The sequence below is a fragment of the Mesorhizobium sp. M8A.F.Ca.ET.218.01.1.1 genome (assembly GCF_004791165.1).
Classification (GTDB): domain Bacteria; phylum Pseudomonadota; class Alphaproteobacteria; order Rhizobiales; family Rhizobiaceae; genus Mesorhizobium.
This window is the reverse complement of record NZ_SRUZ01000001.1, coordinates 1,066,353-1,122,542: the sequence shown is the minus strand read 5'-3', so window position 1 is coordinate 1,122,542 and position 56,190 is coordinate 1,066,353. Positions and strand designations below refer to the sequence as shown.

Here is a 56,190-nt window from a genome sequence, read left to right as displayed (position 1 = left end):
AGGGGGCTGGCCGCAACCTTGGCGCCTTCGTCACTACGCTGGTGATTGGCGAAACCGGTGACGGGAGCGCCCCTCTCCCCGTCCCTATGCGGGGAGAGGATGCCGGCAGGCAGGTGAGGGGCAGCGCCGGCGCCCTGATAAAGAGGGTGGGACACGCCCCAACTCACGCGGTTACAGCCCTGATCGCCGGGTAAAGCGCCCGGTAGCGGTGATAGGCATCGGCATAGGCGTTGCCGAGCGCCGCATCCGGTTCGATCGTGGCGTCTGTCTTCGGCGCCGTGCACACGGCCAGCGGATCCGCCCCTGTCGCGGCGATAAGGCCAAGCCGCGCAGCCCCAAACGCGGCGCCGAAATCGCCGTCGGCTGGGATGTCGACCGGAAGCTGCAGCGCGGTGGCGATGGCCTTCAGCCAGTAGCGCGAGCGCGAGCCGCCGCCGATCGCCGTCACCCGCGTCAAGGTGGTGCCGGCTGTCTTCAACGCTTCGAGGCTGTCGCGGAAGGCGAAGGCGACGCCTTCGAGCACGGCCTGGGTCAGCACGGCGCGGCCCGATTCATGCGCGAGGCCGGTGAAGGAACCGCGAATGGCGGAATCATTGTGTGGCGTGCGCTCGCCCGAAAGATAGGGCAGGAAGGACACGCCGGTCGGCGCTTTCAGCGTCTCGCCGAGTTCCGACGTCAACTCGCCTGCGCCCCTGCCCGTGATCTCCGACAGCCAGTTGAGCGAATCGCTCGCCGACAGGATGACGCCCATCTGGTGCCAGGTGCTGGGCAACGCATGGCAGAAGGTATGCACCGCGCTTGCCGGATTGGGCAGATAGGCGGCGTTGGCGGCAAACAGCACGCCCGACGTGCCGAGCGAGACAAAGGCGTGGCCGGCGCGGACCGTGCCCATGCCGCAGGCGGAAGCCGCGTTGTCGCCGGCGCCGCCAGCCACCGGAATGCCGGCCGCGATACCCCATTGCGAGGCGAGTTCGGCGCGCAGCCCGCCAGCCTTCGCGGTGCCCTCGACCAGCGCCGGCATATGGCTCTCGTCGAGCGATGTCGCCGCGAGCAGGTCCGCCGACCAGCGGCGCTTGCCGACATCGAGCCAGGATGTACCGGCTGCATCAGACATTTCGGAAATGTGTTCCCCGGTCAGCCAAAGCCGCAGGAAGTCCTTGGGCAAAAGCACCTTTGCCACCTTGGCGAAGACAGCGGGCTCGTTGTTCTTCACCCAGGCCAGCTTCGGCGCGGTGAAGCCGGGAAAGACGATGTTGCCGGTGAGCGCGCGGAAGCGTGGATCGGCGTCGAGCGCGGCCGCCTCGATATGGCTGCGCGTGTCATTCCAGAGGATGCAGGGACGCAGCACCTGATCGGCCGCGTCGAGCAAGGTCGCGCCATGCATCTGGCCCGACAGGCCGATGCCCTTAACCGCCGCGAACTGCCCGGGATGCGACGCCTTCAGTTCGGCGATCGCGTCTTGGCAGGCGCGTATCCAGTGCAGCGGATCCTGCTCGGACCAGCCGGGATGCGGGCGCGAAACGTCAAGCGTGCCATGGCCGGAGCCGATGACGCCCTGTCCGGCATCGATCAGCAGCGCCTTGACGCCCGATGTCCCCAGGTCGAGGCCGAGATACATGGTTTCCTCCCACGTTCTTATTTTTTTCGGATTCCGAAAAATATGCTTCAGCCAGTTTTTAAGGCAAGATCCGCTCCGGGTCAATTCTCTGACAAATCCGCGGCGCGTCTCGAAAACAGCGCCGACAGCGGACTGTCCGGGCGTACCATCGAGCGCTCCATCGTCAGCACCTTGGCGAGCGCGCCGTCGCCGGCGCGCAGGGCGGCCTCGATCAGCGTGAGATCGATGACGTCGCGCTGCGCGTGGCTGCCGCCAAAGCGATGGGCGATCGCCCGGATGGGCCGGATCAATCGGATGGTCTCGGCGTAATTGCCCTCCCCGAACGCCTTGATCGCAAGCGTCAGGGGGTGCCCCACATCCCGCGTGAAAGCGGCATTGTCCGCATCGCCCCGCATCGCCTCGCGCTGGGCCTCGAGCAAGGTCCGGGCCGGGGCGTCGAGCCCGGCGCCGACAAAGGCCATCATCGCATGGGCGTCGTTGAACGCGTAATTGCCGGAGGCGGCCCTGGGCACCCAATTGGCAGCCAGCGCCGCCCAGCGGTCGCCGACATCGACGTCACCGAGATGAAGCCGCCACAGGATTGCCGATGCATCGACCATGTTGAGCGCCAGCGTCGATCTGGCGCCGTAGATCGGTCCGTCATAGAGCGCCAGCACCTCGCCGGTCTCGCCGAGATCGTAGTGGAACAGCGCCAGGTGCCACCAATTGTGAACCTGGAGGAAGCTCTCCTTGGTCCAGGCTTCGGTATCGGCGTGCATCCAGGCAATGCCATCCCTTTGCCGGCTTTGCATCTCCATCACATGCGCCACCGCATGTTGCGCCCAGCCGTCGCGCGGTTCGATCTCGACCGCTCTGCGACCCAGCCTTTCGGCCTGTGCGTATTCAGCCATCTCTTCGAGCCCGAACGCCTGCATGCCGAGGATGGCGTGGTAACCCCGCATGTCCGCCTGCCATGACGGCAGGGCGCGGGCGATGCGGTCGCGCAGCATGCGGGCGTTGCCGGTGAAGAAATCGACCTGGTGTCCGACCTGGAGCGCCACGGCATCGAGCGGGAAATCGATCGCTATGTCCTGAAGGATGCCGGAAGCCTGATGCCAGCGGCCGTTGGCGAGGTGGCCGAGGGCTGAGACATGCGCTCGTTCGCGCGTTGTCGCGGCAAGCGGCAGCGCCGCCTCGTGGCAGGTCCTGGCCACGGCCGTAGCTTCCGGCTCGGTGGCAAGGCCGAAGAGATAGCCCTTGAAGACATGCGCCATGACGAAACCGGGGTCCTGCGCGATGGCGCGATCGACGGAGTTGACCGGATCGCCGATGAAACACTGCAATTCGCGCACGGCCTGGCCGTAGAGCGCGAATCCGGCTTCCGTCGCGCCCGAAACTGCCAAGCCGAATGTGTCTTTGATTGGCATGCGAGAGTCCTTGGTCAGACCCGGATGAGCATGATGCCCCTCGGTCCAACATCATCTTAAAGCATGGGCGAAGGCGATGCCATTTCACGGGCACATCTGCGCCATGTCAGTTATTTTTGCAGTTCATCAACCATGAGAGGCAGATTAGGCTTTGTAAAACTGGACGAATTGTGGCTTCAATGCGGCGCGGGTAAGGGGCTTGAAATCGCGATCTGAGAGGGGACGCGATGCGGAACTTTGAAATACAGCCTCCGAACAGCGGTTCGGAGCACATCGGCGAGGCTATTTCTTTGACGCGGCGAAGGCCTAGGCGAATCAATCCTGGGTTTATTAGCTTACTTGCAACTACAGCGCTTATGTTGCTGCCTGGCTCCGCGGCCTTCGCGGCATGCGTGCTGGTTCCGTCTCCGGGAAATGACACCTTCACTTGCGATAGTGGCGATTCGAGCGGCAGCCTCAACGATACCAGCGGCAACAACACGCTGACCTTCCCGGCTGGCGGCACCGGCCATGTGAGCGGCAATGTCACATTCGGCGCCGGCACGGACCGCATCGACATGCAGTCCGGCACCATCACCGGCGCGGTCGATCAGGGCGACGGCACGGATTTCTTCGCCATCGGCGGCGGCACGGTCGCCGGCAATGTCCAGCAGGGCGCCGGCATCGACGACTTCAGCATGAGCGGCGGCCAGGTCGGTTCGCTGAACCAGGGCGACGGGCTGGACACCTTCACCATGACGGGCGGCCGCATCGTCGATTTCTTCGACGATGGGGACCGTGCCGTGATGACCGGCGGCCGCATCGGCCGCGTCAACATGAAGCTCGACAAGAACTATTTCAACATGTCGGGCGGCATCATCGACCGCAACCTCGTCACCGGCTTCGATCAGGACACCATCATTCTCTCCGGTGGCACGATCGGCGGCAACATCAGCGTCAGCGGCGGCAACGACAGCGTGACGATCACAGGCGGCACGGTGGGCGGCGATGTGCTGATGAGCTTCGGCGCGGACAATTTCGTCTGGAACGGCGGCGGCATCATCTATGGCTCGGTCGACCTCGGCGCCGACAACGATACCGCCAAACTCAGCAATCTCACCAACGCCAATCTCGGCGGAGCCGATGCGCTGAATGGCGGCCTCGGCACCGATGCGCTTACCTTCGACAACGTCAAGCTGGAAGGCATCGCCAGGGTCCAGAACTGGGAAACCATAGACGCCACCAACGATACCCAGTTGATCCTCGACGGCAATCTCGTACTGGGCGACAGCGGCACGGGCACCGGAAGGCTCAGCGTCGACCAGGCAAGCACGCTCTATGGCGGCGGTGGCTTCAACAGTTCCATCCAGGCCTTCACCTCGGGCCAACTGGCCGATGTGGTCAATGCCGGCCGCATCGACCTGACCAACGGCGGCACCGGTGCTTCCGATCGCCTGACCATATCCGGCAATTATGTCGGCATGGGCGGGCTGCTTCTCCTCCAGACCGAGCTTGGCGACGACAGCTCCGCTTCCGACCGGCTGGTGCTGTCCGGCGGCACGGCCTCCGGCTCGACCGGCATCGCCGTGGTCAATGTCGGCGGCGCCGGGGCGCAGACCACGTCCGACGGCATCATGCTCGTCCAGGCGGTCAACGGCGCCACGTCGAGCGCAAGCGCCTTTGCCCTCGATGCGCCGGTCGCCGCCGGCGCCTTCGAATATTATCTCTTCAAGGGCGGCGTCAGCGCCGGCAGCGCGGAGAACTGGTATCTGCGTTCGACGCTGAACACACCGGCAACACCGGCCGCCGGGCCGTCGGCGCTCGAACCGACGCCGCAACCAGAACCGGAGCCGCCGCAGGCCGAGCCGCCGCCACCGCCGTCCGAGCTGCCGCCGGTGCCGGTGCCGACCGACGGCGACATCAACAATCCGCCGGTCGATTCGACACCGCCAGTGCAGGCGAGCGACCCCGAACCCGAGGCGCCGCCGCCACCGCCGCCAGCGCCGCCGGCGGATCCACCACCGCCACCACCGGTGGTGCCGACCGCCGTTCCGCACCTGCCGACGCCGGCAGCCGGCGAGACGATCCTGCTCTACCGCATCGAGGTGCCGACCTATTCGGCTTTGCCGCCGGTGGCCGAGCACCTTGCGATGACGACGCTCGGCACCTTCCACGAGCGGCGCGGCGAACAGAGTCTGTTGTCGAATGCCGAGCTGTCGCCTGTCTGGGGCCGCATCTACGGCCAGGACGCCGAAATGGGCTGGTCGGGAACGGTGTCGCCGTCTTTCGACGGCACCTTGTTCGGCCTGCAGGCGGGCTTCGACGTCTTCGGCCGCGAAACCGCTTCGGGCGGCATCGATCGCGCCGGCCTCTTCGTCGCCTATGCCAGCATGAAGGGTGACGTGCGCGGCCAGGCTCTGGGGCAGAATGATCTGTCCGTGGGCGGGCTCGATGTCAGCGGCACCAGCGTCGGCGGCTACTGGACCCGCATCGGCCAGGGCGGCTGGTACCTCGACGGGGTGCTCATCGCCACCTTCTTCGGCGGCGACGCGACGTCGTCGCGCGACGTTGGCATCGACATTGGCGGAACAGGTGTCACCGCCTCGCTGGAGGGCGGCTATCCCATAGCGCTGGCGCAGGGCTGGACGCTGGAACCACAGGCGCAACTGATCTGGCAGCATCTGTCGCTCGACGATACCAAGGACCGTTTCTCGTCGGTCTCATTCGATAGCGACGGCAGCGTCACCGGCCGGCTGGGCGCTCGGCTGCAGGGCGAAGCCTCTGTCAACGGCATAGCGCTGCAGCCCTATCTCAAGGCCAATATCTGGCATGATTTCGGCGGCACCGACCGTGTCAGCTTCGACACCACCGACATCTCGACCGAGGGCAGGTCGACCTCGTTCGAGTTCGGCGGCGGTATCGTCGCCAAGGTGACGGACAAGGTCAGCATCTTCGCCACCGGCGATTACACCACCAACCTCGACGGCGACAAACGCCGCATCCTCGAGGGCAATCTGGGCTTCAGCGTCAAATGGTGAAGCAAGCTGTGCTGATGTTCAGCTAGTGCCAGCCTGACCTGAATCTCAACACGCCTTGGCCGCGCCTGCTTTCTCAATTGCCGGACCGCATCGCCACCGTGGCGATGCCGGCGCCGACCAGCAGCGTGCCGCCGGTGCGGTTGAAGATGCGGATCGCCCTGGGATCGCGCACCACGTTGCGGGCGCGTGCCGCGATCAGCGCGTAACCGAAGGCGTTGGCGAAGGCGAGCGCCAGGAAGGTCGTCTCGAAAACCAGCATCTGCGTCCAGAAACTGGCATGCCGGTCGAGAAACTGCGGCAGGAACGCAACGAAGAAGGTGATGCTCTTCGGGTTGAGCGCGGTGACCAGCCAGGCATGCGCCATCATCTTGGCCGAAGACACCGCGTCGGTGCGCGGTTCGGCCTTCAGCGTGCCGCCGGCGCGGAACAGTTTCACGCCGAGATAGATCAGATAGCCGGCGCCGATCAGCTTCAGGACGGTGAAGACACCAGCGGAAGCCGCCAGCAGCGCGCCGATGCCCAGCATCGACAAGGTCATGGCGGTGAAGTCGCCGAGCGCCACGCCGACGGCCATCGGCAAGGCGGTGCGCCAGCCCTGGCCCAGCGCATAGGACACGACCAGAAGGATGGTCGGGCCCGGGATGACAAGGAGGATGGTCGACGCGGCAGCGAAGGCGGCCCAGTTTTCGAAGGACATGCTCGTCTCCTTTGAGCTCAAAGAAGAGGATAAATCCTTGGGTCCCGAAGAATGTAAAGGGCCGAATCTTTGTTTTTTGCGCATTCCGGCCGGGCAACCGGTACGACCTTATGGACTACGACATCAATTGCGCCAGCGGCAGCCCGGTGTCAGTTCGCGCCGCCCAGCGTGCTCACGATATCGGCCAGGCTGACATTGGCACCGAGAACCGTGGCGGCCGCGACAATGGCAGCGGCAAAAAGCTTGATGTCGGTTTTTAACGTCTTGCACATGGAGGCCGCTCGCTGATCATCGGGAGAGGTAGGAAACACCAGCGCCGGGATTGTGACCTGACAGGGGCGATTTTGTGCCTGACACTGGATGACGGTCGCCGGGAGGGCGGAACGGCGTTTCCGGCAATGCGCAAACGCAAGCAGCGCAAGGCATTCACGCTTTATCAACCATGAATGATGAAAATGCCCGCTATCCGGCCGGACCGTGCTTCCCGCCGACAGCGTAGGGTTTGGGTATATGCGTGAGTTGCCGCAAGGTCCGACGCCGCCGCGAAACGGCGACGAAATCGAAACCGATCTTCTCCTCTCCCGCCGCGCCGTCCTGTCCGGGGCGGGCGCCTTGGCGCTGCTCGGCGTCGCCGGCTGCTCGACTTCGGGTGGCGGCGGCCTGCCGGCGCTCCAGCTCGACGATACGGTCACCGGGTCGGTGCCGATCCGGCCCTCGATCAGCGTCGACAAGAACATCACCAGCGCCGACGTCATGTATGCCGCGCTGACCGACAACGGCTTCAACGTGCCCGAGGTGCCCTATCTCAAGGTGAAGCCGGAATTCCGCCGCCAGATCGTCGTCGACACGACAGGCGAGGCGCCCGGCACGATCGTCGTGCATCTCAAGGAGCGCATGCTCTATCTCGTCCAGCCGGGTGGCGACGCCATCCGCTACGGCGTCGGCATCGGCAAGGACGGGTTCCGCTGGTCCGGCCGGGCCAACATCCAGTACGGCCGCGAATGGCCGACCTGGACGCCGCCGCCCGAAATGATCCAGCGCAAGCCGGAACTGGTGAAGTGGCAGGGCGGCCAGCCCGGCGGCCTCACCAATCCGCTTGGCGCCCGCGCGCTCTACATCTACCAGGATGGCAAGGACACCGGCTACCGCATCCACGGCTCGCCCGAATGGTGGAGCATCGGCCAGGCGATGTCGTCGGGCTGCGTGCGCCTGATCAACCAGGACATCATCGACCTCTACAGCCGGGTATCGAAGAAAAACCCCGTCGTCGTCATGTGATCGTGGCCACGTTTTGCGGCCGCCAGACTCTTCCGTTGCGCGAGGCGAGAAGACAGGCCAAGGTGCCTTGAAAACCTCGGGAGACGTCAGGAATGGCCGGAACTTTTGTTATCGCGCAGGGCGGCGGCCCTACCGCCGTGATCAACCAGACGGTGGTGGGCGCCACTCTGGAGATCCGCAAGCGCCATCCCGGCGCCAAGGTGCTGGGCTCGATCCACGGCGTGCGCGGCATTCGTGACGGCAACTATGTCGACCTTTCGGCCATTCCCGAGGACCGGCTGCGGCTGATTGCCGGAACGCCGAGCGCGGCACTGGGCTCGACGCGCGACAAGCCGGATGCTGCCTATTGCGAGGTCATCCTGAAGGGCCTGCAGAAGGCGGGCGCCGACGCCTTCATCTATATTGGCGGCAACGACACCTCGGGCACGCAGCAGATCCTGACCGATGCCGCCGGCGGCAAGATCGCTTTCGTCCATGCGCCGAAAACCATCGACAACGATCTCGAGGAAAACGACCATACGCCGGGCTTCATCTCGGCGGCCGAATTCGTCGCCGGCGCCTTCCTGTCGGTCGACCTCGATTTTCGCGCGCTGCCCGGCATCTATGTCGGCATCGTCATGGGCCGGCATGCCGGCTTCCTGACCGCGGCCGCCGCGGCCTGGCAGCTCGACCCCGACAGCGGCCCGCATCTCGTCTACGCGCCGGAGCGGCCGTTCTCCGCCGCAGGCTTCATCGAGGACGTGCGCGCCACGCTCGACCGCCACAAGCGCTGTATCGTCGCCGTGTCGGAAGGCGTCAGCACCGCCGACGGCAAGGCGCTGGTCGAAAGCCTGGTGCCGGCGGACAAGCTCGAACGCGACCAGCACGGCAACGTCAAATTGTCGGGCAGCGACCTGCCTGCGGCGCTCGAACGGGCATTGGCCGAAGGGCTGCCGGGCAAGCGCGCCCGCGTCGACGCACTCGGCTACATGCCGCGCGGCTATGTCGGCGCCATCAGCGCGGTCGACGCGCAGGAGGCCTTCGATGCCGGCGCCTTCGCCGTCGGCGTCGCCGAACAGGGCGGCGGCTCGGTCGCGCTGCAGTATGATGGCAGCAAAATAGTGCTGAAGAAGGTGCCGCTGAAGAACGTCGCCGGCAAGACCCGGCACATGCCCGACGATTTCATGAAGTCCGACGCCAACCAACTGTCCGAGACCGGCATGGCCTATCTCAAGCGGCTGGTGCCGGAAAAATACAAGGTCGGAAAACCGTTCGTCTGATCTTGGGCTTGGAATTAATGCCTGGTCCCGCCTGATGGAAAACTGGTTCAGCAAGCGCATCGTCGACGACAGGACGATGATGCTGACCGAGCCGTTCGTGCACGACTATGTGCGCGCCAACATCTTGCATTTCACCGGTCGCGACGCCGACCTTCTGGTCGACACCGGCATGGGCATCTGTCCGCTGGCGCCGCAGATAGAGACGCCCGCAGGCAAGCCGCTTCTGGTCGTCGCCACCCATATCCACCTCGACCATGTCGGCTCGCTGCACGAATTTCCGCTGCGGGCCGGGCCAAGGATGAGCGCGGCGCAATTCGAGAGCATGGATGAGGCCGCGACCTACGCCTACATGTTTCACGATCTCGAGGGCGCGGTTTCGAAGCTGCCCGAGCCGGGTTGGAAGTCGGCGGATTACAAGATCCCATCGGCGCCGCTGACGCGGACCCTTGATGAGGGCGACGTGGTCGACCTCGGCGACCGGCAATTTCGCGTGCTGCACCTTCCCGGCCACTCGCCGGATTCGATCGCGCTGTTCGACGAGGCCGATGGCCTGTTCTTTAGTGGCGACGCCATCTATGACGACACGCTGATCGACGATCTGCCGGATTCCGACAGGGGCGCTTATGCCAGCACGATGCGGCGCCTGCTCGACCTGCCGATCCGCATCGGCCATGGCGGCCACGGCCCGAGTTTCGACGGCAAGCGCATGCGTGAAATCGCGTCGGCCTATCTGCGATCCGTAAGCGCGCTCTGAATTAAATCTTCGTAAGGTCGGGCAAAAACCCTAATTCGGGCCATTCGGCACCCTAGATACCTCATGTCGATCCGGCCGGCCGCCATGTACGGCGAGACAGGCCATCCCGGCCGTCGACACGCTGACGGGCGCCTTCTCCCAAGAGCCGCCCGAAGCGCCGGATCAACCCTCGCCCGGACAGAACGACCATGTCACCTCTTGGTATTCTTCGTAGGCATCGCGTCGCCGCCCTGCTGGGCGCCGCGCTGATCATCTCCCCCGCCGTCGTCTCCCTCGCTCAAAATGCCGGCAATGGTGGCTTGAGCAACGTCGTTGCGACGACGCAGACCCCTGTCGCAGGGATAACGGCTCCGAACGGCTCGTTCGCGCCGACCGTGGCCGCGACCAAGCCCGCTGTCGTCACCGTCACGACAGTCATGAAAGGGCAGCCGGAAGCCATGAGCGAAGGTTCGCCTGACGGTTCGCCCTTTGGCGGCAATTCGCCCTTCGACGACTATTTCCGCCAGTTCTTCGGCGATCAGCGCATGCCTGGTCCAAAGACGCCTCCACAGCAGCAACAGTCGCCGCGTGCCGAGGCGCTCGGTTCGGGCTTCATCGTCAGCGCCGACGGCACCATCGTCACCAACAACCACGTCGTCGACGGCGCCTCCTCGATCAAGGTCACGCTCGACGACGGCACGGAGCTTCCGGCCAAGCTGGTCGGTCACGACGCCAAGAACGATCTCGCGGTGTTGAAGATCAAGGCCGGCAAGTCGCTGCCGACCGTGAAATGGGGCGACTCCGACAAGCTCATGACAGGCGACCAGGTGTTGGCGATCGGCAATCCGTTCGGCATCGGCACCACGGTCACGGCCGGCATTGTCTCGGCGCGTGGCCGTGACCTGCACAGCGGGCCGTTCGACGATTTCATTCAAATCGACGCGCCGATCAATCACGGCAATTCCGGCGGCCCGCTGGTGGATGTCAGCGGCAATGTCGTCGGCATCAACACGGCGATCTATTCGCCGAATGGCGGCAGCGTCGGTGTCGGCTTCGCCATTCCATCGGACCAGGCTCAGAAGGTGGTTGCCAAGCTGATGAAGGGTGGCGACATCGAATACGGCTATCTCGGCGTCGAGATCCAGCCCGTCACCCCGGACGTGGCCAGCGCCATCGGGCTCGACCATCCCGCCGGCGCCTTGGTCTCGCAGGTCAATGACGGCTCGCCCGCGGCCAAGGCCGGTGTCGAGACCGGCGATGTCATCACCAGCTTCGCCGGACAGGACGTCAAGGATCCCAAGGATCTGTCGCGGGCCGTCGCCGACGTCGCGCCGGGTGCCAGGAAGACACTGGATGTCTGGCGCAAGGGCAAGGCCATGCGGATTTCCGTCGATGTCGGCCGCAACAGCGACGATGTGAAAACGGCATCGACCGGCGATTCCAGCGCGCCGGGGACAGAACAGGGCTCCCGCGCGCCGGCCATCGGCCTCGGCCTGATGGACATCACGCCCGACATCCGCCAGCAGATGAACCTGGCCGACAACGAGCGCGGCGCGGTGGTCGCCACCGTCAACCCGGACAAGGCCGCGGCCACCGCCGGCATCCAGCCCGGCGACATCATCGTCGCCGTCAACCAGGCGCCGGTGAAGAACGCCAGGCAGGTCACGCAAGCCATCGCGCAGGCCGGCAAATCAGGCCGCAAGTCGGTGCTGCTACTGGTCGAACGCGAGGGCAGCCAGATCTATGTCGCCGTCCCGTTCGCCAATGGCTGAACCGTGATCCCGCATTTCGCTCGTAGCAGGTTCGACGAACCTGCTACGAGCTGCTAGCGCGCGGCTGTATCGGCGCGGATGAGCACTGTCACCGAACCATTCTGGAGCAGCAAGCGGTAGCCCCGCAGCGCGTCTGCGACCGCGGGGTTGTCGCGAAGTGGCCTCGGCGGAGGGGGGTTGTCCGCGATCTTCAGCAATACCGGGGCACTGGGTACCGTCGTCCCATCGTCAAGGACGATGTCCGGCCGTTTGGTGGTCACTTCCTTCGCAATATCGAGAATGTATGTGTCCCGCAGTGCCTGCAGTTCCTTCCGTGTGACCGGATCCCTCCCCGCCTCGATCAGCAGCCCGGAATCCCTGACCATCCACGCGGAGGGGTGACGACCGACAAGGCGGCCACCGACCGCCCGCACGAGTGGGTTGCCGACCTGCAGCCGAGAGCCGATCGACATGACGGTGGGGCGATCGACGGCGATGGCGATGGCGGCTGTCGCCGCGTCCAGATCGCCGCGAGGCTGCAACAGGGCTGAGACCTGTCCCTGAAGGGCGATCAGTATCAACAGAAGCAGGCCGAGCGCGGTTCCGGTCCTGGCCAAGATGGTCAGGTCCCGCCACGGCGGCCGCCGGACAAATTGGAGCAGGAATGCCAGAGCGCCAAATGTCAGGAACGGCAGCGCCTGATAGGTCCAACCCTTGCCCATCATGAGGAAAGCGGGGACATAAGCCGTCCCGGCCAGAAGCAGTATTTTCGCATCGCGATGAATACGGTCGGGGCGAGCCATTGCGAGCGTGGTCGCCGCCATTGCCAGGAACCCTTCGACCGGCCAGAGCGTCAACATATCAACGACCGGCGCGCGCATCGGCAGATAGACCTGACGCAGCAACGGCAAGACATCGGTGAAGAAGGGGCGCATGAAGACGGCGACCGCAGTCAGATAGATGACGGTCAAGAAGCCGCCGACGACATTCTCCGTCGTCCAAAGCGGACGCAATGAGCGTCGTTGCAGCGCAACCACCAAGGCCGGCACCGCCAGCGCCAGCACACTGTAAGGAGGCTTGATCATGACGAAGACAGCGGCGCCGGCACCCGCAACGATCCGCTCGGCAGCGCTGCCGGCGTGGAAGTCCACTCTGTGATCGCGCACCGAGAACAGAGCCAGCCATGGCAGCAAGGCAATGACGGAAATCTGCTCGCGTTGGCCGAAATCCAGCGGCAGCAGGAACAGCACGCAAAACACCGCGACCGGAGCGAGCCAGGCGTATCGCTTGAGCGATTCATCGGCCTGGATGAGAATGCGGGCCGAAAACCAGATTGAAGCAACCGCCAGCGCCGCCAGTCCAACGCTCAGCCAGAGTTCCGCCGCGAGCCCGGTCAGCCGCTCCATGACAAGGAAGGGCAGATAGAGCCAGGTTGAAAACGGCGGGTTGGCCTCGGCAATATCAACGTAAAGGCGTTCGCCATTGAGGACGCGGTCGCCGACCGTCAGCAGCCAGGAGACGTCGACATTGACCGGTAGAAGAAGCGAGGTGATGGTCGCATAGGCGACGATCAGCAACGTTGCAGCGGCCGGAGCACCGAGACGAGACGCGGCCTGGCTGGAATTCAAGCTTGCCGGCTTGCCCGGGGCAATGAGCGGCGCATCCATGCCAACGGCCTTCACCACAACAGCTGATATGGCGGAGTTCTAGCAACCAATCGGTTAAGGGCGTTCTAATCGGACGCCAGTCGCATCGAAACGGTTCGAGCGGAACCGTTTTCTGAAAGCCTAGAGCTTGCGCAGCGCCACTTCCTCGACCAGGTGGTCGGCGCCCTTGCGCAGGATCAAGTCGGCGCGGGCGCGCGTCGGCAGGATGTTCTCGCGCAGGTTCTTCAGGTTGATGTTGGTCCACAGGCCCTCGGCGATTGCCTTGGCCGCATCCTCCGACAGCCGCGAATAGCGATGGAAGAAGGAGTCCGGGTTGCGGAAGGCGGTCTCGCGCAGCCGCATGAAGCGGGAAATATACCACTGGTGGATCAGCTTCTCATCGGCATCGATATAGATGGCGAAGTCGAAGAAGTCCGACAGGAAAGGCACGATCTTGCCGTCCTGCGGCAGCTTGCCCGGCTGCAGCACGTTGATGCCTTCGAAGATCAGGATGTCGGGCCGGTCGATGGTGACGAACTCGCCGGGGATGACGTCATAGGTGAGGTGCGAATAGACCGGCGCGCGGACGTCGGGCAACGCCGACTTGATGCCCGAGAGGAAACGCAGCAGCGCGCCGACATCGTAGCTGTCGGGAAACCCCTTGCGCTCCATCAGGTTTTCGCGGCGCAGCACCTCGTTGGGCAGCAGGAAGCCGTCGGTGGTGATGAGGTCGACCTTGGGGCTCGACGGCCATCGCGCCAGCAATTCCTTCAGCACGCGCGCCGTGGTCGATTTGCCGACCGCGACCGAACCGGCGATGCCGATGATGAACGGCGTCTTGGCGACATCGACGGCATTGAAGAAGGCCTGGCGCTGCCTGAAAAGAAGCTGGCTCGCCTCGACATGCGCCGACAAAAGCCGCGACAGCGACAGATAGATGCGCTTGACCTCTTCGAGGTCGACCGGGTCGTTGAGCGACCGCAGGCGGCGAAACTCGTCCTCGCTCAGCGTCAGCGGGGTGTCGGCGCGGAATTGCGACCATTGCTCGGCCGAGAAAAAGCGAAACGGGGAATATTTCTCGGTTGGCGCGAGCTGATCCATCGAGATACCTGCCCTCCCTCGCGGTCAGCCCTTGGGCCGTGACGCCTTCTCGGCGATGCCCGAACGCCCGGTGCGGCCTTCGAGCTCCCTGAGCACGTCGTTCAGCGGAACGCCCGCTATGCCGAGAACGACGAGCCAATGATATATGAGATCGGCGCTTTCCGAAACGAGGCCCTGTTTGTCGCCCTTGACGGCGGCAATCACGGTCTCGACCGCCTCCTCGCCGAGCTTCTGCGCCGCCTTGTCCATGCCGCGCGAAAACAGCTTGGCCGTCCATGAGTCCGGATCGCCGGAATGGGCGCGGTCACTGACGATTTTTTCCAGGTCGGAGAGCGAAAACTCGGCCATGTCAGTCTATCTTCTTGTTTAAGCCTGCTCTTTTCCGAAAGCCGGTTCAAGGAACATGCTCTAGGACCTGTTTCCCAGCGAGTCCAGCCGCATCGGCAGGCCGGCCGCGGCCATATGCGCCTTGGCTTGCGCGATGGTGTAGGTGCCGAAGTGGAAGATGGAGGCCGCCAGAACAGCCCCTGCATGGCCGTCACGAATGCCTTCGACCATATGATCCAGCGTGCCGACGCCACCCGATGCAATGACTGGCGCACGCACCGCGTCCGATACCGCCCGGGTCAGCGCGATGTCGTAGCCGGCCTTGGTGCCGTCGCGGTCCATCGAGGTCAACAGGATCTCGCCGGCGCCGCGATCGACCATTTTTCGCGCAAACTCGATGGCGTCGATGCCGGTCTTTTCGCGCCCGCCATGGGTGAAGATTTCCCAGCGGTCGGCTTCATTGGGCGCCGACACTTTCTTGGCGTCGATGGCGACGACGATGCACTGGTTGCCGAACTTGTCGGCGGCTTCGGCGACGAAATCCGGATTCTTCACCGCGGCCGTGTTGATCGACACCTTGTCGGCGCCGGCCAGCAGCAATTTCCTGATGTCGGAGACCTGGCGCACGCCGCCGCCGACGGTCAGCGGCATGAAGCATTGTTCGGCGGTGCGGGCGATGACGTCGAAGATGGTCTCGCGATTGTCCGACGAAGCGGTGATGTCGAGAAAGCAGAGCTCGTCGGCGCCGGCGGCATCATAGGCCTTGGCTGCCTCCACCGGATCGCCGGCGTCGATGAGATCGACGAAATTGACGCCCTTGACGACACGGCCGTCCTTGACGTCGAGGCAAGGGATGACACGGGCTTTCAGCATCAGCGGCCCTCTATCGTGGCAAGCAGATCGTTGAGCAACTGGCCGACCAGCGGCGGCACCTCGGCCTGGGCATCGAAGGCCGGATCGTAAGCGGAAACGGTGATGCCGACGACCGGCACCGCAAGCGCCATGGCGCAGGCCGCGTGGCGCAGCTGCTCCGCGTTCGGTCCGCCTGATGTGACATAGCGGTTGGCCTGCAGCGCCTTGGGATCATGCACGTCGAGATCGAGATGCATGTGCACGCTGTTGGCGCCGGCGGCCTTCAGTTGTTCCGTCGCTTGCGCCACGCCGGGGCATTCCGTCCGGATGACCGGCAATGTTTCGAGAAGTTTTTCCTCCGCCGGATCGAGATCGCGGGCGTTGACGAGCACGCAGCGCGCGGGATCGATCGGCCTGAAGCCGGGAATGGCCGATGCCATCGGGCGCCAGCACAGGCCGAGCACCGTCGACAGCGCCATGCCGTCGAGAAAACCGTATACGGACGTCTCGGGCGTGTTGAGGTCGCCATGCTGGTCGGCCCAGATGATGGCGTCGGCGCCTTCGCCGGCGACCGCGCCGGCACTGGTCAGGCAGTTTCCGGCCAGCACGATGGGAAACCGCCCCCTGTCGCGGGCGATGCGGACCTCGCCCGAGACGGCGTTGCAGACGGCGAAACCCGTGGCGATCTCGCGCTCCTGGTCGTCACCGACCCTGCCGATATCTTCGACCGTGACGTCATGGCCGGCAAGGGTCAAGGCGTCGACCAGCCCGCCCGAGATCAGCGCGTCGGGCCCCTGGCCCATGCCGCCATGATAGTGGCCGCTGTCATAGGAGGCCAGGATGAGCGAAACCTTCACGACCGCGTCTCCGTCGCCGGCCTGACCTGCAGGATCGCCAGCGCCTCTGCGGGATCGATGCGGCCGTCATAGAGCGCGCGGCCCGAGATGGCGCCTTCGAGTTTTTGCGCGTCGGGCATGGTCATGCGCACGATATCGGCGATCGAAGCCAGTCCGCCGGAGGCGATGACCGGGATCGACACGGCGTCGGCGAGATCGATGGTGGCGTCCCAGTTGATGCCGGTCAGCACGCCGTCGCGGTCGATGTCGGTGTAGATGATGGCGGCCACGCCGGCGCCCTCGAATTTCCTGGCCAGTTCGATGACGCCGAGGCTCGACGCCTCGGCCCAGCCTTCGACGGCAACCTTGCCGGCCTTGGCATCGATGCCGACGGCCACCTTGCCCGGAAATGCCTTGCAGGCCTGCCTGACCAGATCGGGATCGCGCACCGCCACCGTGCCGAGGATGACGCGGGCCAGCCCACGATCGAGCCAATCCTCGATCTGCGCAATCGTGCGGATGCCGCCGCCGAGCTGCACCGGGTTCTTCGTCGCTTTCAGGATGGCGCCGACCGCGGCGCTGTTGACGCTCTGGCCCTGAAAAGCGCCGTTGAGATCGACGACATGCAGCCACTCAAAACCCTGCTTCTCGAAGGCCTTGGCCTGCGCGGCCGGATCGTCATTGTAGATGGTCGCGGTAGCCATGTCGCCGTGCTTCAGGCGCACGCATTGGCCGTCCTTGAGGTCGATGGCTGGAAACAGGATCACTCAGGCACCCTCGACGATGGCGAAATGTCCGGTCGAAGAAGCCAGCCTGTTTTGCAACGCTGTCTGGTAGGCTGGCGATCGATAGCAGCTGAGCGCGGTTTCGTAAGAGTCGAACTCAACCACCACCTGCCTGCCAAATTCCGACCCTTCGGGATTGGTCACTTGTCCGCCGCGCACGAGATAGCGGCCTCCGAAAGACGAAACCGCGTCGCCGATGGCGTCGCGGTAACGCTGATATCCTTCCGGGTCTGTCACCGTCAGCATCACTAGCCAATAGCCCTTCTTGTTCATGGTGTTCAGGGCCTCCAGCGCAGGAAATTCGTGATCAGCGCCAGGCCCAGCGCCTGGCTCTTTTCAGGATGGAACTGCGTGCCGGCGAGATTGTCGCGGGCGACCGTGGCGGTCACCGGGCCGCCATAGTCGGCAACCGCAAGGAGCTCGTCGGAGTTTTTCGCATCGAGATGGTAGGAGTGGACGAAATAGGCATGCAGCCCGTCTGGCCCGGTCGGAATGCCGGAAAACAGCGGGTGCCGACGCCTCAATTCGATCGTGTTCCAGCCGATCTGCGGAATCTTCAGCGCCGGATCGGCAGGCTGGATCTCCTTGACGTCGCCCGATATCCAGCCGAAGCCGTTGGTGATGGTCTTCTCGAGGCCGCGCTGCGACATCAGCTGCATGCCGACGCAAATGCCCAGGAAAGGCCGGCCCTTGGCGATGGCGACCTCCTCGACCGCCTCCCACATGCCCTCGACGGCGCGCAGGCCGGCCGCGCAATCGGCGTAAGCGCCGACGCCGGGCAGGACGATGCGGTCCGCGGTGCGCACACGGTCGGCATCGGCCGTCAGGTCGATCTCGGCCGCGATGCCGGCCTCACGCGCGGCGCGCTCGAAAGCCTTGGTGGCCGAGCGCAGATTGCCCGAACCGTAATCGATGATCGCAACGCGCATCTCAGCGCCGTCCCGGAATGTGGGTCAGCCCCAGCGCCATGCCGGGCTGCGCCGGGCGCGCCAGAGCGGCATCCGGAACGATGCGCGGCGCGGGTGCCGCTTCATCCGAAAGACCTTCGATCTCAAGGGCATAGCGCATGTCGGCGTCCCCGAGCCGACCGGCCTCGACGACGCCCCATTCATGCCAGCCGCGGCGGCGCATCGCCGCGATGCGCAATCCCTGGCCCTCCAGGCCGACATAGAGCGAGACGAGCAGCGACAGCAGCGAGCCGGCCACGCCGAGGCCAAGTTTCTGACCAAGCATCGAAAGCACGCCCATGATGACAAAGGCCAGCGCCGCTTCGACCCACAGCCGGTGCCAGGCAAGCCACAGCGGCGGCACCAGCAGGCCGAGCCAGGTGAAGCCGTCGCGGACCAACGTCGTCATGTCGACTTTCTCGCTGCGGCCAGGTGGCTCCATCACGACATAGGCGGTCATGAGGCTATCCCTTCAAAGAACCCTTGGTGGAGGGAACCGCGTCGGGCTGGCGCGGATCGCGCTGGAGCGCGGCGCGCAGCGCGCGCGCCACCGCCTTGAAGCAGGTCTCGGCGATATGATGGTTGTTGGCGCCATAGTGGTTGGTGACATGCAGCGTGATGCCGGCATTCTGCGCCAGCGCCTGGAAGAACTCACGCACCAGTTCGGTGTCGAAGGTGCCGATCTTGGGCGACGAGAACGAAACGTTCCAGACCAGGAAGGGGCGGCCAGAGACGTCGATCGCCGCACGCGTCAGCGTCTCGTCCATGGCAAGGTCGATCGAGGCATAGCGCATGATGCCGCGCCGCTCGCCCAACGCCTTGGTCAAGGCCTGGCCGAGCGCGATGCCGGTGTCCTCGACCGTGTGGTGGTCGTCTATGTGCAGGTCGCCCTTGGCCCTGACGGTCATGTCGATCAGCGAATGGCGGGAAAGCTGGTCCAGCATATGGTCGAAGAAGCCGACGCCGGTGGCGATGTCCGATTTGCCGGAGCCGTCGACATGGATCGACACCGAGATGTCGGTTTCCCTGGTCTTGCGGCTTGCATCGGCGGAACGGGGCGCCATCACTCTATCCTTGTGCCAGTGGTTCAGACCGCGACCGGTTCACGGGCCTCAAGCGCTCGCTGGCTTGAAAACGAGAGCCTTCTAGCAGCATGATCCGGCGATTGCCAGTTGCGATCCCGGCCGCTATCGAGCGGTTTGCAATCATTGGCCCCATGCATACATATGGCCGATCAAAGTCACTCGTACCGCGCCAAATCGCCTTTTAAAGGGATGGCGCTGCTCGGAGCAGGAAATGTCCAATGAATTGACCATGCATGCCACGACGATCGTGACCGTGCGCAAGGGCAACAAGGTGGTGATCGCCGGCGACGGCCAGGTCAGCCTTGGCCAGACCATCATGAAGGGCAATGCCCGCAAAGTGCGCCGCATCGGCAAGGGCGGCAATGTGATTGCCGGCTTTGCCGGTGCCACCGCCGATGCCTTCACGCTGCTGGAGCGGCTCGAAGCCAAGCTCGAACAGTATCCTGACCAACTCACCCGCGCCTGCGTCGAGCTCGCCAAGGACTGGCGCACCGACCGTTATCTGCGCCGGCTGGAGGCGATGATGCTGGTTGCCGACAAGTCGGTCTCGCTGGCCCTGACGGGCAATGGTGACGTGCTGGAGCCCGAACATGGCGTCATGGCCATCGGTTCGGGCGGCAATTACGCTCTGGCCGCGGCGCGCGCGCTGATGGACACCGACAAGGATGCCGAGGAGATCGCCCGCAAGGCGATGCAGATCGCCTCCGACATCTGCGTCTACACCAACAACAATTTCGTCGTCGAAACGCTCGATGCCGCCTGAGAGGGTGGTGCTCTACGATTTTCGGCCGGTGACCAAAAAGGACCTGCCGATGATCGCCGGCTGGCTGGCCGAGCCGCATGTCGCCGAGTGGTGGGACGATCCGGAGACGGAAATCGCAGAGATTGCCGATCACATAGACAGCATTTCCGTCGAGCCGCTGATCGTGGAGCTCGACGGCAAGCCGATCGCTTATCTCCAAAGCTACGACCCGCATATGGAGGACGATCATCCCTATTCCGATCAGCCGTTCGGCACGCTCGGCATTGATCTTTCGATCGGCCGGCCGGAACTGGTCGGCATCGGCCATGGCTCGGCGATCGTGCGCCAGTTCGTCGAAGACCTGTTCGAGGAAGGCGTGCCGCGCGTCATCATCGACCCCGATCCCGCCAACATCAGGGCCATTCGCGCCTATGAAAAGGCGGGATTTCGGGCCATTGATCGCAGGCAATCGATCTATGGCGACGTCGTGCTGATGGCGATCGACGCCGAAGACGCGCAAGTGGGGTAATCCAGGGCATGGCCACATCCAGCGACGACAAGAGCCTTTCTGCTTACGAGGATAGCTGGCGGATGGGGCTGATTATCGTCGCCGGCCTGCTCGTCGCCCAGGCCGTCACGCTCTACCTGATGGGCCATCCGCCGATCTGTACCTGCGGTTATGTCAAGCTGTGGCATGGCGTGGTGAACAGTTCGGAGAATTCCCAGCACATTTCGGACTGGTACACCTTTTCCCACATCATCCACGGCTTCCTGTTCTATGCGCTGGCCCGGTTCCTGTTCCCGCGCTCGCCGATCGGCTTGCGGCTGGCATTCGCCGTCCTCATCGAGGGCGGCTGGGAAATCCTCGAAAACAGCCCGTTCATCATCGAGCGCTACCGCGCCGGCACCATCTCGCTCGATTATTACGGGGACAGCATCATCAATTCGGTGTCCGACACACTGGCCATGGTGCTGGGATTTGTGATGGCGCGAAGGCTACCTATATGGGTGATCGTCAGCCTCGCCATCCTCTTCGAACTGGGTACCGGCTATCTCATCCGGGACAATCTGACGCTCAACGTGATCATGCTGCTGCATCCGTTCGAGGCCATCAAGCAGTGGCAAAGTGGAATTTAGTGATATGAGCACATTTTCTCCCCGCGAAATCGTTTCGGAACTCGACCGCTTCATCATCGGCCAGAAGGACGCCAAGCGCGCCGTGGCCATCGCCTTGCGCAACCGCTGGCGCCGCCAGCAGCTCGAAGGCCAGATGCGCGAAGAGGTGATGCCGAAGAATATCCTGATGATCGGCCCGACAGGCGTCGGCAAGACCGAGATCTCGCGCCGCCTGGCGCGGCTGGCCGGCGCGCCGTTCGTCAAGGTCGAGGCGACCAAATTCACCGAAGTCGGCTATGTCGGCCGCGACGTCGAGCAGATCATCCGCGACCTGGTCGAGATCGCCATCGGCCTGGTGCGCGAGAAGATGCGAGAGGACGTCAAGGCGCGCGCCCATGTCAACGCCGAGGAGCGTGTACTGGAAACTCTAGTCGGCAAGACGGCGAGCCCGGCGACGCGCGACAGCTTCCGCAAGAAACTGCGCGACGGCGAACTCGACGACAAGGAAATCGAGATCGAGGTGGCCGACACCGGCAATGGCGGCATGCCCGGCTTCGAGATTCCCGGCATGCCGGGCGCCAATATCGGCGTGCTCAACATCAACGACATGCTGTCGAAGGCGATGGGCGGCAAGAAGACCAAGCTGCGCAAGACCACGGTGAAGGAATCCTACGACCTGCTGGTCGCAGACGAGTCCGACAAGCTGCTCGACCAGGACGAGGTGGTGCGCCGGGCGCTGGACGCGGCGGAGAATGACGGCATCGTCTTCCTCGACGAGATCGACAAGATCGCGGCCAGGTCTGACATTTCGGGCGGCCCTTCGCGTGAAGGCGTGCAGCGTGATCTGCTGCCGCTGGTCGAAGGCACCACGGTGGCGACCAAATACGGGCCGTTGAAGACGGATCACATCCTGTTCATCGCGTCGGGCGCATTCCACGTCTCGAAGCCGTCCGACCTGCTGCCGGAATTGCAGGGACGCCTGCCGATCCGCGTCGAGCTGCGTGCGCTGGAGAAGGAGGACTTCGTCCGTATCCTGACCGAGACCGAGGCCAGCCTGATCAAGCAGTATATCGCGCTGATGAAGACCGAGGGCGTCGAGCTCACCTTCACCGACGACGCCATCGATTCGCTCGCCGGCGTCGCCGTCGACCTCAACGCCAGTATCGAGAATATCGGCGCGAGGCGGCTGCAGACGGTGATGGAGCGGGTGCTGGACGAGATCTCCTACGATGCGCCCGACCGCAACGGCACGGCCGTCACAATCGACGCTGCCTATGTCCAGAAGCATGTCGGCGACCTCTCCAGAAACACGGATCTGTCGCGGTTCATCCTTTGAACGGCAGCGCCGGACCGTTCCGGCGCGGGATCCGGTGACACCTTCCGGCAGGAGCCATGTGTGGCCAGATGGTACCATCTGGCCACCTTTCGTCTCGCCGGATGATGACGCGCTCTCGACTCAACCAAGAGCAATACCCTAGTTTGCGCGGCAATTCTCTAGGCGGCGGCGCATGAAAAAACTCATCCTGGTCATTCTCGGCTTGACGCTGGCGGCGACGCTGTTCGCCGCCGACGCGGCGACATTGGTGCCGGCGGGAAACCGCAATGCCGAGCAGCCGGACATTCCCGGCGCCTCAAGCCGACGCACGCAGGCGACCAACACCACCTTCCAGGCGAAGTACCGCAAGGTCTACGCGCTGCTGCAGAACGACGCCGATCTGCGCGCCAAGATCAAGAAGGCGGCAAGCGCCTATGGCATCGACCCCTTGCATATCGTTGGCGCCATCGTCGGCGAGCACACCTACAATGTCGACGCCTATGACCGACTGCAGACCTACTACGTCAAGGCGATCTCCTATCTCTCGAGCAAGCTCTCCTTCGCCTATGACGGCGAGGACATCACCGATTTCGTGCAGCGACCGGAATTCAAGAAATGCGCCGCGATTTCGGACAGCTACGATCTGTGGGAATGCCGCGAACAGGTCTGGAACCGTTCGTTTCGCGGCAAGACAGTCGGCGGCGAGGATTTCCCCGACAACCGTTTCGGCGCCACCTTCTTCCAGCCCTACTATGCCGGCCAGACCTTCGGCCTCGGCCAGCTCAACCCGTTGACCGCCCTGCAGATGAGCGACCTCGTGCACAAGGTGTCCGGCTTGCCGAAGCTCGACGTCTCCGATCCCAACTCGGTCTACAAGACCATCATGGATCCGGACCTGACGCTGCCATATGTCGCGGCGACGATCAGGAAGTCGATCGACGCCTATAAGAGCATCGCCGGCTTCGACATTTCGGGCAATCCAGGACTGACCGCCACGCTCTACAATGTCGGCAATCCGGAGCAGCGCGCCTATGCGCTGAAGGCTGAAAACGGCAAGCGCCGCGCCGCCGGCGAGCCGGAGAAGCTGCCGGAAGAGAATTATTACGGCTGGCTGGTCAACGACAAGCTGCCGGAGCTCAGGGCGCTGTTCTAGCGGCTCCGGCGTGGTGGCATTAGCTCGTTGACGCCTGGGCCGCCCCTCATTGTCCTGCCGGACATTTCTCCCCGTATAGTGACGGGGAGAAAGATGCTGATATCAATGATTTCGCCAATTTTTAGCGGTGCATGATGAATTGCGGCGAGGGTGCCACAGCTCCCTTCTCCCCGTTCTACGGGGACAAGATGCCGGCAGGCAGATGAGGGGCGGCGCCGCCATCGGCGAGCCGATGTGACCGTTCAGGCGCCAGCAACGCCTTCAGCTTGACGTCAGGCGATCCCAGCGCCTCCACCGACGGCTTCGCTCGCTTGCCGATCAGCATTTCGGCGAGCCTTATGTCGCGGGCCACCGCATTGCCCGGGCCGATGCCGCTGGCCGCCACCAGCCTGCCTTCCTCGGCCAGATGAAACAGGATGAAGGCGCCGTCACTGAGATCGCGACGCACCGTGCTGCGGCCTTCGTCGGAAAGTCCGGCGATCTGTAGGGACAGGCCATATTGATCCGACCAGAACCACGGCACCGCCGCATGCGCCTCGCCGGCGCCAAGCATGTTCCTGGCCCCCAGCGCGCCCTGTTCCTGCGCATTGCGCCAGGCTTCCAGCCGCACGCGGCGGCCGCCATAGACGGCGAGCGGAAACGAGCAGCAATCGCCGGCGGCGAAGATGTCGGGATCGCTGCTGCGCAGCTCGGCGTCGACTGCGATGCCATTTTCGATGGCCAGGCCGGCTTCCGCCGCGAGCCCGGTCACGGGCACGGCGCCGATGCCGATGACGGCGAGGTCGGCTGATATCTCGCGCCCGCCGGCAAGCATCACTCGCACCTCCTTGCCGTCGTCGGCGATGGAGGCGATGCCTTGCCCGCAGACCACGTCGACACCCTCGGCGACATGCGCTTTGTGAATGATTTCGGCGATCTCGGCCGGAACGCCACGCATCAGGATGCGCGGCTGCGCCTCGATGACGGTGACCGAAGCGCCGAGCTTGCGCGCCGCCGCGGCAAGCTCGAGGCCGATGAAGCCGCCGCCGATGACGGCGATGCGGTTGCCGGCACGAAGATGGGCGCGAATGGCCAGCGCGTCGGCGAAGGTTCTGAGATAGACGCAGCGCCCGCCAAGGCCAGGCATCGGCAGCTTGCGCGGCGTCGAGCCGGTGGCGAGCAGCAGCTTGTCGTAGGGCAGCGCCGAGCCGTCGGACAGGCGCACCGTGTGCGCCGCGCGATCGATAGCCACGGCCTGGACGGAATGGATATGCCGGATCGATTTTTCGGCCAGCACCTCGTCGCTGGCGATCGCCTTGATTGCCGGCGCGTCGCTGGCCATCGCCTCCTTGGACAAAGGCGGCCTCTCATAGGGCAGATGCGGCTCGTCGCCGACCAGCGTCACCGGCCCGTCATAGCCGAGATCGCGCAAGGCGAGTGCGGCCCGACCGCCGCATTCCCCGGCTCCGATGATCACCATCCCGCGTGCCATGCCGGTCACCCGATCTGAACGAGGACTTTGCCGGCGTCGACCTTGACCGGATAGGTCTTGATGTTGACGCAGACCGGCGCGCCCCTGGCCGCGCCGGTCTTGTAGTTGAAGCGGCCATTGTGCTTGGGACATTCGATGATGTCATCCATCACCAGCCCGTCGGCGAGATGCACCTTCTCATGCGTGCAAAGTCCGTCGGTGGCGAAATACTCGTCGTCCGGGCTGCGATAGATGGCGAAGGTGCGCCCGCCATGATCGAAGCGCATCACGTCCTCTTCATCGATGTCACCGGCGGCGCACGCCTCGACCCAATCGCTCATTCAGTCCTCCCCTGGAGCCGTTCGATGTCATTCCGCCGCCGTGGCGACGGCGTCGTTGTGGAATTCCTCGCGGTATGGCCTGGCGGTCGGCGGCAGCTCGCGCTTGAGGAAATAATCCTCGTTGCGCAGCTGGCGGCGGAAGACCGGGATCATCTCGCGGTACCCGGCCAGGATCGATCGCGTCGGTGCCGGCAGATCGTGCTTGATCAGCGCATGCAGCCTGGGCAGCGCATGGTAGGGCACCATCGGGAACATGTGATGCTCGACGTGGTAGTTCATGTTCCAGTAGATGAAGCGGCTGATCGGGTTCATGTAGACGGTGCGGCTGTTCAGCCGGTGATCGGTGACGTTCTCGGCCAGCCCGCCATGCTGCAGCAGGCCGACCATGACATGATGCCAGGCACCGTAGAGCCTGGGCAGGCCGACCAGCATCAAGGGCAGGAACGATCCGGTGTAGAGCGCCAGCGCGATGGTCGCGGCATAGATCGCCGTCCAGATGCGGGCAATGCGGATCGCCTTCTGCTGTTCCTGCTCGGGAATGAAGGTCTTCTCGGCCGCGCTGATGTTGCCGGCGGCGTTGCGCAGCATGTCTGACATCGCGTGCCAGGCGTCGAGCACGCCGACAAAACCGAGGACGAGGCGCACCAGGTCCGGCGGCCGCATGACCGAAATCTCAGGGTCGCGGCCGACGATGATGGTGTCGGTGTGATGGCGCGTGTGGCTCCAGCGCCAGGTCACCGGATTGCGCATGATCATGAAGCAGGCGACCTGATAGACCGCATCATTCATCCACTGCGTGCGGAACGCCGTGCCGTGGCCGCATTCGTGCCAGCGTGAATCGGTGGATGAGCCGTAGAGCACACCATAGGCGAAGAAGAACGGTACGCACCACCAGCTGCCCCAGAACCAGGCGCCGCCGGCGCCGCTGATGGCGAGGGCGGCCAGCCAGATCGCCGTGTCGCGGATCGCCGGACCATCGGAGCGCTGCATCAGCTCCTTTATCTGCTTGCGGGGAATGTCGGTGTGATACCACTCGGCCGCCGACAGGCCGTTTTCGACGGCAAGTCGGGCGTCGCGGCCGATCAGGCTATAATCACGCCGGGACGGCGCTGCGGTCATGATTGCCTCCCAAGGCAGGGGCATTCGCCATGCGAATGCCGATCACCACTGGTTTCATGCCTAGAAATAACGCCGCGCCATGATAGACTCAACGTCACAAAGATAGTTTCTATCATTTCCTATCAAAGTGGTATATCAATACCAGGCAATCGAACGGGGCGATCATGGCGAAACGGCCGACCATAACAGATCTGGCGCGCGTCTCCGGCGTCAGCGTCGCCACGGTGGACCGCGTGCTCAACAATCGCTTGCCGGTTCGCGAGGAAACGGCACGCCGCGTCTACGAGACCGCGACCGAGATCGGCTATCACGCGGCCGGCCTGATCAAGCAGCGTATGCGCCATGAATTGCCGGAATACCGGCTCGGCTTCCTGCTTTTGAGAGGCAACGACGTCTTCTACACGGAGTTCGCGCGGCAACTCGAACTCGCGGTGTCGCAATCGCAGCGCTTTCGCGGCGTCGCGATCATCGACTTCGCCGTTTCGCTGACGCCGGACGAAATCGTCGAGCACACGCGCAAGCTGGCGGCCAAGTGCAAGGCCGTCGCCCTGGTCGGGCCGGATCACCCGGCGCTGACGGTCATTGTCGAGGAGATGAAGGCCAGGGGATTGCCGGTTTTTTCGCTGCTGTCCGACTTCGCCGCCGGCATTCGCGAGGGCTATGTCGGCCTCGACAACCGCAAGGTCGGGCGCACGGCAGCCTGGATGATCTCGAAAGCGGCGAAGCGGCCGGGCAAGGTCGCGCTTTTCGTCGGCAGCCACCGCTTCCACGGCCATGAACTGCGCGAGATCGGCTTCCGCTCCTTCTTCCGCGAACAGGCGCCGGACTTCACCCTGCTCGAAACGCTGGTCAATCTCGAGGCCAACCAGATCACGCAGGACACGCTGCTCGACCTGCTCGGCCGTCATCCGGACCTCGTCGGCTGCTATGTCGCGGGCGGCGGCATGGAAGGCGCGGTCGCGGCGCTTAGGCAGGCCAAGCCAGCAGAGATGCCAGCGGTGGTCTGCAACGAGATATCGGCGGTCTCGCGATCCGCCCTGGCGGACGGGGTGCTGACCATGGTGATCTCCACGCCTCTGGCGGCTTTGTGCCGCGAACTGCTCGATCTCATGGCGCACGCCATCGAGACGGGCGCGGCTAACGCTCCCGGCCAGACCTTCCTGCCGTTCGACATCTACCTGCCCGAGAACATCTAGCGCGCCAGGGCTTTCAGCGCGTCGCCCGACGGGGGCATCCAAATTTGACGCATTAATGATTGCTAATATATACATGCCCGATGGGCGGAGATGGGTTTGGGTACATCGCTTTTGGGAGCGACGAGCTCTATGCGCGTGGCGCGCTCTTCAGCGCCCTTCGCCTGCTTTACTATTGCCCGGATGCCAGGGTCATGGTCCTGACCGACAGGCCCTCCATTTTCGACGGCTATCCTATCGAAACGATCGAGCTAACGGCCGAGAGAAAGGCCGAGATGTCCTTCGGCAATCGATACAGGTTTGGCATCAAGGCAGCCGGCATCGTCGATTTGCTGCGGCGTTGCGAGCGCCTGTTCTTCATGGACACGGACATGTATCCGACCGGCGACATATCGCGATGTTTCAGGCGAATTACAGCGTTGTCCTCCATAATGTGGCGGTGCGAAGGGCGCCCAAAGGCCCCTTATCGAGCGCTCGAAGGCAAAGGGCTCTCAATTGGAGGCCACATCCTGACCGGAGATGAAACCATGTGGGCGAGCGGCGTCCTTGGCGTTCATCATAACAACATTCCTGCGCTGGAGCGAGCATACGCCGCCAGCGAGAGAGTCAGTGAAATCGTGCGTTTGCATACCCCGGAACAATTCTGCATCGGCGTCGCGCTATCACAGGATGGGCGAACGATCAGCCGCCAGCAGCTGCCTATCCGCAATTACACCACCACCGGAACAAAGCTTCACGCCCGAAGGCGAATTGGAGTTTTCTTCGATGTCAGCGGCAAGCTCAGCGTCGAACAGCAGGTGAGGCAGGCGGCGGGATACAGGGTCTGGAGAGCGCCGCTCGATCTCTTGCTGCAGAGAGACATCTGGCATTTCTGAACTGCCATCGCCTGTCGACGGCATCCAGGGAACGGACCTGGCGCGCTGATGCCATAGGCCTCGCCGCCGGCGGCGGGCGTGCGCCTGTCTGCTCCGCCGCCAAGCCAGCGGCATTCTTCCGGCAGCATCCGCACACCGTCGACGCGTCCGCCAAAATCGCACGTCCGGTTTTGGAATCGCCCTTGACGCCTCCCGACGAAATGGAATAAATATTTCATCGGTGATGTATTTTGGTCCTTACGTTCCGGGAACATCTGTTTCAAACACAGGCTTTGGCGTTCCAGCAAACGGCAGGCGCCACCGGGGAGAAGACAATCGGGAGAGATTCCCCGGGGAGATCGGGGATTCCGGAGAAATCGGTGCAACCGGACACCAAAGTGGAGGAGAGATTAAAATGAAGAAACTGCTTTTGGGCGTCGCCTTCGCGGCGCTGATGAGTTCATCGGCCATGGCCGCCAAGATCGGCGTCTCGATGGCCAAGTTCGACGACAATTTCCTTACCGTGCTGCGCAACGGCATGATCGAGCAGGCCAAGGGCATGAGCGGCGTCGAGCTGCAGGTCGAGGACGCGCAGAACGACGTCGCCAAGCAACTCGACCAGATCAAGAACTTCGCCGCTTCGGGCGTCGACGCCATCATCGTCAACCCGGTCGACACCTCGGCCACGCAGGCAATGTCGGATGCGGCCGCCGCGGCCAAGATCCCGCTGGTCTATGTCAACCGCCAGCCGGTCAATGTCGACACGTTGCCCGACAACCAGGCCTTCGTCGCTTCCAATGAGGCCGATTCCGGCACGCTCGAAACCAAGGAAGTCTGCCGCCTGTTCAAGGAAGCCGGCAAGAAGGAAGCCAATGTCTATGTCATCATGGGCGAGCTTTCCAACCAGGCCGCCGTGCAGCGCACCAAGGACATCGACGATGTCATCGCCACCCCGGACTGCAGCTTCATTAAGATCATCGACAAGCAGACCTCGAACTGGGATCGCGACCAGGCGCAGAACCTGATGACCAACTGGCTGTCGACCGGCAAGAAGTTCGACGGCGTCATCGCCAACAATGACGAAAGCGCCATCGGTGCCATCCAGGCGATGAAGGCCGCCAACATCGACATGAAGTCGGTTGTCGTCGGCGGCGTCGACGCCACCCAGGACGCGCTTGCCGCCATGCAGGCGGGCGACCTCGATGCCACCGTGTTCCAGGATGCCGCCGGCCAGGGCGCGGGCGCGCTGGACGCGGCGCTGAAGCTCGCCAAGGGCGAGAAGGTCGAACACAAGGTCTATGTCCCGTTCCAGCTGGTCACGCCTGCGAACATCGACAAGTTCTTGAAGAAGAACTGAGCCGCGGACATACGGAGCGGCGCTCTCGCGTAAAGGCAGCGCCGCTCCTCTTCCCCCTCGGCGCCTGAAAGGTGCTCGAGGAACGACCGCGGCTGACGGAGGATAGAAGATTGGCACAGACATCTCACGGCGTCGGCGGCGTCGGCTATGACGCCAGGAAGCGTATATGGCCGGCCGAATTCAACGTCTTCCTGGCGCTCGTCATCCTCGTCGTCATCTTCGAGCTGATCGGCCGGATCTTTCTCGGCGACAGCTTCCTGTTCAACACCCGCAGCGACGTCTCCGGCATCTTCAACGAGGCGCGGCTGCAGATCATCATCCTGCAGGTGTCGATCGTCGGCATCATCGCCATTGGCGTCACGCAAGTGATCATCACCGGCGGCATCGACCTGTCCTCGGGCTCGATCGTCGGCGCGACCGCCATGATCGCCATGAGCTTCGCCCAGGTCGCGACCGTCAACGGCAATCCCAATCCCAAGGCGATGTTCCTGGCGCAGGGCTGGACCGACCTGCCGGTGATCGTGCCGGTGCTGGTGGCGATCGGCTGCGGCCTGCTCGCCGGCCTCGTCAACGGCGCCCTGATCGCCTACACGCGCATCCCGCCCTTCATCGCCACGCTCGGCATGATGGTCACCGCGCGCGGCATCGCCAAATGGTGGTCGAAGGGGCAGCCGATATCATTCCCGACCGACAGTTTCGCGGCAATAGGCAAGGGCCTGATGCCGGTCATCATCTTCCTGTCGCTGGCCGTGCTGTTCCAGCTCATCATGACCTACACCCGATACGGCAAGCACTGTTACGCGATCGGCTCCAACGAGGATGCCGCGCGCATGTCCGGCATCAAGATCGCCAACCACAAGATCCTCGTCTATGTCATCGCCGGCATTCTCGCCGCGCTCGCCGCCGTGGTGCTCTCCTCCAAGAACCTCACCGCCCAGGCCGGCATGGGCGTGATGTACGAACTCGACGCCATCGCCATGGCGGTCATCGGCGGCGTCTCGCTGTCGGGTGGCCGTGGCTCCATCATCGGCACGGTGATCGGCGCGCTCATCTTCGGCGTCATCATCTCCGGCTTCACCTTCCTGCGCCTCGACGCCTACTACCAGGAGATGGTCAAGGGCGTGATCATCGTCGGCGCGGTCGTTCTCGACCAGTGGCGCCAGCGCATGCGGGCATTGAGGGCTTGACCATGTCAGACATCGTCCTGAAGACCGAAAACCTCACCAAGCGCTATGGCGGCGTGCATGCACTTGAAGGCGCCAATTTCGAGCTGCGCAAGGGTGAGCATGTCGCCATCATGGGCGACAACGGCGCCGGCAAGTCGACCTTCGTGCGCCAGATCACCGCCGTCGAGCAGCGGACGAGCGGCCAGGTCTGGTTCGACGGCAAGGAAGTGAATTTCGCCGGCCCGATCGAGGCGCGCGAGGCGGGCATCGAGACGGTGTTCCAGAACCTGGCGCTGGCCGACGATCTCGACGTGCCGTCCAACCTGTTCCTCGGCCGCGAAAAGGTGCTGTTCAATCTGGGGCCATTCTCGATCCTCGACCGCAAATACATGCGCAAGGCGACCGAGGCGGCACTGGTCCGCACCGCGGTGAAAATTCCCAATTTGTCCAACACCATCCGCCACATGTCGGGCGGCCAGCGCCAATGCGTGGCGATCGCCAGGACGGCCACCTTTGCCTCCAAGCTGATCATCATGGACGAGCCGACGGCGGCCCTTGGCGTGCAGGAGACGGCGCAGGTCGAAAACATCATCCGCACGCTGAAGGACAATGGCGAGCCGCTGATCCTGATCAGCCACAACATGCGCCAGGTGTTCGACCTCTGCGACCGTATCGTCGTGTTCCGGCGCGGCCGCATCGTTGCCAATCTGCGCAAGGAGAATACCGACGGGCAGGACATCGTCTCCTACATCACCGGCGCCAAGACCGGGGAGGCGGAACTCGCGGCCTAAGGGCCGGGCGCGGCGGCGATGGTCATCGCCTTCCCGTCGATTTGTCTTGACCGGAAAATCATCCAGCGCCCATGACCGGCGCCCCGCTTCGAACCATCCCCTAGAGGAAAATTTCCATGACTGTTCGCTTCGCCCTCCTTGGTGCCGGCCGCATCGGCAAGGTCCACGCCCGCGCCGTGGGTTCCAACCCCCAGGCAAAACTGGTCGCCGTTGCCGACGCCTTCGAAAAGGCGGCAAGCGAACTGGCGAGCGCCTATGGCGCCGAGGTGCGTACCATCGACGCCATCGAAAAATCGAAAGACATCGACGCGGTCGTCATCTGCACGCCGACCGACACGCATGCCGATCTGATCGAGCGCTTCGCCAAGGCCGGTAAGGCGATCTTCTGCGAGAAGCCGATCGATCTCGACGTCAAGCGCGTCGAGAAGTGCCTGGCCGTGGTCGACAAGGCCAAGGCGACGCTGATGGTCGGCTTCAACAGGCGCTTCGACCCGCATTTCGCCGCCGTGCGCAAGGCGATTGACGACGGCGCCATCGGCACGGTCGAAATGGTCACCATCACCTCGCGTGATCCCGGCGCCCCGCCGCTCGACTACATCGCGCGCTCCGGCGGCATTTTCCGCGACATGACCATCCATGATTTCGACATGGCGCGCTTCCTGCTCGGCGAGGAGCCGGTGGCGGTCAGCGCCCATGCCTCGGTGCTGGTCGACAAGAAGATCGGCGAAGCCGGCGATTTCGACTCGGTCAGCGTCATCCTCGAAACCGCATCGGGCAAGCAGGCGGTCATCTCGAATTCGCGCCGCGCCACCTATGGCTACGACCAGCGCATCGAGGTGCATGGCTCGAAAGGCATGGTGGCGGCCGAGAACCAGCGGCCGGTGTCGATCGAACTGGCCAACGAGAAGGGCTATACGCGCCCGCCGCTGCACGACTTTTTCATGACCCGCTATCTCGACGCTTATGCCAATGAGATTGCTGCCTTCATCACGGCGGCGACAAAGGGCAAGAAGGCAGCGCCAAGCGGCGCCGATGGCCTTGTGGCACTGAAGCTGGCGGACGCGGCGCTGAAATCGGCGACGACAGGCAAGACAGTGCGCCTAGGCTAGACAGTAAGGTCGTCGATCTACAGGGCTTTATGACTAGCCGTAACATTCATCATGTCGTCATCCACGGGCGAAGCAAGGAGCGAAGCGACGCGGCGCAGACCCGAGGATCCATGCCGTTACATAGAAGCGGCTCCAACGGTTCAGAATTTTGGTCCGCTGCGTTCTTCGGCAGAGGTCACGGAATGGATCCTAGGGTCTCCGCGACGGAGCTTCGCTCCCGCTTCGCCCTAGGATGACGACGTTGGGGATACTTCGACCAAGTTTCCCAACGTCGCGATAAGGCACCGAAGAAACCTCAATGAATCTCATGAAACTGTTGGCAGTCAAGAACCCAGGAGCAGAGCAATGAGCACCGATCGTAATTCACAGACACGCGCCATCGTCACCGGCGGTGCGCAAGGCATCGGCTTCGCCGTCGCCGAGGCACTCGCCGACGAGGGCTGCCGGGCGCTGGCGCTCATCGGCCGCTCGCAGGAGAAGGGCGACAAGGCTGTTGCCCATTTCAAGAAATCTGGCGTCGACGCCATCTTCATCAGCGCCGACGTTTCGAAGGTTGCCGACTGCAAGCGTGCGGTCGCCACCGCGCTCTCGCATTTCGGTACGATCAACGCGCTGGTCAACGCCGCCGCCACCTCGGCGCGCGGCTCCCTGGTCGAGACATCGGAAGAGCTTTTCGACCAGATCTTCGACACCAATGTGCGCGGCCCCTTCTTCCTGATGCAGGGCGTGGTGGCGCATCTGCTGGAGAAAAAGGCACCCGGCTCGATCGTCAACGTGCTGTCGATGTCGGCGCATACCGGCCAGTCCTTCCTGACGCCCTATTCGACCAGCAAGGGCGCGCTGATGACGCTGACCAAGAACGTCGCCAACGCCTATCGCTTCAACCGCATCCGCTGCAACGCCGTGCTGCCCGGCTGGATGGACACCGAGGGCGAGGACATCGTGCAGAAGAAATGGCACGGCGCGCCCGACGACTGGCTGGCGAAGGCCGAAGCGGCCCAGCCGATGGGCCAGTTGGTGAAGCCGGGCCAGCTCGCGCGGCTGATCAGCTACATGGTCAGCCCGCAATCGGGCGTCATGACCGGATCGCTGGTCGACTACGACCAGAGCATCGCCGGCTCGTCGCCGGAATAGTGCCGACGTTGCGGCTGGCCCTTTCTCCCCGTCACTATACGGGGAGAAATGCCCGGCAGGGCAATGAGAGGCAGCACCGACTTTGACAATTACCGGTCCATACCCTGCCACCTCGCTTGTCTCTCCGACGTAGGCGCCGCCCCTCACCTGCCTGCCGGCATCCTCTCCCCGTATAGGGACGGGGAGAGGGGTGCTGTCATCGACGGTTTCGCCACCTGACCCTCATCGCCCCATCGACAAACGCCGCCGCTTCGACTATATGAGCGGCATGATCCACCTGTCCGCCACCTATTGGTACTTTAGCAGCTCGCTGGCGGCGGGAGGATTGCGCTCGATCTGAAGATTGCAGCAAACAGTCCGACAAGCCGCCAGACCTGGCGGCTTTTTTGTTTCAGCCGGCAGGTTCCCAAACAGGAGCAGAAAGCCGTGTTGACCACTACAGACGACCTTCGGGTCAAGGAACTTAGACTGCTGAGCACGCCGGAAGAGGTGATGCGCGAGATACCGCGCTCACTCACGGCGACACGCACCGTTGCCGCCTCGCGCAACGCCATCCACTCCATCCTGACAGGGGCCGACGATCGACTTGTTGTCATCGTCGGCCCTTGTTCCATTCATGATCCGGTCGCGGCCGTTGACTATGCCAGCCGTCTGGCGGCGCTGCGCGAGGCCCTGGCCGACCGGCTCGAGATCGTCATGCGGGTCTATTTCGAAAAGCCGCGCACCACTGTCGGCTGGAAAGGCCTGATCAACGATCCCGACCTCGACGGCAGCTTCAACATCGACAAGGGGCTGCGGATGGCGCGCAATGTGCTTTCCGCCGTCAACAATCTCGGCCTGCCGGCGGCGACCGAATTCCTCGACATGACGACGCCGCAATACATTGCCGACCTCGTCGCCTGGGGCGCCATTGGCGCGCGCACGACCGAAAGCCAGATCCACCGCGAGCTGGCCTCGGGCCTCTCCTGCCCGGTCGGCTTCAAGAACGGCACCGACGGCAATCTCAGGATCGCCGGCGAGGCGGTGAAGTCGGCCGCCCAGCCGCATCATTTCATGGCGGTGACCAAGGGCGGCCGCAGCGCGATTGCGGCGACGACCGGAAACGAGGATTGCCATGTCATCCTGCGCGGCGGTGTCCAGCCGAACTATGACACGGCAAGCGTCGAGGCTGCTTCGGTGGAACTCGCCCGCATCGGTATCGCGCCGCGCCTGATGATCGACGTGAGCCACGCCAACTCCAGCAAGAAGCCCGAGAACCAGCCGAAGGTGGCGGCGGACGTGGCAGGCCAGGTGGCGGCGGGCGACGAGCGCATCATCGGCGTCATGATCGAAAGCAATCTCGTCGCCGGCCGGCAGGATGTCGTGCCCGGCAAGCCGCTGGTCTACGGCCAGAGCATCACCGATGGCTGCATCGACTGGGCGACCACCGAGACCGTGCTGCACGGGCTTGCCGGTGCCGTAGAATGGCGCCGCTCGGCGCGGCGCGCCATGCTGGACAGCCGGCAAGGGGCCGCCTGACACGATGGCGATGCGGGAGGGGCGGCGCCGGGACTTACGCCGCCCTCAGCCCTTCCCATGCGGTGAAGACCGAGACCGCGAACAGCAGCAGCCCGGCGGCGCGCCCGGCAAGGACGGTCGCCCGCGGATTGGCGATCAGAAGGCTGCGGCTGCGGCCGGCAGAAATGGCCAGCCCGCCATAGATCGCCGCCTGCGTCAGCACGGTCAGCAGGCCCATGATCGTCGCCTGCATCCAGATCGGACCGTAGTGCGGTTTCAGGAACTGAGGGTAGACGGCCAGGACGAAGAGATAGGCCTTCGGGTTGATCAGGCAGGTCACGAAACCCTGGCGAAACGCTTTCCATGCGGAACGGCTGCCGGCCGGCCCCTCACGGCCGACGGTGATGGAGCTGCGCATCAGCGTGATGCCGATATAGGCCATGTAGGCGGCGCCGGCGATCAGCAGCGGCTTGAACAGGATCGGCACGAAATGCATGAGCAGGCCGACGCCGACAGCGCCGTTCAGCGTGTGTACCATGCCGCCGACCATGATGCCGCCGGTCGCGGCCAGCCCTCTGTCGCGTCCGCCGGTCAGCGCGTTGGCAAGCACGAACAGCATGTCCATGCCTGGAACGGCGATGATGCCGAACAGGAGAAGAAAGAAAAGCCAGAGATTTTCCGCGTAGCTCATGTCAGTTGCCTGTCGCCTCTTGGGGGCGTGCCGCCAAGGAATTGTTGATTTTCAAGCCGATGGGCGATCCTATAGATCGAGCCAACTGACGATGGTGTGTCAGTTGTGATCACAGCCGGGGAGAAAAATGCGCAAGGCCTCGCGCCTGTTCGAGATCATCCAGATCCTGCGGCTGGCCAGGCAGCCGGTGACGGCGGCAATGATTGCCGGGCAACTGGAAGTGACGATACGCTCGATCTACCGCGACATCGCCGCGCTGCAGGCCATGCGCGTCCCGATCGAGGGCGGCCGTGGCATCGGCTATATCCTGCGTCCCGGCTTCGACCTGCCGCCGCTGATGTTCTCGATCGAGGAGATGGAGGCGATCGTGCTGTCGCTGGCGTTGCTCGAGCGCACGGGAGACGACGAGCTCAAGCAGGCGGCCAAGCGCGTCAGCGCCAAGATCGCCGGCGCGGTGCCGCCGCCCTTGCGCCAGACGCTCGACGCCAATGCACTGCATGCCTGGGGCTTTGCCGCGCCCGCCGCCGGCACGATCGACCTGGCGCTGGTGCGCCGCGCCATCCGCGACGAGGAGAAGCTCGACCTTTCCTACCGCGACGAAGCAGGCCGTGCCTCCGAGCGGCTGATCCGCCCGATCGCGCTGATCTACTACGCCGAAACCGCCAACATCGTCGCCTGGTGCGAGCTGCGCCAGGCGATCCGCAATTTCCGCAGCGACCGCATCGAGGACTGCCAGCCGACCGGGTTACGCTTCAAGGGCGAAGGCGACCGCTTGCGGCAAATCTGGGTCAATGGCTGGGAGACTCCGGCAGCCAGTGGCTGAAGCGAGGGGATGAGTACTTAATCTCTCGCCGAGCAGTCGACCCCCACTCCGTCGAGCTTCGCTCGACACCTCTCCCCCGATCGACGGGGTAGAGGAAAGGCGCGTGTTCGCCGGCCTTAGCTCCCTTCCTCTCCCTCCGGAGGGGGGAGAGGTGGCTCGGCGAAGCCGAGACGGAGTGGGGGAAGGCGGTCCTAAACCGCGCAGTCTCTGAAAACTTGGCGTTATCTCACATCCACCCAGCGCTTCTCCTCGAAGGAGCGCGCCATCGCGTGCACGGTGCGCTCGATCTCCAGCCCTTCGGCGAACTCGATAAGCCGGGCCGGCTTGCCGGCCAGCCGCGTCAGCAATTCGTGGCACTCGATGATCTTGAGATCGTTGAAGCCGAGGCTGTGGCCGGGCGCCGGCACGAAAAGATCATAGGGCTTGTGCTGCGGCGCCACCAATATGGTGCGATAGCCCTGTTCGGTCGGTCGGTCCGACGTCAAATAGAGCTGGAATTCGTTCATCCGCTCCTGGTCGAACAGGACCGAACCCTTGGAGCCGAAGATCTGGATGGCGATACGGCCCTTGCGGCCCCAGGCCGAGCGGTTGACCTGCAGCGTTCCAGCAATGCCGTTTTCCAGATGCATCAGCACGCTGGCGATATCGTAGGTCTCGACCGCGCGGCGCCCGCCCGCCGCCAGCTTGCGGTCGGCATAGGGCTTGGCCATGTCGCAGATGACGCTGGCGACGCGGCCGAACAACGCCGTGACCAGCGACAGCGGATGCACGGCGAAATCGTCGAGCGCGCCATAGCCGGAAGTCGCTTCGTGCTTCCAGAAGAACGGCGCCTCGGGATCGGCCATGAAATCCTCGTCCATCTCGATGCGCAGATGGTTGACCTCGCCGATGATCTTCTCGTCGAGCAGCGCGCCGATGTGACGGATGGCCGGGCTCTGGATGTAATTGTAACCAAGCGCGGCAATCTTGCCTGATGTCTTGGCGGCGGCCGCCATTGCCTCGGCCTCGGCGAAGCTCGGCGCCATCGGCTTTTCGCACCACAGATGCTTGCCGGCTTCGAGGATGGCGATGGCCATTTCCGGATGAAACTGGTTGGGCGTCGTCAGCGAGACGACGTCGACCTCCGGATCGTTGACGACGGCACGCCAGTCGCCGGACGCCTTGGCAAAGCCGAACTCGCCGGCCTTGCGCCTGGCAAGGTCCTCGCTGACCTCGCCGAGATGGACGAGCCGCGGCTTGGTCGCATCGGGGAAGACGGCTCCCACTGCGCTCCACGCGATGGCGTGGCACTTGCCCATGAAACCCGTACCGATAAGACCTACGCCGACCATCCAACTTTCTCCACTGCCTGAGCGTTGGATGGATGAATTAGTCCATTTTCTCCGGAAATGGAATGTCTGCCTCATTTTTTATGGCGTTCTTGCGCAGGCCCGCTATGATGGGGCACAGAGAGCCTCCAGACAGGCTTGGGCGGAGACGATGGACGAACAGGTACCTCGCGACTTCGAGACGCTGCGCGCCACCATTCTGGACCGGCGCGAGAGCCTGCCCAAGCGCATCGCCCAGATCGCCGCCTATGCGCTCGACAATCCGGACGACATCGCGTTTGGCACCGCCGCCAGCATCGCCGCTTCGGCCGGTGTGCAGCCCTCGACCCTGATCCGCTTTGCCCAGCAACTCGGTTTCGACGGCTTTACCAGCCTGCAGCAGGTGTTCCGCGAGCGGTTGCGCGAGCGCAACTCCTCCTATGACGAGCGGCTGCAGGCGCTACGCGCCAAGGCCGAGGGCGGCGCCGGCCACCGGGCGATCTTCGACGGTTTCATTGCCGCCGCCAGCACCTCGCTCAACGACATTTCCCGCACACTGGACGACGCGCATCTGGAAGACGCTATCTCGCTGCTGGCAAAGGCGCAGACCATCTATGTCTTGGCCAAGCGGCGCTCCTATCCGGTGGCGAGCTATATCGCCTACGCGCTGGGCAAGCTGAAGATCCGCAACCAGCTGATCGAATCGGCTGCCGGCCTGAATGCCGAGATGGTCGGCTTCGCCACGCCGGCGGACGCCGTCATCGCCATCAGCTTCTCGCCCTACGCACCGGCCACGATCGAGGAAGCGCGCAGCATTTCCGAGCAGGGCGTACCGATCGTTGCCATCACCGACAGCTCATTCTCGCCGCTGGCCCAGTTCGCCAGGGTCTGGTTCGAGGTGGCCGAGGCGGATTTCGCCGGTTTCCGTTCGCTGTCGGCGACAATGGCGCTGGCCATGGCGCTGACCGTCGGCGTCGGCGAGAAGCGGCGTGACGCGAGCCGCAAGCGCAAGGCTTGACCAGACATCCAAAAAGGCAATTTTAGGCTAGGGAATGCTCATTCCATATTGACTATGGATTGGAATTATTATTTCATATTGCTGGCGCCACGCTGCCGCTCGCGCGTGTTACCCAATAATGTTGTCCATGACGACAAGACCGACGGGAGGTTCCAATGAGCGAAGCCGTGGACGCAAGACAGGCGCCGCTCGATGTCATCACCATCGGTCGCGCTTCCGTCGACCTCTATGGCCAGCAGATCGGCTCGCGGCTCGAGGATATCACTTCCTTCGCCAAGTCGGTCGGCGGCTGCCCGGCCAACATTTCGGTCGGCACGGCGCGGCTCGGCCTGCGCTCGGCGCTGCTGACGCGCGTCGGCGACGAGCAGATGGGCCGCTTCATCCGCGAGCAGCTGAAACGCGAAGGCGTCAACACCGACGGGCTGAAGACCGACAAGGAACGGTTGACCGCGCTTGTGCTGCTTTCGGTCGAGAGCGAAGGCGTTTCGCCGATGATCTTCTACCGCTCCGACTGCGCCGACATGGCGCTTTCGGAAGAGGATATCGACGAGGCGTTTATTGCCTCGGCCCGCGCCATCGTCGTCACCGGCACGCATTTTTCCCGCCCCAACAGCGACGCCGCCCAGCGCAAGGCGATCCGCATCATGAAGGCCAAGGGCGGCAAGGTGGTCTTCGACATCGACTATCGGCCGAACCTGTGGGGTCTCGCCGGTCACGCCGAAGGTTTCGAGCGCTACGTCAAGTCGGACCGGGTCTCGGCCCAGTTGAAGACGGTGCTGCCCGATTGCGACCTCATCGTCGGCACTGAGGAAGAGATCATGATCGCGTCCGGCGCCGACGACTGCCTGAGCGCGCTGAAGACGATCCGCGCCCTGTCCTCGGCGACCATCGTCTTGAAGCGCGGCGCCATGGGCTGCATCGTCTATGACGGGCCGATCAGCGACGATCTCGAGGACGGCATCGTCGGCGAAGGGTTCCCGATCGAGATCTACAATGTGCTGGGCGCCGGTGACGCCTTCATGTCCGGTTTGCTTCGCGGCTGGCTCGGCGGTGAAAGCTTCAAAACCGCGGCGACCTGGGCCAACGCCTGCGGCGCCTTCGCCGTGTCGCGGCTGCTCTGCGCGCCGGAATATCCGACCTTCGAAGAGCTGCAGTTCTTCCTCAAGAACGGCAGCAAGCATCGCGCGCTGCGCAAGGACGAGGCGATCAACCACATCCATTGGGCAACCACCCGCCGGCGCGACATTCCTTCACTGATGGCGCTCGCCTGCGACCACCGTGTGCAGCTCGAGGATGTGGCGGCCAAGACCGGCGCCAATCCAGCGCGCATCCGCGATTTCAAGGTGCTGGCGGTCAAGGCGGCGGCCAAGGTCGCTGCCGGCCGCGACGGCTACGGCATGCTGATCGACGAGAAGCATGGCCGCGAGGCGATGTTCGAATTCGCCAGGCATCCCTTCGCCTGGCTGGGCCGGCCGGTGGAATTGCCGGGCTCGCGGCCGCTGCGCTTCGAATTCTCGCAGGATATCGGCTCGCAGCTCACCGAATGGCCCGTCGATCACTGCATCAAGTGCCTGTGCTTCTACCACCCGGACGATCCGGCGGAACTCAAGGAAGAACAGCAGCAGAAGCTGCGCGCGCTGTTCGAGGCCGCGCGCAAGGTCGGCCGGGAACTTCTCATCGAGATCATCGCCGGCAAGCATGGCAAGCTCGACGACACGACGATCCCGCGCGCGCTGGAGGAACTCTATGCGCTCGGCATCAAGCCGGACTGGTGGAAGCTCGAGCCGCAGGCGTCGAGCGGCGCCTGGGCCAAGATCGAGGCGGTGATCCTGAAGCACGATCCCTGGTGCCGTGGCATCGTGCTGCTTGGTCTGGAAGCGCCGCAGGACGAACTGGAGGCGGCTTTTGCCGCAACCGCCAAGGCGCCCATCGTCAAGGGCTTTGCCGTCGGCCGCACCATCTTCGTCCACGCGGCCGAACAATGGCTGGCCGGCAAAATGTCCGATGACGAGGCCGTCGCGGACATGGCCTCGCGCTTCGAACAGTTGACCGAGGCGTGGCTTGCCGCGCGCGGCCGCAAGGCGGCATAACAGGCCGCGACACAGGGACTGCGGAGGAAAACACGATGAGCAAGACAATCCGCCTGACGATGGCGCAGGCGCTGACCCGCTTCCTGTCCCGCCAGATGACCGAGATCGACGGCAGGACAGTGCCGATCTTCGGCGGCGTCTGGGCGATCTTCGGCCATGGCAATGTCGCCGGCATCGGCGAGGCGCTTTACCAAGTGCGCGATGAGCTGCCGACCTTCCGCGCCCACAACGAGCAGGCGATGGCGCATGCGGCGATCGCCTACGGCAAGGCCAATTTCCGTCGCCGCTTCATGGCCGCGACTTCTTCGATCGGCCCCGGCGCGCTGAACATGGTGACGGCGGCGGCACTCGCCCACGTGAACCGGTTGCCCGTCCTGTTTTTGCCGGGCGACGTCTTCGCCAACCGCATCCCCGACCCGGTGCTGCAGCAGGCCGAGGATTTTTCGGACGGCACCGCGACGGTCAACGACTGTTTCCGGCCGGTGTCGCGCTATTTCGACCGCATCACGCGGCCGGAGCAGATCATACCGGCGCTGAGCCGCGCCATGCAGGTGCTGACCGATCCGGCCGATTGCGGCCCGGTGACGCTGTCGCTCTGCCAGGACGTACAGGCCGAGGCCTATGACTATCCCGAGAGCTTCTTTGCCGAGCGGGTCTGGCGTCAGCGCCGGCCGCGCCCGGACCGTGGCGAACTCGCCGCCGCCGTCACGGCACTCAAGGGAGCCAGGAAGCCGCTGATCATCGCCGGCGGCGGCGTTCTCTATTCGCAGGCTTCCGACGAACTGGCGACGTTCGTCGAAGGCGCCGGCATTCCGGTCTGCGAGACGCAAGGCGGCAAGTCCTCGCTGCCGGACGATCACAAGCTCAACATGGCGGCGGTCGGCGTCACCGGGACCTCGGCCGCCAACCGGCTGGCCGAAGAGGCCGACGTCGTACTCGCCATCGGCACGCGCCTGCAGGATTTCACCACCGGCTCATGGGCGCTGTTCAAGAATTCCGGCAAGACCATCATCGGGCTCAACGTACAGCCCTTCGACGCCGGCAAGCACCGGGCGCTGCCGCTGGTCGCCGATGCCGCGGAAGGGCTCGCCGAATTGGGCGCCGCGCTGAAAGGCTGGAAGGCGCCTGCCGCCTGGACCGACAATGCGGCCAGCGGCAAGAAGGCCTGGCAGGCCGAAGCGGCCAAGGTGACGGCATCGACCAACGCCGCTTTCCCCTCCGATGCGCAGGTGATCGGCGCCGTTCAGCGCGCCATGGGATCAGGCGTGACGCTGCTGCATGCCGCGGGCGGCCTTCCCGGCGAATTGCACAAGCTCTGGCAGGCGGGCGCGCCCGGCTCCTACCATGCCGAATACGGCTTCTCGACCATGGGCTACGAGATCGCCGGCGGCCTCGGCACCAAGATGGCCAAGCCCAACGAGGAGGTCGTCGTCATGATCGGCGACGGCTCCTATCTGATGCTGAATTCCGAGATCGCCACCTCGGTGATGCTCGGCCTGAAACTGACCATCGTGCTGCTCGACAACAGGGGGTTCGGCTGCATCAACCGGCTGCAGATGGCGACCGGCGGTGCCAACTTCAACAACCTGTTGAAGGACTCGCGCCACGAGATCCTGCCCGATGTCGACTTTGCCGCGCATGCCGCCAGCATGGGCGCGCTATCAGAAAAAGTTTCGTCGATCGCCGGGCTGGAGACGGCGCTGGCTCAGGCGAAAAAGAACGACCGCACCACCGTGCTGGTCATCGACACCGACCCGCTGGTTTCCACCGATGCCGGCGGGCACTGGTGGGACGTGGCGGTGCCCGAGGTCTCGGCGCGGCCGCAGGTGAACGCGGCGCGCAAGGCCTATGACGAGAAGCGGCGGATGCAGAGCGTCGGCGATTGACGCCGGCGCTGAAGCTCCTTCCTTCTCCCCGTCTCTATACGGGGAGAAGGTGCCGGCAGGCGGATGAGGGGCAGCGCCAACCAACAGGTAATAAGCAGTTCTAAACCGGAGTGACGACTTGAAAGCCAAACTGGGCATGTCCCCCATCGCATGGTGGAACGACGATCTTGCCGAACTGAGCGATGACGTGTCGCTGGAAGAGTGTCTGCGCCAGTCGCGCTCTGCCGGTTTCACCGGCATGGAAATGGGCCGGCGCTTTCCCAAGGACCCAAAGGTGATGCTGCCGATCCTGAAGGCCGCCGACGTCACGCTATGCGGCGGCTGGTTTTCCGGCACGCTGGTCGACGAGGAGATGGCTGCCAACAAGGACCGCATCCAGCCGATGATCGACCTGTTCAAGGCGGTCGACGCGCCCTGCATCGTCTATGGCGAGGTCGGACGCTCGATCCAGGGCGACCGCGCGAAGCCGCTTTCCACCAAGCCGAAACTCACCAGTGACGAAATGAAGGCCTACGCGCGGCGCCTGACGGAATTCGGCGAATGGTGCGCCGAGCAAGGCATGCCGCTTTCCTACCATCACCACATGGCGGCGGTGGTCGAGACCGAGCCGGAACTCGATGCCTTCATGCGCCATTCCGGCGAAGGCATACCGCTGCTGCTCGATGCCGGCCATCTGGCCTTTGCCGGCGGCGATGTGCTGCGCGCCATCGACAACCACCACAAGCGCATCAGCCATGTCCATGTGAAGGACGTGCGCATGGACGTGATCGACGGGCTCGACCGCACGAAACAATCCTTCCTCGACGCCGTGGCGCTCGGCGCCTTCACCGTGCCGGGCGACGGTTCGCTCGATTTCGGGGCCATCGTGCAGCGCTTCGCCGATCATGGCTATGAAGGCTGGTTCGTGGTCGAGGCCGAGCAGGACCCCAGGAAGAACCCGCCGCTGAAAATGGCGCAGGTTGGCCATAAGGAACTGATGCGGGTGATGACCGCCGCCGGCTACACCGTCGAGACGCAGGGCTTCCCGAATGCCTGAAGGCTGGATTGGTCGCCACCGGTGGCTTATCTGAGAACTGGTTCAGCAACTCTCGGATGGCGCGATGAAAGATTATGAACACCCGTTCTTCCGGCCGCTGTGGCGGCGCGTTGCCGTCGTCGCGGTCTGCGTGATCTGGTCGGTGATCGAGTTCGCCTCCGGCACCCCGTTCTGGGGCGTGATTGCGCTCGGCTTCGCCGGCTATGCCGTCTGGCAGTTTTTTTATCTGTACAAGCCGGTGGAGGAGACGAAGGCAACGGCTGCGGAACCCAAGGTCGGCATCGAACCCAAGGAATGATGGAAGAAGTTCCAGTGGATTGGATACGTGCGTAACGGATCGCATACGTTGGTGATTGGCCGAAACGCTCCTCGCTTCGTCATCCTAGGGCGGAGCAAGGAGCGCAGCGACGCGGCGCAGACCCTAGGATCCATGCCGTTGGATTGAAGCGTTGCGACGGTGCAGAATTCCGCTCCGCTCCGCTGCGGGGTCACGGAATGGATCCTAGGGTCTCCGCGACGGAGCTTCGCTCCTGCTACGCCCTAGGATGACGAAGTTGGGAGGCTTCGGCCGATCTCGAAGATTTGCGATAGGAGAGACAAAAATGTCGAAACTGCTCGTCAAAGCCGACAAGGGCAATGGCCGCGTCGCGCATGTCACGCCGCAAGGCGCTGGCTGGACCTATGTCGGTTTCGATCTGCATCGGCTGAAGCCCGGCCAGAGCGCCTCGGGACAGTCGGACGACCGCGAAGTCTGCCTGGTCTTCGTGACCGGCAAGGGTACGGCAAAAGCCGGCGGCAAGGATCTCGGCCTGCTCGGCGAGCGCATGTCGCCTTTCGAGGGCAAGCCGTGGTCGGTCTACGTGCCGCAGGGATTGGACTGGTCGGTGACGGCCGATACCGAGCTGGAACTCGCGGTATGCTCGGCGCCCGGCCTTGGCGGCGGCTTGCCGGTCCGGGTGATCGGGCCGGACGATCTCGGCCAGGAGGTGCGCGGCAAGGGCACCAACACGCGCTACGTCACCAACATCCTGCCTGAGGGGCAGCCGGCCGACTCGCTGCTGGTGGTCGAGGTCATCACGCCCGGCGGCCACACGTCGAGCTACCCGCCGCACAAGCACGACCAGGACAATCTGCCCGCTGAATCCTATCTCGAGGAAACCTACTACCACCGCCTCAACCCGCCGCAGGGTTTTGCCTTCCAGCGCGTCTATACCGACGCCGACAAGGATGGCCGGCGCGCGCTGGACGAAGCCATGGCGATCGAGGACGGCGATGTCGTGCTGGTGCCCAAGGGCTATCACCCTTGTGCCGCCTGCCATGGCTATGACCTCTATTACCTCAATGTGATGGCCGGGCCGAAGCGGACGTGGAAATTCCACAACGCGCCCGAGCACGAATGGTTGATGAAGGCCTGACCGTCTTGCGTTTCCGGTTGAACTTGTTGGTCCAGTTGGGAAAAATCGTCGGCTAACGACCCTGAGGGTCGATTTGCCTTCGAAAACCCTTCAAAGCTTCGTCAATCCGTCATGGAAATCACCTATGGCAACGTTTCTGACGAGGACTTCCCATGCGTTATGCCATCTATTTCACCCCCAGGCAGGACGAGCCGCTGGCGCGTATCGCCGCCAACTGGCTGGGCCGCGACCCGTTCGGTGCCGCGACCAGGCCGGTTGAGGCCGTGGCCGACCTGTCGGCGGCGGAAGTGGCCTTCCACACCGCTTCGGCGCGCCGCTATGGCTTTCACGCCACGCTGAAAGCGCCCTTCCGCCTGGCCGCCACCGAGACCGAGGCTTCGCTGCGCGCGGCGCTAGACCATTTTGCCGAAGCAACGCCGGTTGTGACGATCCCGCGCCTCGTCGTCAGCCAGATCGACAGTTTCTTCGCGCTGGTGCCGGAGGGTCCGCTGCCTCCGCTCAAGCGCTTCGCCGACGACGTCGTGCGCGATTTCGACCGGTTTCGCGCGCCGCTGAGCGAGGCCGAGATCGAGCGGCGCAGCCCGGATTCGCTGAAGCCTGCCGAGTTTCGCAATCTCTGCCAGTGGGGCTATCCCTATGTTTTCGAGACCTTTCGCTTCCATATGACCCTGTCAGGCCGGGCCGGCCCACAGGAAAGCCCTCGCCTGCGCGCGGCGATCGACGGCCTTTTCGCCGATGTGTTGCGCCAGCCCGTGCTGGTGGATGCGCTGACATTGTTTGTCGAACTCGAACCCGGTGCGCCGTTCATGGTGCTGTCCCAGCACGCGCTTGGATGCCGCCCGGCCAGAAAAACCGCCTGACAGGCGCCGGAAGAAGCAAGGACCAGCCGCAATGACCGCCGAAACTGTTCTTTCCAACGCCCGCATCGTTCTTGCCGACGAGATCGTCGAAGGCTCGCTGGTGCTGCGCGACGGCTTTATCGCCGGCATCGATGCCGGCGCGGCCCGGACCGGCGAGGACATGGGCGGCGACTTCATCATTCCAGGACTGGTCGAACTCCACACCGACCATCTCGAGGGCCATTATGCGCCGCGGCCGAAAGTGCGCTGGAACCCGATCGCCGCGGTGCTTGCCCATGACGCGCAGGTGGCGACCGCCGGCATCACCACCGTGCTCGATGCGCTCCGCGTCGGCATGGACGAGGACGCCGACCTGACATCGGACGACATCCGCAAGCTGGCCGATGCGATCGAGGACAGTGTCCAGCAGGAGCGGCTGCGGGCAGACCATTTCATCCATCTGCGCTGCGAGGTCTCGGCACCGGACTGCCTGAGGGCCTTCGCCAATTTCGAGACAGACGACAGGGTGAAACTGGCGTCGCTGATGGATCATGCGCCGGGCCAGCGCCAGTTCGTCAACCTTGAAACCTACGCCTACTACTACCAGCGCAAGCTGAAGCTCTCGGATCAGGATTTCAAGAAATTCTGCGAGAAGCGGATGGGCGAGTCGGCACGCAATTCAGGACCGAACCGCGTCTTCCTCGCCGCCGCCTGCCAGGAGCGCGGCATCGTGCTCGCCAGCCATGACGACGCCACGTCGGCTCATGTCGACGAGGCCATCGAGCAGGGCGTGAGGGTCGCCGAGTTCCCGACCACAGAGGAAGCGGCGCGGGCCTCGAAGGCCGCCGGGCTCGGCGTGCTGATGGGCGCGCCCAATGTCATGCGCGGCGCCTCGCATTCGGGCAATGTTTCGGCACGCACCCTGGCCAGTGACGGCCTGCTTGACATCCTGTCGTCCGACTACATCCCCTTCAGCCTGATCCAGTCGGCCTTCTTCCTCGGCGACATGGTCGAAGGCATTTCGCTGCCGCAGGCCGTCGCCATGGTCTCGAAGAACCCGGCGCAGGCCGTCGGCCTTGACGACCGCGGGATCATCGAACAGGGACGCCGCGCCGATCTGGTGCGGGTGCGCGTCGACGATCGTGTTCCGGTCGTGCGCACCGTGTGGCGGCAGGGATGCCGGGTGGCATGATGGTGTCGGCCTTGATCGAGCGCGAACTGTCCGCCGAAACCTTTCCGATCCGTCATGGCGTCTTTGTTGCCGTCGTAGGCCCTAGCGGTGCCGGCAAGGACACGGTGATCGGTTACGCCAAGGCGCTTTTCGCCGACGAGACGCAGCTGGAGTTCGTTCGCCGCGTCATCACCAGGCCGAGCGATGCGGCGAGCGAGGATCACGACACGCTGGCCGACGCCGCCTTCGCCGAGGCCGAGGCCGATGGCGCCTTCGCCATCTCCTGGGAAGCGCATGACCTGCGCTATGGCCTGCCCGCCGATGTCGACTGGTCCGTTTCCAATGGCCACGTCGCCGTTGCCAACGTATCGCGCGCGGTCATCCCGACCTTGCGCGAACGCTATGCCAATCTGGCGATCGTCGAGATCACCGCTTCGCCCCAGGTGCTGGCCGAGCGGCTGGCGATGCGCGGCCGCGAGTCGCGCGGCGAAGTGCTGGCACGGCTGGCGCGCAGCGCCAGTGTGACCTTGTCCGGCCCTGGCGTCACCTCGATCGACAACAGCGGTCCGCGCGAGGTGGCCGGTGAGCGCTTCGCCGAGCTGCTACGCAAGGCAATGGCCTTCTCCGACATGTCGGGGCTGATCTGATCGAGGCCAGTTTCACCCGTCTGCTTGCGCTGCCGCCGGAACGCTTTGGGCTGCTGGCCGCGTAGGGTGATTCTGGACTACGATCCGGGAATTCGCCCCCAGGGAATCAGGGTCGAGCAAGACAGGAAGCCTTGATGCAGACACTGACACCCATCCTCTCGACAGTCACGGCGGCATTTCTCGCCTCCCTGGTCGAGGTCGTCGAAGCCTTCACCATTGTGCTCGCGGTCGGGGTGACACGCAGCTGGCGTCCGGCCTTGACGGGTGCTGCGCTGGCTCTGGCAGTGCTGGCAGCCCTGGTGCTGGCGTTCGGGCCGCTGCTGGCGCTTGTCCCCATCAACACGCTGCAGTTCATCGTCGGGGTGCTGCTAATCCTGTTCGGCATGCGCTGGCTGCGAAAAGCCATCCTGCGCAGCGTCGGCGTCATCGCCCTGCATGACGAAGAGGCGGCCTTCGCCAAGGAAACCGCCGCGCTGCACCGGCAGGCTGACGATCGGCGCGCCGACTACCTCGCCGGGCTGGCCTCGTTCAAGGCGGTGCTGCTCGAGGGGGTGGAGGTGGTGTTCATCGTCATCGCTGTCGGCGCCGCGCATGGGCAGACATTTTACGCGAGCATGGGCGCGCTGGCCGCCTTCGTCCTGGTGATGCTTGTCGGTCTCGCTGTCCACCGGCCGCTGGCGCGCGTGCCGGAAAACGCCCTCAAATTCGTGGTCGGCCTGATGCTGACCAGCTTCGGCATCTTCTGGACCGGCGAGGGCATCGGCGCCGACTGGCCGGGCGCCGATCTTGCTCTGCTCGCCATCTTCGCCATCGTCGCACTGGCATCCTTCGCCATGGTGCGCTGGCTGCGCGGCACCAATCCCACAGCCGCCGGAGGGCTCGCCCGATGAACGTCCTTCGCCTTGTCGCCAGGGAATTCTTCGGCATGTTCGTCGATGACGGCAGTCTGGCGCTGCTGGCGCTGGTCCTTGTGGCCGCGGTTACCGCGGGGGTGAAGCTGCTCGCATTGCCGCCGCTGCTCGGCGGCGCCCTCCTGCTCGTCGGCTGCCTTGCCATCCTTTTGCAAAGCGTTCGCCGCGCCGCACGCCACGCTCACCGGTAGCGGACAGGCTTCAGCGGCGCCACGGGGATCATCATCGTCTTGCCCCGGCACCCTTGACGTCACGTCCAAAATGAAAAATATGGTACCGGTATCAAATGCGCGAAGCCCCCTGGCGGAACGCGCATGGACAGACAAATAATATTATAATAGCATACCATTATAACTCGCAGAGGAGCCGCTGACTCTCCGGTTTGCAAGGGATGTCCGCGAGCGAGCTGTTTCAAATCGTCGGGTGGCCAGGCGCCCCGCACCGTCGATATCGACACGAGGCGCCAGAAAATGCATGGGAGGAAAACATGCGGACTTTCCTGAGGGACGCGATGCTAGCCGGCATCGTGCTGGCGCTGTCGGCGCTGCTGCCGTCGATCGCTTCGGCACAGTCGGTCGATGAGATCATTTCGCGCGGCAAGCTGGTCGTTGCCATCGACACAACCACGCCGCCCTACGGCTTTCTCGACGCCAATCTGAAACCGACCGGCTTCGACATCGAGGTCGCCAACAAGATGGGCGAGGCGCTGGGCGTGCCTGTGGAATTCGTCACCGTCACCTCGCCGGGCCGGATTCCGGCTTTGCTGACCAAGCAGGTCGATGCGGTGATCTCGATCTTCTCGATCACGCCGGCGCGCGCCATCCAGATCGACTATTCGATTCCCTATGCCGGCCAGTCGGCGGTGGTGATCGCGCCGAAGAGCACCTCGATCAAGGGCGTTGCCGACCTCGTCGGCAAGAAGGTTGGCCTGACGCGCGGCACCGGCGAGGACGGATTGCTGACCAAGGCCGCCGAAGCCAATCCGGGCATCGAGATCCTGCGCTTCGACGACTATTCCTCGCTGCTGCAGGCGATGGTGTCGGGCCAGATCGACGCCATGGGGGGCGGCGATTACGGCGAAATCTACCTGAAGAAGGCCGGGAACGGCGACGCCTTCGAGCAGAAATATGTGCTGAAGACCTTCTACTTCGGCATCGGCGTCGCCAAGGGCAACGACAATCTCCGGCAGTGGGTCAACACCTGGCTGTTCACCATGAAGGCGGACGGCACGCTGGATGCATTGTCGATGAAGTATCGCAACCAGCCACTGCCGGTGCTGCCGGTCTTCTGATCGCGTCATTCCACGGCGGGACCGCGCACGGCAGCAGCCCCGCTTTCTCGACCTCGTGACGGAATGCCCATGCAAACCGCCCTGCAATTCGGCCCGATCCTGGTGCATCTCGACCTGTTGCTGCGCGGCCTGGAGAAGTCCATCCAGCTGGCGGCGCTGTCGATCCTGTTCGGCACCGCCATCGGTGTCCTTGGCGCCGTCGGACGCAGCTTTGGGCCGCGCTTCCTGTCGTGGCCGATCGCTGCCTATGTCGAGATGATCCGCAACACGCCGCTCTTGATCCAGCTTTATTTCGTCTTCTTCTCGCTGCCGCTGTTCGGCTTCAAACTGTCGAGCAACACGGCGGCGGTCGTGGCGCTGTCGATCCATCTCGGCGCCTACGCCACCGAGATCCTGCGCGCCGGAATCGAGGCCATCCCCGAAGGGCAGATCGAAGCGGCCAAGTCGCTCGGCCTCAGCCGCTACCGCATCATCCGCCATGTCGTTCTGGTGCCGGCGGCGCGCGCCGTCTACCCATCGCTGTCGGCGCAGTTCATCCTGCAGATCATGGGCACCTCGATCGTCGGCGCCATCGCCGCGGAAGAACTGACGGCGGTGGCCAACAACCTCGTCATGCAGACCTTCCGCAGCTTCGAGGTCTATATCGTCATCGCCATCATCTATTTCGTGCTGGTGCAGGCGGCCAGCCTGTTCTTTGCCGGCATCGGCAAGCTCATGTTCCGCTGGAAGGTCTAGATCATGAGCCTGCGCGATTTTGGCCCCAACGAACTGATGTTCCTGCTTCTGGCAACGCGTTGGACAATCCTTCTGGCGCTGATCGCCTTTGCCGGCGGCGGCCTGGTCGGCCTCATGGTGGCGGCGATCCGGGTGGCGCCGGCGCGGCCGCTGCGCTGGCTGGCCGCGGGCTACATCCAGTTCTTCATGGGCACGCCGATCCTGATCCAGCTATTCATGGCCTATTACGGTTCTTCGTTCCTTGGCTACCGGCCGGACCCCTGGGTGGCGGCGGCCGTGACCTTCTCGCTCAATGGCGGCGCTTTTTTCGGCGAAATCTTTCGCGGCGCCATCGAGGCAATTCCAAAGGGACAATGGGAGGCGTCAACGGCGCTCGGCTTCCGCTTTGTCAGGACGCTGCGGCTGGTGATCATCCCGCAGGCGGTGCGGCTGATGCTGCCGCCGACCGTCGGCTTCATGGTGCAGATCGTCAAGACGACATCGATCGCCTCGCTGATAGGCCTGACCGAGCTTGCGCGGGCCGCCACGCAGGTCAACACTGTGACCTTCCAGCCGGTGATGGTGTTCGGTACGGTGTCGCTGATCTACTTCGCGCTGTGCTGGCCGCTGTCGCTCTACGCAGGCTACCTCGAGCGTCGTTTCGCTACCGGAATGACTCGCAGGACCGAGACGCCGCTGGTCATGTCGGCAGTCTGAGCGAAGCCGTCAGCCCTTGAACGCCGGCAAGGTCAGGCCCTTGACGCCGACGTCGAGCGCGAACAGACCGCCCGGATTCTTCTGGCGCACGAAATGGCTGGCCGGGCGCTTGAGGACGGCAGAGGTGACGTAGAGGATGTCGAGGTCCTTGCCGCCGAACTCGCAACAGGTCGGCAGGTCGGTCGGCAGAACCACTGTTTCCATCAGCTCGCCATCGGGATCGTAGCGGCAGACCTTGCTTGTCACAGGGATGGTCACCCAGTAGCAGCCCTCGGCATCGACCGTGGCGCCGTCGGCGACGCCGCCTGTTGCCGTCATGTCGATGAAGGTGCGGCGGTTCTCGATGTCGCCGGTGGCGGGGTCGAAATCATAGGCCCAGACCGCGCCGGCATGGCTGTCGGAGAAGTACATGGTCTTCGAGTCCGGGCTCCAGGCCAGCCCGTTCGAGCAGCCGACGCCGTCGATCATCTTGTGCACGGAGAGATCGGGATCGAGCCGGTAGAGCGCGCCGATGAATTCGATCGGCTGTCCCGCCACCTCGAACATCGAGCCCGACCAGAAGCGGCCCTGGCGGTCCGGCTTGCCGTCGTTGAAGCGGGTCTTCGGCATATGTGCTTCCGGATCGACGATCGCCTCGAACTGGCCGGTTGCCGGATCGAAGAAATGAAAGCCATTGGTCATGGTCAGCACCAGGCCGCCCTTCTCGCGCAGGCCAAGGCAGCCGAGATATTCCGGTGTTTCGAAGACCTCGTCCTTGCCGGTCGCGGGGTCGTAGCGATGGATCAGCTTCTTCCAGATGTCGATCCACCAGAGCACGCCGGCCCTGGGGTCCCAGAGCGTGCCTTCACCAAGCTCGGCCCTGGCATCGACGACACAAGTGATCTCGACCATTCTTCCCTCCGTTCAGCCCCTGCGCAGCCTGCCGCCGAGGCCGGCAAAGGCCTCGCTGCCGATCGAGACGGTGAGCAGGATCACCGCGCCATAGACGACAAGCAGGGCGCCGCTCGACAGGTTGAGCGCCGGCAAAAGACCAGTGAGGATGGTCAGCACCATGGCGCCGGCGACGGTGCCGAGATAGTGGCCGCTGCCGCCGAGGATCGAGGCGCCGCCAATGGCGACCGCGGCGATCGAGGTGAACAGATAGGCATCACCCATGCCGAGATAGGCCTGGCCGGAATAGCCGGTCAAAAGCATGCCGGCGAAGGCGGCGGTAAGGCCCGAAATCACATAGGTCAGGATGGTGGTGCGTGCCGTCGGCACGCCTGAGAATTCGGCCACGGTGGCGCTGGTGCCGAGCGCATAGAGGTGACGGCCAAAGGCCGCCTTGGAGAGCAGCACGGTCGCCACCAGCGTCAGGGCGAGCCAGATCAGCGCGATGACCGGAAAGCCGGCTATGCGGCCGACCGACAGGAACTGGATCAGCGCCGGCGCCGAGGGGGTCGGCGAGCCGCCGGTCAGCACCAGGATCAGGCCTTGCAGGATGACGTTGGTGGCCAGCGTCATGATGATCGGCGGTACGCCGAACCGGGCGACGCCGACACCATTGATCAGCCCGATGAAGGCGCCGCCGGCGAGCAGCAGCGGCATCACCCAGACCAGCGGCAGGTCCTGCCCGCCGCACAGCAGCGCCATGATGATCGCCGCCGAATTCAGCACCCATGGCACGGAGAGATCGATACCGCCGCCGATGATGACGAAGGTCTGGCCGAGCGCGACGATGCCGACGAAAGCGGCAAGCACCACGGTGGAGCGCATGTTGGAGACCGAGAGGAAGCCCGGCGAGAACAGCGCCGTGACCAGGAGCAGCACGACCATGCCGGCATAGGCGAGCACGATCAGCCGGTTGCGGGTGAGAAAGGCATTCATTGGACCCGGCCCCTCGCGGCCTTTTCGGCGACGGAACTGGCCAGCACCGAGAGCAGCAGGATGACGCCCGACGCCACCGGCTGCCAATAGCTCGACACATGCAGGACGAAGACGAGGTTACCGATCAGGGTGAGCACGAAGGCGCCGATCAGCGTGCCGGCGAGATGGCCCCGGCCGCCGAACAGGCTGACGCCGCCAATGACCGCCGCCGCCACCGAGGGCAGGATGTAGTCCTTGCCGATGGTCGGCGAACCGGCGCCGGTCTGTGTCACCAGAAACAGTGCGGCCCCCGCCGCGAACAGGCCCGAGAGACCATAGGTGACGAGGTTGACGCGGGTGATCGAGACGCCGGACAGGAAGGCCGATTTCTCGTTCGATCCCGTCGCCTGGATGGCGATGCCGACCCGGGTGGCGCGAAACCACCACCAGAACGCGAGCAGCGCCACGAGCATCCAGACCGGGCTGGTCAGGCCAAAGAGCTGCGTGGAGGCAAAGCCGACCCACCATGTGGGAATGCTGCCGCCGTCGGTCGGTAGGATGATCATGGCGACGCCGTTGAGGATCGACCAGGTGGCGAGCGTCACCAGGAAAGGCTGCAGCTTGAGCAGCGAAATCAGCAGGCCGTTGAGCGCGCCGATGACAAAGCCGAGCGCAAGGATCGCCAACGCCCAGAATGCCGTGGTCGACGGATCGTCGGAGAACCGCGTCGCGGCGATCACCGTGCCGAGGCTGATCATGCCGCCGATCGACAGATCGATGCCGCCGCGCAGCAGCACGATGGTCTGGCCCGTCGCCGCCAGCATCAGCGTCATCGCCGCCGCGGTGTCGAGATTGAGTTCGTCCAGCGTGAAGACGCCGGATTGCAGGCTCCCATAGATGCCGACAATCAAGGCCAGCATCAGGCAGGCGACCAGGAACGGCGCGCGATCGAGCAGGCGGCCGCGCCAGTCGATGGCTGGCGTGGTTGATCTCGTTTCGGCAGGCCTTTGCGCCATCTCGCCAGTCCGCTCCGCGCGCGCCATGACCATGCCCTAGGCCGCCTCGCGTTCAAGCATGGCGGCACGCAGAATGCCGGCCTCCGAGATGCGCTCGCCTTCCAGCGTCGCGGCGACACGGCCGTCGCGCATGACCATAACGCGGTCGGCGACATGGACGAGTTCCGGCATGTCGCTGGAATGGAACAGGATCGCATAGCCCTTGGCGGCGAGGTCGCGCATCAGCTGGAAGATTTCGCCCTTGGTGCCGACATCGACGCCGCGCGTCGGATCGTAGAGCAGCAGCACGCGCGCCTGCGTCAACAGCATCTTGCCGAAGATCACCTTCTGCTGGTTGCCGCCGGACAAAGTGCCGGCGAGCTGTTCCGGCGTGCCGGCCTTGATGCGCAGGAAATCGACCATTTCCTTGACCAGCGCCGCTTCCTTTTGCCGGCTGAGCAAGCCGTTTTCGGTGAAACGCCTGATGACGGACAGCGTCAGGTTCTCGCGCACGCTCTTGGTCAGCAGCAGGCCCTGCCCGCGCCGGTCCTCCGGCACCAGCGCGATGCCGTCCCTGCCGGTCAGGGCCTGGCGTGGATTGTTGATCGAGACCGGCTTGTCCCAGAGCTCGATCGCGCCGCTCGCCCTGCTGGCGCCGAACAGCGCCTGGAACAGCTCGCGCTGGCCATGGCCCTGCAGACCGCCGACGCCCAGCACCTCGCCCTCGCGCAAGGTGAAGTCGACGCCGGAGAGCCGGCTGCCGCTCGACAAGCCCCTGACGTTCAGCGCGACGCGATCGGTCGCCGTCGCCATGCGCTCGGGATAGAGCCGGTCGAGATGCCGGCCGATCATCTGGGTGACGATCTCGTTGTCGGACACGGCGTTGGCCTCGTGCGCCGCGACGGTGGCGCCGTTGCGGAAGATGGTCAGCCGGTCGGCGATGGCGCGCACCTCGGCCATGCGGTGTGAAATGAAGATGACCAGCCTGCCCTCGGCCGCCAGCTGCCGGGTAAGCTTCAGCAGCCAGTCCGCTTCGCGCGCTGGCAGGGCCGAGGTCGCCTCGTCGAGGATGAGGATGCGCGGATCCTTGGCCAGTCCCTTGGCGATCTCGACGATCTG

Annotated in this window: 56 protein-coding genes (1 of these 56 cut by a window edge); 34 read left to right on the top strand and 22 right to left on the bottom strand. The window is 64.2% G+C overall.

What is annotated here, in order from left to right; all coding sequences use genetic code 11:
- Positions 1 to 163: 163 nt before the first annotated feature.
- Together xylB and EN861_RS05415 are read right to left on the bottom strand one after the other, a co-directional pair.
- The gene (gene xylB, locus EN861_RS05420; protein WP_135862756.1) at positions 164 to 1,618 is read right to left on the bottom strand and encodes a xylulokinase; all 1,455 of its coding nucleotides are present in this window, start codon (positions 1,616 to 1,618) and stop codon (positions 164 to 166) included.
- Between the two features lie 80 nt (positions 1,619 to 1,698).
- Positions 1,699 to 3,024 (bottom strand): tetratricopeptide repeat protein, encoded by a 1,326-nt coding sequence (locus tag EN861_RS05415; RefSeq protein WP_135862754.1) that lies wholly within the window; start codon positions 3,022 to 3,024, stop codon positions 1,699 to 1,701.
- Positions 3,025 to 3,251: 227 nt separating this feature from the next.
- Between EN861_RS05415 and EN861_RS05410 the strand changes: the two genes are divergently transcribed.
- Positions 3,252 to 6,041: an autotransporter outer membrane beta-barrel domain-containing protein gene (locus EN861_RS05410; RefSeq protein ID WP_135862752.1), complete on the top strand. Its 2,790-nt coding sequence runs from the start codon at positions 3,252 to 3,254 to the stop codon at positions 6,039 to 6,041.
- A 73-nt stretch (positions 6,042 to 6,114) separates the two neighbouring features.
- Here EN861_RS05410 and EN861_RS05405 read toward each other — a convergent pair whose 3' ends face one another.
- Positions 6,115 to 6,738 carry a LysE family translocator gene (locus tag EN861_RS05405; protein ID WP_135862750.1) on the bottom strand — a complete coding sequence of 208 codons (624 nt, stop codon included), beginning with the start codon at positions 6,736 to 6,738 and terminating at the stop codon, positions 6,115 to 6,117.
- Positions 6,739 to 6,848: 110 nt separating this feature from the next.
- Between EN861_RS05405 and EN861_RS35295 the strand changes: the two genes are divergently transcribed.
- The 5 genes from EN861_RS35295 (at position 6,849) to EN861_RS05380 (ending at position 11,780) form a co-directional block, all read left to right on the top strand.
- Positions 6,849 to 6,998: a hypothetical protein gene (locus tag EN861_RS35295; RefSeq protein WP_167531394.1), complete on the top strand. Its 150-nt coding sequence runs from the start codon at positions 6,849 to 6,851 to the stop codon at positions 6,996 to 6,998.
- A 250-nt stretch (positions 6,999 to 7,248) separates the two neighbouring features.
- A complete protein-coding gene (locus tag EN861_RS05395) occupies positions 7,249 to 8,016 on the top strand; it encodes a L,D-transpeptidase (RefSeq protein ID WP_135862748.1) in 768 nt (255 codons plus the stop codon).
- A 92-nt stretch (positions 8,017 to 8,108) separates the two neighbouring features.
- Positions 8,109 to 9,275: a diphosphate--fructose-6-phosphate 1-phosphotransferase gene (locus tag EN861_RS05390; RefSeq protein ID WP_135862746.1), complete on the top strand. Its 1,167-nt coding sequence runs from the start codon at positions 8,109 to 8,111 to the stop codon at positions 9,273 to 9,275.
- A gap of 34 nt (positions 9,276 to 9,309) precedes the next feature.
- Positions 9,310 to 10,029, top strand: coding sequence for an MBL fold metallo-hydrolase (locus EN861_RS05385; RefSeq protein ID WP_135862743.1), 720 nt, complete (start codon positions 9,310 to 9,312; stop codon positions 10,027 to 10,029).
- A 188-nt stretch (positions 10,030 to 10,217) separates the two neighbouring features.
- A complete protein-coding gene (locus EN861_RS05380) occupies positions 10,218 to 11,780 on the top strand; it encodes a DegQ family serine endoprotease (RefSeq protein WP_135862741.1) in 1,563 nt (520 codons plus the stop codon).
- A gap of 53 nt (positions 11,781 to 11,833) precedes the next feature.
- Here EN861_RS05380 and EN861_RS05375 read toward each other — a convergent pair whose 3' ends face one another.
- The 10 genes from EN861_RS05375 to hisB form a co-directional block, all read right to left on the bottom strand.
- The gene (locus tag EN861_RS05375; RefSeq protein WP_135862739.1) at positions 11,834 to 13,426 is read right to left on the bottom strand and encodes a hypothetical protein; all 1,593 of its coding nucleotides are present in this window, start codon (positions 13,424 to 13,426) and stop codon (positions 11,834 to 11,836) included.
- 120 nt (positions 13,427 to 13,546) lie between these two features.
- Positions 13,547 to 14,506 carry a type I pantothenate kinase gene (gene coaA, locus EN861_RS05370; RefSeq protein ID WP_127280827.1) on the bottom strand — a complete coding sequence of 320 codons (960 nt, stop codon included), beginning with the start codon at positions 14,504 to 14,506 and terminating at the stop codon, positions 13,547 to 13,549.
- 24 nt (positions 14,507 to 14,530) lie between these two features.
- Positions 14,531 to 14,854: a phosphoribosyl-ATP diphosphatase gene (locus EN861_RS05365; protein ID WP_127280828.1), complete on the bottom strand. Its 324-nt coding sequence runs from the start codon at positions 14,852 to 14,854 to the stop codon at positions 14,531 to 14,533.
- A 60-nt stretch (positions 14,855 to 14,914) separates the two neighbouring features.
- Entirely contained in the window at positions 14,915 to 15,709 is a 795-nt protein-coding gene (hisF, locus tag EN861_RS05360) for an imidazole glycerol phosphate synthase subunit HisF (protein ID WP_167531401.1), read from the bottom strand.
- A complete protein-coding gene (locus tag EN861_RS05355) occupies positions 15,706 to 16,542 on the bottom strand; it encodes an arginase family protein (RefSeq protein WP_135862737.1) in 837 nt (278 codons plus the stop codon). The genes hisF and EN861_RS05355 overlap by 4 nt, the downstream gene beginning before the upstream one ends.
- Complete coding sequence (hisA, locus tag EN861_RS05350; RefSeq protein ID WP_135862733.1) at positions 16,539 to 17,288, bottom strand: 1-(5-phosphoribosyl)-5-[(5-phosphoribosylamino)methylideneamino]imidazole-4-carboxamide isomerase; 750 nt, start codon at positions 17,286 to 17,288, stop codon at positions 16,539 to 16,541. The genes EN861_RS05355 and hisA overlap by 4 nt, the downstream gene beginning before the upstream one ends.
- The gene (locus tag EN861_RS05345) at positions 17,289 to 17,579 is read right to left on the bottom strand and encodes a DUF1330 domain-containing protein (protein ID WP_135862731.1); all 291 of its coding nucleotides are present in this window, start codon (positions 17,577 to 17,579) and stop codon (positions 17,289 to 17,291) included.
- A 5-nt stretch (positions 17,580 to 17,584) separates the two neighbouring features.
- Positions 17,585 to 18,235: an imidazole glycerol phosphate synthase subunit HisH gene (hisH, locus tag EN861_RS05340; protein ID WP_135862729.1), complete on the bottom strand. Its 651-nt coding sequence runs from the start codon at positions 18,233 to 18,235 to the stop codon at positions 17,585 to 17,587.
- A gap of 1 nt (position 18,236) precedes the next feature.
- Positions 18,237 to 18,713, bottom strand: a complete 477-nt coding sequence (locus tag EN861_RS05335) for a DUF2628 domain-containing protein (protein WP_127871192.1) — start codon at positions 18,711 to 18,713, stop codon at positions 18,237 to 18,239.
- Between the two features lie 4 nt (positions 18,714 to 18,717).
- Entirely contained in the window at positions 18,718 to 19,317 is a 600-nt protein-coding gene (gene hisB / locus EN861_RS05330; protein ID WP_135862726.1) for an imidazoleglycerol-phosphate dehydratase HisB, read from the bottom strand.
- A 232-nt stretch (positions 19,318 to 19,549) separates the two neighbouring features.
- Between hisB and hslV the strand changes: the two genes are divergently transcribed.
- From hslV to EN861_RS05305, 5 genes are all read left to right on the top strand, one after another.
- Positions 19,550 to 20,101, top strand: a complete 552-nt coding sequence (gene hslV, locus EN861_RS05325; RefSeq protein ID WP_127279611.1) for an ATP-dependent protease subunit HslV — start codon at positions 19,550 to 19,552, stop codon at positions 20,099 to 20,101.
- Positions 20,091 to 20,609 carry a GNAT family N-acetyltransferase gene (locus EN861_RS05320; RefSeq protein WP_135862724.1) on the top strand — a complete coding sequence of 173 codons (519 nt, stop codon included), beginning with the start codon at positions 20,091 to 20,093 and terminating at the stop codon, positions 20,607 to 20,609. Before hslV ends, EN861_RS05320 begins: the two co-directional genes overlap by 11 nt.
- Positions 20,610 to 20,617: 8 nt before the next feature.
- Complete coding sequence (locus EN861_RS05315; protein WP_135862722.1) at positions 20,618 to 21,217, top strand: DUF2585 domain-containing protein; 600 nt, start codon at positions 20,618 to 20,620, stop codon at positions 21,215 to 21,217.
- A gap of 4 nt (positions 21,218 to 21,221) precedes the next feature.
- Positions 21,222 to 22,532 carry an ATP-dependent protease ATPase subunit HslU gene (gene hslU / locus EN861_RS05310; RefSeq protein WP_127871196.1) on the top strand — a complete coding sequence of 437 codons (1,311 nt, stop codon included), beginning with the start codon at positions 21,222 to 21,224 and terminating at the stop codon, positions 22,530 to 22,532.
- A 172-nt stretch (positions 22,533 to 22,704) separates the two neighbouring features.
- Complete coding sequence (locus EN861_RS05305) at positions 22,705 to 23,664, top strand: DUF1402 family protein (protein WP_127871197.1); 960 nt, start codon at positions 22,705 to 22,707, stop codon at positions 23,662 to 23,664.
- Positions 23,665 to 23,839: 175 nt separating this feature from the next.
- On the opposite strand, the gene EN861_RS05295 is transcribed toward EN861_RS05305, so the two are convergent.
- Genes EN861_RS05295 through EN861_RS05285 form a run of 3 tightly spaced genes read right to left on the bottom strand, consistent with a single transcriptional unit; the run spans position 23,840 to position 26,574 of the window.
- Positions 23,840 to 25,135, bottom strand: coding sequence for an FAD-dependent oxidoreductase (locus tag EN861_RS05295; protein WP_245511995.1), 1,296 nt, complete (start codon positions 25,133 to 25,135; stop codon positions 23,840 to 23,842).
- A 5-nt stretch (positions 25,136 to 25,140) separates the two neighbouring features.
- Positions 25,141 to 25,455, bottom strand: coding sequence for a MocE family 2Fe-2S type ferredoxin (locus tag EN861_RS05290; RefSeq protein ID WP_127280380.1), 315 nt, complete (start codon positions 25,453 to 25,455; stop codon positions 25,141 to 25,143).
- 27 nt (positions 25,456 to 25,482) lie between these two features.
- Positions 25,483 to 26,574 (bottom strand): fatty acid desaturase family protein, encoded by a 1,092-nt coding sequence (locus EN861_RS05285; RefSeq protein WP_135862720.1) that lies wholly within the window; start codon positions 26,572 to 26,574, stop codon positions 25,483 to 25,485.
- A 164-nt stretch (positions 26,575 to 26,738) separates the two neighbouring features.
- Between EN861_RS05285 and EN861_RS05280 the strand changes: the two genes are divergently transcribed.
- The 8 genes from EN861_RS05280 (at position 26,739) to EN861_RS05245 (ending at position 35,696) form a co-directional block, all read left to right on the top strand.
- Entirely contained in the window at positions 26,739 to 27,770 is a 1,032-nt protein-coding gene (locus EN861_RS05280) for a LacI family DNA-binding transcriptional regulator (RefSeq protein ID WP_127871199.1), read from the top strand.
- Between the two features lie 191 nt (positions 27,771 to 27,961).
- Positions 27,962 to 28,642 carry a hypothetical protein gene (locus EN861_RS05275; RefSeq protein ID WP_245464532.1) on the top strand — a complete coding sequence of 227 codons (681 nt, stop codon included), beginning with the start codon at positions 27,962 to 27,964 and terminating at the stop codon, positions 28,640 to 28,642.
- Between the two features lie 394 nt (positions 28,643 to 29,036).
- Positions 29,037 to 29,978 carry a sugar ABC transporter substrate-binding protein gene (locus tag EN861_RS05270; protein WP_015314570.1) on the top strand — a complete coding sequence of 314 codons (942 nt, stop codon included), beginning with the start codon at positions 29,037 to 29,039 and terminating at the stop codon, positions 29,976 to 29,978.
- A gap of 110 nt (positions 29,979 to 30,088) precedes the next feature.
- The gene (locus EN861_RS05265) at positions 30,089 to 31,165 is read left to right on the top strand and encodes an ABC transporter permease (protein WP_127871200.1); all 1,077 of its coding nucleotides are present in this window, start codon (positions 30,089 to 30,091) and stop codon (positions 31,163 to 31,165) included.
- Positions 31,166 to 31,167: 2 nt separating this feature from the next.
- Entirely contained in the window at positions 31,168 to 31,935 is a 768-nt protein-coding gene (locus EN861_RS05260) for an ATP-binding cassette domain-containing protein (protein ID WP_023772158.1), read from the top strand.
- 116 nt (positions 31,936 to 32,051) lie between these two features.
- Positions 32,052 to 33,044: an inositol 2-dehydrogenase gene (gene iolG / locus EN861_RS05255; protein WP_127279234.1), complete on the top strand. Its 993-nt coding sequence runs from the start codon at positions 32,052 to 32,054 to the stop codon at positions 33,042 to 33,044.
- A 345-nt stretch (positions 33,045 to 33,389) separates the two neighbouring features.
- Positions 33,390 to 34,178 carry an SDR family oxidoreductase gene (locus tag EN861_RS05250; RefSeq protein ID WP_127279235.1) on the top strand — a complete coding sequence of 263 codons (789 nt, stop codon included), beginning with the start codon at positions 33,390 to 33,392 and terminating at the stop codon, positions 34,176 to 34,178.
- A 426-nt stretch (positions 34,179 to 34,604) separates the two neighbouring features.
- On the top strand, positions 34,605 to 35,696 hold the full coding sequence (locus EN861_RS05245) for a 3-deoxy-7-phosphoheptulonate synthase (RefSeq protein ID WP_127279236.1): 1,092 nt from the start codon (positions 34,605 to 34,607) through the stop codon (positions 35,694 to 35,696).
- A 34-nt stretch (positions 35,697 to 35,730) separates the two neighbouring features.
- Here EN861_RS05245 and EN861_RS05240 read toward each other — a convergent pair whose 3' ends face one another.
- On the bottom strand, positions 35,731 to 36,366 hold the full coding sequence (locus EN861_RS05240; protein ID WP_135862718.1) for a LysE family translocator: 636 nt from the start codon (positions 36,364 to 36,366) through the stop codon (positions 35,731 to 35,733).
- Between the two features lie 127 nt (positions 36,367 to 36,493).
- Here EN861_RS05240 and EN861_RS05235 point away from each other — a divergent pair, with 127 nt between their 5' ends.
- On the top strand, positions 36,494 to 37,189 hold the full coding sequence (locus tag EN861_RS05235) for a YafY family protein (protein WP_127279238.1): 696 nt from the start codon (positions 36,494 to 36,496) through the stop codon (positions 37,187 to 37,189).
- A gap of 221 nt (positions 37,190 to 37,410) precedes the next feature.
- Here EN861_RS05235 and EN861_RS05230 read toward each other — a convergent pair whose 3' ends face one another.
- On the bottom strand, positions 37,411 to 38,520 hold the full coding sequence (locus EN861_RS05230) for a Gfo/Idh/MocA family oxidoreductase (protein ID WP_135862716.1): 1,110 nt from the start codon (positions 38,518 to 38,520) through the stop codon (positions 37,411 to 37,413).
- Positions 38,521 to 38,668: 148 nt separating this feature from the next.
- Between EN861_RS05230 and EN861_RS05225 the strand changes: the two genes are divergently transcribed.
- From EN861_RS05225 to EN861_RS05155, 14 genes are all read left to right on the top strand, one after another.
- The gene (locus EN861_RS05225) at positions 38,669 to 39,514 is read left to right on the top strand and encodes a MurR/RpiR family transcriptional regulator (protein WP_127280184.1); all 846 of its coding nucleotides are present in this window, start codon (positions 38,669 to 38,671) and stop codon (positions 39,512 to 39,514) included.
- A gap of 155 nt (positions 39,515 to 39,669) precedes the next feature.
- Complete coding sequence (iolC, locus tag EN861_RS05220; RefSeq protein WP_127280185.1) at positions 39,670 to 41,604, top strand: 5-dehydro-2-deoxygluconokinase; 1,935 nt, start codon at positions 39,670 to 39,672, stop codon at positions 41,602 to 41,604.
- Positions 41,605 to 41,639: 35 nt separating this feature from the next.
- Positions 41,640 to 43,490 (top strand): 3D-(3,5/4)-trihydroxycyclohexane-1,2-dione acylhydrolase (decyclizing), encoded by a 1,851-nt coding sequence (gene iolD, locus EN861_RS05215; protein ID WP_135862714.1) that lies wholly within the window; start codon positions 41,640 to 41,642, stop codon positions 43,488 to 43,490.
- A gap of 118 nt (positions 43,491 to 43,608) precedes the next feature.
- Positions 43,609 to 44,526 carry a myo-inosose-2 dehydratase gene (gene iolE, locus EN861_RS05210; RefSeq protein WP_127279303.1) on the top strand — a complete coding sequence of 306 codons (918 nt, stop codon included), beginning with the start codon at positions 43,609 to 43,611 and terminating at the stop codon, positions 44,524 to 44,526.
- A gap of 64 nt (positions 44,527 to 44,590) precedes the next feature.
- Positions 44,591 to 44,824, top strand: coding sequence for a DUF3329 domain-containing protein (locus EN861_RS05205; protein ID WP_127279302.1), 234 nt, complete (start codon positions 44,591 to 44,593; stop codon positions 44,822 to 44,824).
- A gap of 304 nt (positions 44,825 to 45,128) precedes the next feature.
- On the top strand, positions 45,129 to 45,941 hold the full coding sequence (gene iolB, locus EN861_RS05195) for a 5-deoxy-glucuronate isomerase (protein WP_135863003.1): 813 nt from the start codon (positions 45,129 to 45,131) through the stop codon (positions 45,939 to 45,941).
- A 152-nt stretch (positions 45,942 to 46,093) separates the two neighbouring features.
- Entirely contained in the window at positions 46,094 to 46,801 is a 708-nt protein-coding gene (locus tag EN861_RS05190; RefSeq protein WP_127279301.1) for a DUF1045 domain-containing protein, read from the top strand.
- A gap of 31 nt (positions 46,802 to 46,832) precedes the next feature.
- Complete coding sequence (locus EN861_RS05185) at positions 46,833 to 47,972, top strand: alpha-D-ribose 1-methylphosphonate 5-triphosphate diphosphatase (RefSeq protein ID WP_127279300.1); 1,140 nt, start codon at positions 46,833 to 46,835, stop codon at positions 47,970 to 47,972.
- Positions 47,969 to 48,598, top strand: coding sequence for a phosphonate metabolism protein/1,5-bisphosphokinase (PRPP-forming) PhnN (phnN, locus tag EN861_RS05180; protein ID WP_189343557.1), 630 nt, complete (start codon positions 47,969 to 47,971; stop codon positions 48,596 to 48,598). Before EN861_RS05185 ends, phnN begins: the two co-directional genes overlap by 4 nt.
- Positions 48,599 to 48,732: 134 nt before the next feature.
- On the top strand, positions 48,733 to 49,488 hold the full coding sequence (locus tag EN861_RS05175) for a COG4280 domain-containing protein (protein ID WP_127279299.1): 756 nt from the start codon (positions 48,733 to 48,735) through the stop codon (positions 49,486 to 49,488).
- Positions 49,485 to 49,700, top strand: coding sequence for a hypothetical protein (locus tag EN861_RS05170; RefSeq protein WP_127279298.1), 216 nt, complete (start codon positions 49,485 to 49,487; stop codon positions 49,698 to 49,700). Before EN861_RS05175 ends, EN861_RS05170 begins: the two co-directional genes overlap by 4 nt.
- A gap of 296 nt (positions 49,701 to 49,996) precedes the next feature.
- On the top strand, positions 49,997 to 50,800 hold the full coding sequence (locus EN861_RS05165; protein WP_135862712.1) for a transporter substrate-binding domain-containing protein: 804 nt from the start codon (positions 49,997 to 49,999) through the stop codon (positions 50,798 to 50,800).
- A gap of 69 nt (positions 50,801 to 50,869) precedes the next feature.
- Positions 50,870 to 51,535, top strand: a complete 666-nt coding sequence (locus EN861_RS05160; RefSeq protein ID WP_127280479.1) for an amino acid ABC transporter permease — start codon at positions 50,870 to 50,872, stop codon at positions 51,533 to 51,535.
- A gap of 3 nt (positions 51,536 to 51,538) precedes the next feature.
- Positions 51,539 to 52,231: an amino acid ABC transporter permease gene (locus tag EN861_RS05155; RefSeq protein ID WP_135862710.1), complete on the top strand. Its 693-nt coding sequence runs from the start codon at positions 51,539 to 51,541 to the stop codon at positions 52,229 to 52,231.
- A 9-nt stretch (positions 52,232 to 52,240) separates the two neighbouring features.
- Here the strand turns inward: EN861_RS05155 and EN861_RS05150 are convergent, their stop codons facing one another.
- The 4 genes in view from EN861_RS05150 to EN861_RS05135 are tightly spaced (at most 12 nt apart) and all read right to left on the bottom strand, a layout consistent with a single transcriptional unit that may run on beyond the window.
- Positions 52,241 to 53,122 carry an SMP-30/gluconolactonase/LRE family protein gene (locus EN861_RS05150; protein WP_135862708.1) on the bottom strand — a complete coding sequence of 294 codons (882 nt, stop codon included), beginning with the start codon at positions 53,120 to 53,122 and terminating at the stop codon, positions 52,241 to 52,243.
- Positions 53,123 to 53,134: 12 nt separating this feature from the next.
- Positions 53,135 to 54,097 carry an ABC transporter permease gene (locus tag EN861_RS05145; RefSeq protein ID WP_135862705.1) on the bottom strand — a complete coding sequence of 321 codons (963 nt, stop codon included), beginning with the start codon at positions 54,095 to 54,097 and terminating at the stop codon, positions 53,135 to 53,137.
- The gene (locus EN861_RS05140) at positions 54,094 to 55,125 is read right to left on the bottom strand and encodes an ABC transporter permease (protein ID WP_135862703.1); all 1,032 of its coding nucleotides are present in this window, start codon (positions 55,123 to 55,125) and stop codon (positions 54,094 to 54,096) included. Before EN861_RS05140 ends, EN861_RS05145 begins: the two co-directional genes overlap by 4 nt.
- 3 nt (positions 55,126 to 55,128) lie before the next feature.
- Positions 55,129 to 56,190 carry the 3' portion of a sugar ABC transporter ATP-binding protein gene (locus tag EN861_RS05135; RefSeq protein WP_245511994.1) on the bottom strand. It continues 441 nt past the right edge of the window, so only the last 1,062 of its 1,503 coding nucleotides appear in the window; its start codon lies off the right edge, out of view — the gene reads right to left on this strand; the stop codon is at positions 55,129 to 55,131.

Coding starts and splice junctions, on each gene's coding strand:
- xylB (WP_135862756.1), bottom strand. CDS start 1,618: ATGTATCTCGGCCTCGACCTGGGGACATCGGGCGTCAAGGCGCTGCTG.
- EN861_RS05415 (WP_135862754.1), bottom strand. CDS start 3,024: ATGCCAATCAAAGACACATTCGGCTTGGCAGTTTCGGGCGCGACGGAA.
- EN861_RS05410 (WP_135862752.1), top strand. CDS start 3,252: ATGCGGAACTTTGAAATACAGCCTCCGAACAGCGGTTCGGAGCACATC.
- EN861_RS05405 (WP_135862750.1), bottom strand. CDS start 6,738: ATGTCCTTCGAAAACTGGGCCGCCTTCGCTGCCGCGTCGACCATCCTC.
- EN861_RS35295 (WP_167531394.1), top strand. CDS start 6,849: ATGGACTACGACATCAATTGCGCCAGCGGCAGCCCGGTGTCAGTTCGC.
- EN861_RS05395 (WP_135862748.1), top strand. CDS start 7,249: ATGCGTGAGTTGCCGCAAGGTCCGACGCCGCCGCGAAACGGCGACGAA.
- EN861_RS05390 (WP_135862746.1), top strand. CDS start 8,109: ATGGCCGGAACTTTTGTTATCGCGCAGGGCGGCGGCCCTACCGCCGTG.
- EN861_RS05385 (WP_135862743.1), top strand. CDS start 9,310: ATGGAAAACTGGTTCAGCAAGCGCATCGTCGACGACAGGACGATGATG.
- EN861_RS05380 (WP_135862741.1), top strand. CDS start 10,218: ATGTCACCTCTTGGTATTCTTCGTAGGCATCGCGTCGCCGCCCTGCTG.
- EN861_RS05375 (WP_135862739.1), bottom strand. CDS start 13,426: ATGGATGCGCCGCTCATTGCCCCGGGCAAGCCGGCAAGCTTGAATTCC.
- coaA (WP_127280827.1), bottom strand. CDS start 14,506: ATGGATCAGCTCGCGCCAACCGAGAAATATTCCCCGTTTCGCTTTTTC.
- EN861_RS05365 (WP_127280828.1), bottom strand. CDS start 14,854: ATGGCCGAGTTTTCGCTCTCCGACCTGGAAAAAATCGTCAGTGACCGC.
- EN861_RS05345 (WP_135862731.1), bottom strand. CDS start 17,579: ATGAACAAGAAGGGCTATTGGCTAGTGATGCTGACGGTGACAGACCCG.
- hisH (WP_135862729.1), bottom strand. CDS start 18,235: ATGCGCGTTGCGATCATCGATTACGGTTCGGGCAATCTGCGCTCGGCC.
- EN861_RS05335 (WP_127871192.1), bottom strand. CDS start 18,713: ATGACCGCCTATGTCGTGATGGAGCCACCTGGCCGCAGCGAGAAAGTC.
- hisB (WP_135862726.1), bottom strand. CDS start 19,317: ATGGCGCCCCGTTCCGCCGATGCAAGCCGCAAGACCAGGGAAACCGAC.
- hslV (WP_127279611.1), top strand. CDS start 19,550: ATGTCCAATGAATTGACCATGCATGCCACGACGATCGTGACCGTGCGC.
- EN861_RS05320 (WP_135862724.1), top strand. CDS start 20,091: ATGCCGCCTGAGAGGGTGGTGCTCTACGATTTTCGGCCGGTGACCAAA.
- EN861_RS05315 (WP_135862722.1), top strand. CDS start 20,618: ATGGCCACATCCAGCGACGACAAGAGCCTTTCTGCTTACGAGGATAGC.
- hslU (WP_127871196.1), top strand. CDS start 21,222: ATGAGCACATTTTCTCCCCGCGAAATCGTTTCGGAACTCGACCGCTTC.
- EN861_RS05305 (WP_127871197.1), top strand. CDS start 22,705: ATGAAAAAACTCATCCTGGTCATTCTCGGCTTGACGCTGGCGGCGACG.
- EN861_RS05295 (WP_245511995.1), bottom strand. CDS start 25,135: ATGGCACGCGGGATGGTGATCATCGGAGCCGGGGAATGCGGCGGTCGG.
- EN861_RS05290 (WP_127280380.1), bottom strand. CDS start 25,455: ATGAGCGATTGGGTCGAGGCGTGCGCCGCCGGTGACATCGATGAAGAG.
- EN861_RS05285 (WP_135862720.1), bottom strand. CDS start 26,574: ATGACCGCAGCGCCGTCCCGGCGTGATTATAGCCTGATCGGCCGCGAC.
- EN861_RS05280 (WP_127871199.1), top strand. CDS start 26,739: ATGGCGAAACGGCCGACCATAACAGATCTGGCGCGCGTCTCCGGCGTC.
- EN861_RS05275 (WP_245464532.1), top strand. CDS start 27,962: ATGGTCCTGACCGACAGGCCCTCCATTTTCGACGGCTATCCTATCGAA.
- EN861_RS05270 (WP_015314570.1), top strand. CDS start 29,037: ATGAAGAAACTGCTTTTGGGCGTCGCCTTCGCGGCGCTGATGAGTTCA.
- EN861_RS05260 (WP_023772158.1), top strand. CDS start 31,168: ATGTCAGACATCGTCCTGAAGACCGAAAACCTCACCAAGCGCTATGGC.
- iolG (WP_127279234.1), top strand. CDS start 32,052: ATGACTGTTCGCTTCGCCCTCCTTGGTGCCGGCCGCATCGGCAAGGTC.
- EN861_RS05250 (WP_127279235.1), top strand. CDS start 33,390: ATGAGCACCGATCGTAATTCACAGACACGCGCCATCGTCACCGGCGGT.
- EN861_RS05240 (WP_135862718.1), bottom strand. CDS start 36,366: ATGAGCTACGCGGAAAATCTCTGGCTTTTCTTTCTTCTCCTGTTCGGC.
- EN861_RS05235 (WP_127279238.1), top strand. CDS start 36,494: ATGCGCAAGGCCTCGCGCCTGTTCGAGATCATCCAGATCCTGCGGCTG.
- EN861_RS05230 (WP_135862716.1), bottom strand. CDS start 38,520: ATGGTCGGCGTAGGTCTTATCGGTACGGGTTTCATGGGCAAGTGCCAC.
- EN861_RS05225 (WP_127280184.1), top strand. CDS start 38,669: ATGGACGAACAGGTACCTCGCGACTTCGAGACGCTGCGCGCCACCATT.
- iolC (WP_127280185.1), top strand. CDS start 39,670: ATGAGCGAAGCCGTGGACGCAAGACAGGCGCCGCTCGATGTCATCACC.
- iolD (WP_135862714.1), top strand. CDS start 41,640: ATGAGCAAGACAATCCGCCTGACGATGGCGCAGGCGCTGACCCGCTTC.
- EN861_RS05205 (WP_127279302.1), top strand. CDS start 44,591: ATGAAAGATTATGAACACCCGTTCTTCCGGCCGCTGTGGCGGCGCGTT.
- iolB (WP_135863003.1), top strand. CDS start 45,129: ATGTCGAAACTGCTCGTCAAAGCCGACAAGGGCAATGGCCGCGTCGCG.
- EN861_RS05190 (WP_127279301.1), top strand. CDS start 46,094: ATGCGTTATGCCATCTATTTCACCCCCAGGCAGGACGAGCCGCTGGCG.
- EN861_RS05185 (WP_127279300.1), top strand. CDS start 46,833: ATGACCGCCGAAACTGTTCTTTCCAACGCCCGCATCGTTCTTGCCGAC.
- phnN (WP_189343557.1), top strand. CDS start 47,969: ATGATGGTGTCGGCCTTGATCGAGCGCGAACTGTCCGCCGAAACCTTT.
- EN861_RS05175 (WP_127279299.1), top strand. CDS start 48,733: ATGCAGACACTGACACCCATCCTCTCGACAGTCACGGCGGCATTTCTC.
- EN861_RS05170 (WP_127279298.1), top strand. CDS start 49,485: ATGAACGTCCTTCGCCTTGTCGCCAGGGAATTCTTCGGCATGTTCGTC.
- EN861_RS05165 (WP_135862712.1), top strand. CDS start 49,997: ATGCGGACTTTCCTGAGGGACGCGATGCTAGCCGGCATCGTGCTGGCG.
- EN861_RS05160 (WP_127280479.1), top strand. CDS start 50,870: ATGCAAACCGCCCTGCAATTCGGCCCGATCCTGGTGCATCTCGACCTG.
- EN861_RS05155 (WP_135862710.1), top strand. CDS start 51,539: ATGAGCCTGCGCGATTTTGGCCCCAACGAACTGATGTTCCTGCTTCTG.
- EN861_RS05150 (WP_135862708.1), bottom strand. CDS start 53,122: ATGGTCGAGATCACTTGTGTCGTCGATGCCAGGGCCGAGCTTGGTGAA.
- EN861_RS05145 (WP_135862705.1), bottom strand. CDS start 54,097: ATGAATGCCTTTCTCACCCGCAACCGGCTGATCGTGCTCGCCTATGCC.
- EN861_RS05140 (WP_135862703.1), bottom strand. CDS start 55,125: ATGGTCATGGCGCGCGCGGAGCGGACTGGCGAGATGGCGCAAAGGCCT.